Origin of the sequence: Pseudomonas sp. NFXW11, assembly GCF_049887815.1 — a bacterium.
In the GTDB taxonomy this organism is placed as follows: domain Bacteria; phylum Pseudomonadota; class Gammaproteobacteria; order Pseudomonadales; family Pseudomonadaceae; genus Aquipseudomonas.
Window position 1 is genome coordinate 1 of record NZ_JAGEKI010000004.1, and the last position, 56,042, is coordinate 56,042.

Here is a 56,042-nt window from a genome sequence, read left to right on the forward strand (position 1 = left end):
CAATCTGATCAACCACCGCCAATTTAAAGGACAGTGAGTAATCTCGTTGTGTGCGCTTTACACCTTGTTCCATCTGACTCTCCGGAAATTCGGGATGGGAGGTGTAAACCTTATTCAGGACGGGACAACGCGCAATAAAAAGCCCGCCTCCATGAGGCGGGCTTTTTTATGGGCGGGGCCAAGGTCAGCGCATCATGTCCTTGACCATCTGCTCCTGGTCCATCATCTCGCGCTGGCGAGCGTCGATCCGTGACGATAGCGGGAAGTTGCTGCCGGCCCGGCGCTTGGCGAAGTCCAGTTGCTGGATGGCCTGGCGGTAGTCGCCCACCAGGGCGAAGTACTCGGCGCGGGCCTGGTGCAGGCCGATGATATTGCCCGACAAACCGCGGGTCTCCGCCACCAGGTACCAGACATCGGGATCGTCTGGACGGCTCTTGAGCAGGCTCTCCAGGGCCTTTTCTGCATCCGCCGGGCGATTCTGCTTGAGCAGCAGGTCGACCCGGATCTGGTTCAGGGGGTAGTTGCCCGGGTACAGGTTGAGCATCCTCTCGACCCGGCTCTGGGCGTCCGGCAGGCGGCTGTTGGCCATGTCCAGTTCGATCTGGGCCAGGTTGTAGGTGACGTCGTTGGGCGACTTGGCCAGCAACGGCTTGAGATTTTCCCGCGCCTCGTTCCACTGGCTGCCCTTGATCTGGGCGATGGCCAGGCCATAGCGGGCGATGTCGTTCTTCGGGTTCTCGTCGAGCTGGGCGCGAAAACGCTTGGCCGCCAGGCCCGGTGACTCTTCGTAGTTCAACTGCACCCGGGCGCGGATCAGTTGGTAGCGCAGGCTATCCTCGGTACCGCCGAGCTTGGCCTGCTCCGCGCGGTTGCGGGTGTCGGCGATCCGCGATTCGGTGACCGGGTGGGTCAGGAGGAATTCCGGCGGCTTGGCATCGAAACGGTACTGGCGCATCAGGCGTTCGAACATGGTGGGCATCGAGCGCGGGTCGTAGCCGGCCTTTTCCAGATTGAGGATGCCGATACGGTCGGCTTCCTGCTCGTTCTGCCGGGAGAAGCGCCGCTGTTCCTGGATCGCCGCGGCCTGGGTGCCGGCGATGGTGGCGATCCCCGCGTCTCCGGCGCCGGCGGCGGCAATCACGATACCCGCCAGCAATGCAGCCATCATCGGCACCTGCATGCGCTGCTGGGCTTCGACACCACGGGCGAAGTGGCGCTGGGAAAGGTGCGCCAGCTCGTGAGCCAGTACCGAGGCGTATTCACCCTCGGTCTGGGCATTGAGGAACAGGCCACCGTTGACCCCGACAATCCCGCCCGGGGCGGCAAAGGCGTTGAGTTGCGGGCTGTTGATCAGGATGAATTCCAGGCGCCGGTCGTTGACCTGGCTGGTTTCCACCAGCTTGTAGACGCTGGTTTCGACGTAGTCCTTGAGCTGCGGGTCATTGAGTTGCGAGACCTGGCTGCGCAGCAGCGCCAGCCAGGCACGGCCCAGCTGGTATTCCTGTTGTGGGGAGACGATGGCTGAACTGGCATCACCGAGTGACGGCAGGTCGTCGGCGAAGCCCGGTGAGGCGAGCAGGCAAGCGAGCGTCAGCAGGGTAGGGCGCAGTAGATTCATGCACAAAGCCTTAATCGACAAAGGCTCTACTGTAGCTGGCCGTTGGTCCGGGAACCAGACAAAGGCGGTGAAAACTCCAGGGATAAAAAGTGCTTTCAGGCAAATTCCGGCGTCTACCTCATCAAGCCTTGGTTGTTGCGCAAAAGCGCTCTGGTGCCAGGCGTGTTTATTGTCGGCGGCTTGGGCCTTGCGGGGTATTCTAGACGCCTTGAATTCACGACCGGAGTACGCCAATGACCGATGTTGTCGCCCATGATGCCGAACTCGACGCCAGCGGCCTGAACTGCCCGCTGCCGCTGCTCAAGGCCAAGATGGAACTCAATCGCCTGGCCAGTGGCGCGGTGCTCAAGGTCATTGCCACCGATGCCGGTTCCCAGCGCGACTTCCGCACTTTCGCCCGCCTGGCCGGTCATACCCTGCTGCGCGAGGAAGACGAAGCCGGGGTTTACCGCTACTGGCTGCAAAAGGCCTGAACCACCTCACCGCTTCATCTTAAGGATCATCGATGTTCAAAGTGCTACGCGACTGGATACAGCGCTACTTCTCGGATGAAGAAGCGGTGGTGCTGGCGGTCCTGCTGTTTCTGGCCTTCACCGCGGTCCTGACCCTGGGCGGCATGCTTGCCCCGGTGCTGGCGGGCATGGTGCTGGCCTACCTGATGCAAGGGCTGGTGGTGACCCTGGAGCGCCTGCGGCTGCCCGGCGGTGCGGCGGTGGGGCTGGTGTTCGCCCTGTTCATGGGGTTGCTGCTGGTGTTCATCCTGGTGGTGGTGCCGTTGCTCTGGCACCAGTTGATCACCCTGTTCAACGAGCTGCCGGGCATGCTCGCCAAGTGGCAGTCGCTGCTGTTGCTGTTGCCCGAGCGCTACCCGCACCTGGTGTCTGATGAGCAAGTGCTGCAGGCCATCGAAGTGGCTCGGGGCGAAATCGGCAAGTTCGGGCAGTGGGCGCTGACCTTTTCCTTGTCCAGCCTGCCGTTGCTGGTGAACATCATGATCTACCTGGTGCTGGTGCCGATCCTGGTGTTCTTCTTCCTCAAGGACCGGGCGATGATCAGCCGCTGGGTCATTGGCTATCTGCCTCGGGAGCGCACCCTGATCACCCGGGTGGCCCACGAAATGAACCGGCAGATCGCCAACTACATTCGCGGCAAGGTGATCGAGATCGTTATCTGTGGTGGTGTCACCTACATCGCCTTCGTGGCCCTGGGCCTGAACTACGCGGCGCTGCTGGCGCTGTTGGTGGGGATTTCGGTGGTGGTGCCCTATGTTGGCGCCGTGGTGGTGACGGTGCCGGTGGCCTTGATCGCACTGTTCCAGTGGGGGTGGAGCGACCAGTTCATCTACCTGATGGCGGTCTACGGGATCATCCAGACCCTGGATGGCAACGTACTGGTGCCATTGCTGTTCTCCGGCGCGGTGAACCTGCATCCGGTGGCGATCATCTGTGCGGTGCTGCTGTTCGGCGGGTTGTGGGGATTCTGGGGGATTTTCTTCGCGATTCCCCTGGCCACCCTGTTCAAGGCGGTGCTGGATGCCTGGCCACGGCGGGACCCGATGGTGGCGCCGCTACTCTAGAGACAAACGGGGCGACTGATTCAGTCGCCCCGTTTGCGTTCAGGCCTGATGCAGGGCCTGGGCTGCGGCCAGTACGGCATCGACGTGGCCTGGAACCTTCACCCCGCGCCATTCCTGGCGCAGCACGCCATTCTTGTCGATCAGGAAGGTGCTGCGGTCCACGCCCAGGTATTCCTTGCCGTAGAGCTTCTTCAGCTTGATCACGTCGAACAGCTGGCACACGGCCTCGTCCTTGTCGCTGATCAGCTCGAAGGGGAACTCCTGCTTGCACTTGAAGTTCTCGTGAGACTTCAGGCTGTCGCGGGACACACCAAAGATTTCGGTATTGGCGGCCTGGAAGGCGGCGTACTGGTCGCGAAAGCCCTGGCCCTCGGTGGTGCAGCCCGGGGTGCTGTCCTTGGGATAGAAGTAGATCACCACTTGCTTGCCCTTGAGGCCGGACAGGCTGACAGCCTGGCCGCTGGTGGCAGGGGCCTGGAAGTCGGTGACGGGTTGGTCGATGGCAACGGCCATGGGAGCCTCCTTACATGGGGTTCTGTGGGCGCCAGGGTTCGATCAGGGCGTCGAGGTTCATGGCATCGGCAAAGTCCAGGAACTGATCGCGCAGCCAACTGATCTGGGTGCCGGCGGGCAGGGTCACGGTAAAGGTGGCGTTGAGCATGGTGCCGCCGGTTTGTGGCGCCTGGTAGGTGTCGCAGGTCAGGTTCTCCAGCTCGACCTGGTGGTCGATAAAGAACTGGCACAGCTCGTTGACGATGTCCGAGCGGTACGCAGCGCTGACATAGGCAACATAAGGCAGGGCCTGAGGGCGGCTTTCCAGGGCGGCGCTGCGCACCACGTTGACCGTGAAGGCGTGCTTCTTGGCTAGGAACGGCAGGCCGCTTTCCAAGCGGGCCAGGGCGTCCCAGCTACCGGAAACCTCCAGCACCAGGGCACTGCACTCGCCATGCCGGGTCAGACGCGAGGTCACCACTGCGCAGCGGTTTTCGTGGCTGGCGCGGCACAGCACGTTGGTCAGCTCCATGGGGTTGGCGCCAAGGGCACTGATGACAAGGAATTGTTCGCGAACTGTGGGGGTGGACATGCAGCATTCCTAAAGCGATGAGCGGTCGATACTTTGACAAACCAGTGCCGGGAGGCACGCCGCAGGCGGATTCCCAGAGCCCTGAAGCGCAAGCCGGCAGCGGGCCCCGAAACTCCCGGAACACAGGCTGGCAACGCAGGAATGGGGCTTTTGGGATCCGGCAGGCAGGCGATAACCCGGTCTACATGCTTATCAGTGTCGATCAAAGCCTGAAGGGTAGCGAAAACCATCGCTCAGGGGAATGCTCACGGCGCGGGACTTCGCTTGTGCAAGGAACTTGGCGCCAGTACCATTACCGCTCTCTTTTTCCGGCAGGAGCGGTTGCATGATTGCGGGCAGTATGGTGGCACTGGTCACACCCATGGATGCACAGGGGAATCTCGACTGGGACAGCCTGAGCAAACTGGTGGACTTCCACCTGCAAGAGGGCACCAACGCCATCGTGGCGGTCGGCACCACAGGTGAATCGGCCACTTTAGATGTCGACGAGCACATCGAAGTGATCCGCCGCGTGGTGGACCAGGTGGCAGGGCGCATTCCGGTGATTGCCGGCACCGGCGCCAACTCCACGCGTGAAGCGATCGAGCTGACCACCAATGCCAAGGTCGCCGGCGCCGATGCCTGCCTGCTGGTTACCCCGTACTACAACAAGCCGACCCAGGAAGGCCTGTACCAGCACTTCCGCACCATCGCCGAAGCCGTGGACATTCCGCAGATCCTCTACAACGTGCCGGGCCGCACCGCTTGCGACATGCAGGCCGCGACCGTGATCCGTCTGTCCAGCGTGAAGAACATCATCGGCATCAAGGAAGCCACCGGCGACCTGCAGCGGGCCAAGGACATCCTGGCCGGCGTGCCGAGCGATTTCCTGGTGTACTCCGGCGACGACGCCACCGCCGTCGAACTGATCCTGCTGGGCGGCAAGGGCAATATCTCGGTAACCGCCAACGTCGCGCCACGGGCCATGAGCCAGATGTGCGCCGCCGCCATGGCCGGTGATGCCGCCAAGGCCCGGGCGATCCACGAGACCCTGATGCCGCTGAACAAGACCCTGTTCATCGAATCCAACCCTATTCCCGTGAAATGGGCCCTGCACGAAATGGGCTTGATGCCGGACGGTATCCGTCTGCCGCTCACCTGGCTCAGTGCCGCCTGTCACGAACCGCTGCGGCAGGCCATGCGCCAGTCCGGCGTCCTGGTTTAATTGAGGAAGTACAACGCATGAAGCGAATGGCCGGACTTTCCGCACTAGCCTTGATTATCTCCAGCACCAGTGGCTGCGGTTGGATCTGGGGCCCGGAAGGCTACTTCCGTGACCGCGGTAGCGATTACCTGCAAGCGCAACGAACCGCACCCATGCAGTTGCCACCGGATGTGCAGACCTCCAAGCGTCTGGACCCACTGCTGCCGATCCCGCGCAACGTGGCCGATGACAACGTCAAGGGCGAATACGAAGTGCCTCGTCCACTGGCACTGTCGTCGATCGCCGATGCCAGCGACTACAGCCTGCAGAAGAGCGGTGATTCCCGTTGGGTCATGGCCCAGCATCCACCGGCCGAAGTCTGGCCAGTGGCGGTGCAGTTCTTCCAGGACAACGGTTTCCGCCTGGATCAGCAGCGTCCGCAAACCGGTGAGTTCACCACCACCTGGCAGCGTGCCGACGAGCTTTCCGCTGCCGTGGCCAAGCGCCTGAGCAGCGCCGGCGTCGCCGCCGACAGCGAAACCCGCGTGCGGGTGCGTATCGAGCCGGGCGTGCAGCGTAATACCAGTGAAGTCTATGTGGTCAGCGCCGAGCGTCCTGCCGGCAGCACGGCCGATGTGGCGTTCACCAACCGTTCGGTCAACACCGGCCTGGATGCAGCACTGGTGGACGACCTGCTGGCAAGCATGGGGCGCACCTCCGAGAAGGGCGGTTCGGTTTCCCTGCTGGCCGCGCGTGACTACGACACCCCGAGCCGGGTCAGCCTCAGCGAAGACGGCAGCGGCAACCCGGTGCTGAACCTGGGCGCCGACCTCGATCGTGCCTGGTCCAGCGTTGGCCGTGCCCTGGAACAGGGCGAATGGCGGGTTGAGGACATCAACCGCAGCCTGGGCCTGTACTACATCAACCTGGCGGAAAAAGCCGAGAAGAAGAACGACGAGCCGGGCTTCTTCGGCAAGTTGTTCGGCAGCAAGCCGGCCAAGGAAGAGATCGAAGCCCGTGCCGAACGCTATCAGGTTCGCCTGAGCAAGGTGGGCGACAACGTCCAGGTGACCGTCGAGAAGAACATCAACACCGTGGCGCCGGCTGAAGTGGCGCGCAAAGTGCTGGGCGTGATTCAGGACAACCTGGGCTGATCGAATGCGTTTTGCCGTTCTCGGCAGTGGTAGCCAAGGGAATGGCACGCTGATCGCCAGCGCCGACACCTGTGTCTTGGTCGATTGTGGTTTCTCCCTGCGGGAAACCGAGCGGCGCCTGCTGCGCCTGGGAATCCATCCCGCGCAGTTGAGCGCCATCCTGGTAACCCACGAACATGCCGACCATGTGCATGGCGTGGGTTTGCTGTCTCGGCGCTACAATCTACCGGTCTACCTCAGCCAGGGAACCTTGCGCGGGATGCGCAAGCCGGTGGAGGCCGCGGGTTTGCTGCAGGCAGGCCAAAGGTTGCAGATAGGTGCCTTGGGCGTCGAGGTAACGGGTGTTGCCCACGATGCACTGGAGCCTACACAGTTCGTCTTCAGTGACGGCCAGAGGCGCTTTGGCCTGCTGACCGATCTGGGCTCCTACTGCCCTGGCGTGCTGGAGGCCTACCGTGGCCTGGATGCCTTGATGATCGAGGCCAATCATTGCCGGGACCTGCTGGCCCGGGGTCATTACCCGTACTTTCTCAAGCAGCGGGTCGGCGGCGATCGAGGACATTTGAACAACCACCAGGCCGCAAGCCTGGTGGCCGAATTGGGATGGCAGGGCCTGCAACACCTGGTCCTGGCCCATCTGAGCAGCAAGAACAACCTGCCGCAGCTGGCCCGGCAATGTTTTGTCGACACCCTCGGGTGCGACCCGGACTGGCTGCAACTGGCCGATCAAGATTCAGGGCTCGACTGGCGCCACATCGCCTAGCCCATCTACTTAGCAAGCGGAGCCCATCATGGAAAAACGTGAAGAACTCTACCGCGGCAAAGCCAAGTCGGTTTACAAGACCGATGACGCCGACCGCTTGATCCTGCTGTTTCGCAACGACACTTCGGCGTTCGACGGCAAGCGCATCGAGCAGCTGGACCGCAAGGGGATGGTGAACAACAAGTTCAACGCCTTCATCATGCAGAAACTCGAAGCTGCCGGCGTGCCGACCCAGTTCGACAAGCTGCTGGGCGACAACGAGTGCCTGGTGAAGAAGCTCGACATGATTCCGGTGGAGTGCGTAGTGCGCAACTACGCCGCCGGCAGCCTGGTCAAGCGCCTGGGTGTGGAAGAGGGCATGAAGCTCAACCCCTACACCTTCGAGCTGTTCCTCAAGGACGACGCCAAGGGCGACCCGTTCATCAACGAATCCCACGTAGTGGCGTTCGGCTGGGGCACCACCGAGCAACTGGCGCGCATGAAGGAGCTGTCGCTCAAGGTCAATGACGTCCTGAGCAAGCTTTTCGACGACGCCGGCCTGCTGCTGGTGGACTTCAAGCTGGAGTTCGGTGTGTTCAGCGACGGCTCCATCGTCCTGGGCGACGAATTCAGCCCGGACGGCTGCCGCCTGTGGGACAAGGACACCAAGAAGAAGATGGACAAGGACCGCTTCCGCCAAGGCCTCGGTGATGTGATCGAAGCCTACGAAGAAGTGGCCCAGCGCCTCGGCGTACCGCTGTAATCGACGCAAGCATCTGATAGCACGGAAAAATTTTGCTCGGGGGCTTCGCATCCGGCAAAGGTGCTGTTATGATGCGCGCCGTTGGAGAGATGCCAGAGTGGCCGAATGGGACGGATTCGAAATCCGTTGTACCTTCACCGGTACCTAGGGTTCGAATCCCTATCTCTCCGCCATTATTGAACAAGACTAAGCCCCTGTAATCGTTAACGGTTACGGGGGCTTTTTCGTTTCCGAAGTTTTGTTTAGGGCGTCTTCAGGGCGTAGATGCTGACGGCTTTGTACTTCAGTCTCTGCGTCACGTTAGTGCGTTCTGGCGCTTCAGTCAGTCTTCTAGCAACGCCAGTGAGTGCCGCTAAGGGTGTAGTCGTTCTGCTCAAGTGTCCGGCTGCAGTTATCGCGCGCGCTGGGTGGCAGTTCAGTACGGCAGTGCCAGAGACCTCAAAATGAATTGGTCAGGCTACATATTGTTTAAGCGCGAGAATGGATTGGATTACTCCCCGGTGTCTGGGTAGTGCAAGTGATGCCATCTACCTGAACAATCCTTGGGATCGAGACTCATTTCTAAACCCAAGCATTTTTTACGCGATACTTGTCTTGCTTTTGGTGCCCCAGAACAGCCTGACTTCTGAGCTTTGGTCTCGGGACATTCGGCTAGTCAGGGTGATACAAAGGCTTATCTTTGGGCGGTGCAGAAACGATTAACCCGAAGCATGACGCAGCGAGCGGTTGAACAATGTGGCGACAAGCATCACGCATCAAGGCATCGCGCTCCCAGCCATTTCCGAGCAGGGTATTGATCGTATTGTCGAGGCGCCGGCCAGGGCCGTATTTCAACTGTGGGATTAAAGGAAACAGTTTGATAGCATCCGGCCACCTATTTTGACATTGCTAGGGATGTGGCTAATGAACAAGAAAATTTTAGGATTGCTGGTCGGCATGGGCTTACTTGGAGGTGCAGTCAGTGCTTCTGCAAGCGAGAACCTCTTCAAGTCATATGCCTATGAATCTCCTATTTCCGCATATAAAAAATCAAAGGGTTACTACGACTGCTCTGAAGATATTGGTGGAAAGGCATTGTGTTTGGATGATGTTGATTTTCTGGGCCATAAATTCACCGCAGCGCTGATTTTTTCTAACTCAAAGTTGATCATGGTGTCGTTGCTTACTTCATATGATCAAAGTCTTTACGCTACAACCATGGGTTCTATCGGCAAGACTTTCAGCTTGTCGGCGCTTGCGGACGGTAAGTCTCAACTGGATATGGTCCAGTTGGCATCCAAAGCCTCGAGTCGTGAGGAGTTCGCTTCTAAGGTTTCTAACTATGAATCTGCTGCTCTGAATGGCGGCAATTTGGTTTACACATTCCTTGAGGGTGTTGATAGAAACAAAAAATACACAAGCCTCACCAGCCTTCTGGATGGCTCTCCTGAGAACATTCGAGCCGCTGAGGTTGTGCTGGCTGGTGAAGGGGCTGAGTCGGGAATGGTGATTCGCTTTAGTTTTCCAAAACTTGAAGCCCAAAAGGTTACGGCAGCAGCCAAGAAGCCTGTCGAATCTTTCTAAGGCAGTCCATGAAAAACAAAGCCCCGTATCAGCGGGGCTTTTTTGTTTCAGGCTTTCGGCCGTTGCAAGGGCTGGTTGTGGTGCTGGTCAATGAGTGTTTGACATATTTGATTTGTGATCACATATTGTCGAGCACAAGAACCACAACAGAGGTCCATCCCATGTCCGAAGGTCCCATTCCTCTTCCCACCTTGCGTCAGGTTTCTCGCGATACCTTGCAAGAACAGGTGTATCGGCAGATTCGCGAAGCCCTGATGAGCGGGCGTTTCCAGCCCGGCCAGAAGTTGACCATCCGCGGCCTGGCCGAAGCCCTGGGCTCCAGCCCGATGCCGGTGCGCGAAGCCTTGCAGCGGCTGAGTGCGGAAAACGCCTTCGAAGTCACCGAAACCTCACGCCTGCGGGTACGCATGATGACGGTGGAGCGCCTGCGGGAGATCCGTGATGCACGGGTGGCCCTGGAAGGGCTGCTGGCGGAAAAGGCCGTGCAACGCCTGCAGAAGGTCGATATGCAGGAAATCACCGCGCTCTGCCGGCAGATGCAGAAGGCCGCCGATGAGGTGGATGTTTCGCGCTACCTGTGGACCAACTTTGCCTTCCACCGGCGCATCTACAGCGTGGCCCAGGCGGAGCTGACCATGGCCGCGGTGGAGAATTTCTGGCTGCACATGGGCCCCTGTTTCGCCCTGGTGGCGCCGGACAAGGCCCACCTGCAACGTTCCATGGAGGCCCACGACCGCATAGTCGCTGCCCTGGCTGCCGGCGATGCCCCGGCCGCCCGCGCGGCGGTCACCGACGACATCATGCAGGCGGCGGATTCTTTGGGCCGCTTGCTGGCCAAGAGCGGTGGCGCGGTGAAGAGCAAAGGAGGCCGGGCATGAGCATCCTCCAGCGTTTGCAGCCTTATCCGGGGTTGCGGGTAATGATTTCCGGTGGCGCCGCGGGTATCGGTGAAGTGCTGGCCGCGGCCTACCTTGAAGCCGGTGCCCAGGTGCATGTATGCGATGTCAGCGAAGCCGCCCTGGCGGCTTTTCGCGATCGCTACCCCCAGGCCCTGGCCACCCGCACCGATGTCGCCGATCCGGCGCAGATCGAGGCCTTGTTCAAGCTGCAGGTTGAGCAGTTCGGCGGTCTCGATGTGCTGGTCAACAACGCCGGCATCGCCGGGCCGACGGCGGGCATCGACGCCATCAGCGATGCCGACTGGCAGCGCACCCTCGATATCAACCTGACCGCGCAATACCGTTTCGCCCACCATGCAGTGCCCCTGCTCAAGGCTTCGCGCCACGCTCACCTGCTGCATATCGCCTCGGTGGCCGGGCGCCTGGGCTATGCCTGGCGCACCCCCTATGCGGCCAGCAAGTGGGCGATTGTCGGGCTGATGAAGTCCCTGGCGGCGGAGCTGGGGGCCGACGATATCCGGGTCAATGCCCTGTTGCCGGGGATAGTCGAAGGGCCGCGCATGGACGGGGTGATTCAGGCCCGGGCAGCACAGGCCGGCGTGGCGGTCAGCCAGATGCGCCAGGAATACCTGGACAAGATCTCCCTCAAACGCATGGTCAGCGCCGAAGACGTGGCGGCCATGGCGCTGTTCCTCTGTTCGCCGGCGGCACACAACGTGACCGGCCAGGCCATCAGCATCGACGGCAACGTCGAATACCTCTAGCCGGCCACGCCTGCGAGGCACGTCGCTGACGCTGGTCAGCGGTGAACTGCATCAGCGACACCCTGGGATTTTTTTCATCAAGAATAAAAGTCGGAGTACCGTCATGCCTGGAAAAACACCCGTCATCATTACCTGCGCCGTTACCGGGGCGATCCACACCCCATCGATGTCGCCCCATTTGCCGGTCACTGCGAGGGATATTGCCGCCGAGGCCATCGCCGCCGCCGAGGCCGGGGCGGCCATTGTCCACCTGCATGCCCGAGACCCGGAAGATGGCCGGCCAAGCCAGGACCCCGAACTGTTCCGGGGTTTTCTGCCGCAGATCAAGGCTGCCTGCGACGTGGTGATCAACCTCACCACCGGCGGCGCGCCGACCATGGGCGTGGAGGAGCGCCTGCAACCGGTGCTGGAATTCAAGCCGGAGCTGGCCTCGCTGAACATGGGCTCGATGAACTTCGGCCTGTACGAAATGCTCAACCGCTACAGCGAGTTCAAGTACGACTGGGAACGCCCTTACCTGGAGCAGAGCGACGACCGGATCTTCCGCAATACCTTCCGTGATATCGCACATATCCTCAGCGCCTGTGCCGAAAATCGCACCCGCTTCGAGATCGAGTGCTACGACATTGGCCACCTCTACACCGCGGCGCATTTCCTGGAACGCGGCCTGCTCAAGACGCCGCTGTTCATTCAGTCGGTGTTCGGCCTGCGGGGCGGCATCGGCGGTCATCCCGAGGACCTGGCGCACATGCGCCGCACCGCCGACCGGCTGTTTGGCGATGCCTATCACTGGTCGATCCTCGGCGCCGGGCGCAACCAGATCCCCCTGGCAACCATGGGCCTGGCCATGGGCAGCCATGCCCGGGTCGGCCTCGAGGATTCCCTGTGGGACGGCCCCGGCAAGCTGGCGGCTAGCAATGCCGATCAAGTGCGGCGCATCCGTACGGTGATCGAAGCCCTGGGCGGTCGAGTGGCGACCGCAGACGAAGCCCGAGCGCTGCTGGGGCTCAAGGGGCGCGACCAGGTCGCCTTCTGATTCTGCAAGGCCCAGAGTCGGCGGCCCGGGTTCAAGGGCCGCTGACGATCCCGCATAACAATTACAAAGGGATATGCCCATGAACACCGCAAGCACCGCAACGCCCCGGGATCAGCAGCAACTGACCCGTCTGATGTTCCGCAAGCTCATGCCGTTGCTGATCGCGGCCTATGTCCTGAGTTTTCTCGATCGCACCAATATCGCCCTGGCCAAGCACCAGCTGGATGTCGACCTGGGCATTTCCGCCGCCGCCTATGGGCTAGGGGCGGGATTGTTCTTCCTCACCTACGCGCTGTGCGAGGTGCCGAGCAACCTGATCATGCACAGGGTCGGCGCGCGCTTCTGGATCGCGCGGATCATGGTCACCTGGGGGCTGATCTCCGCCGCCATGGCTTTTGTCCAGGGCGAGACCTCTTTCTATGTATTGCGCCTGCTGCTGGGGATCGCCGAAGCCGGCCTGTTCCCCGGGGTCATGCTGTACCTGACCTACTGGTTCGACCGCCAGCAGCGGGCCCGGGCCACCGGCTATTTCCTCCTGGGGGTGTGCCTGGCCAATATCATCGGCGGCCCGCTGGGTGCGGCATTGATGAGTATGGATGGCCTGTTGGGCTGGCACGGCTGGCAGTGGATGTTCTTGCTCGAAGGGCTGCCGGCGGTGTTTTTCGCCTGGGTGGTCTGGCAGCGCCTGCCGGACCGGCCGAGCCGCGCGCCTTGGCTGACGGCCGAAGAAGCCAGGAGCATCGAGCAACGCCTGGCCGATGAAGCCGACGAGGGCGCGGGGCAGGGGGGGCATTCGTTCCGGCAGTGCTTCACGCCACAGATCCTGCTGGCGATCTTTGTCTACTTCTGCCATCAGATCACCATCTACACGGTGATCTTTTTCCTCCCCAGCATCATCAGCCAATACGGCAGCCTGAGCCTGATGAGTGTCGGCCTGCTGACCTCGTTGCCCTGGATCGCCGCCGCTCTGGGCGCCGTGGCCCTGCCGCAACTGGCCAACAGCCCGCAGCGCTCCCGGCGCTTGCTGGTCTGCGGCTTGCTGGTGATGGCCGCGGGTCTGCTGATTGCAGCCTTTTCCGGGCCGGTGTTCAGCCTGCTGGGGTTCTGCGTGGCGGCGCTGATGTTTTTCGTGGTGCAGTCGATCATCTTTCTCTACCCGGCTTCGCGCCTCAGGGGCGCGGCGCTGGCGGGCGGTTTGGGTTTCGTCAACTGCTGCGGCCTGTTGGGCGGCTTTGTCGGGCCTTCGGTAATGGGCGCGATCGAGTTGAACACCGGCGATGCCACTAACGGTCTCAAGGTGATTGCGCTGGTGCTGGTCATGGCTGCCCTGGTCGCATTGCGCTTGCGTCAGGGCCAGGAGGATCACGAGCCGATCAGCCAGGGTGCATCGCCAAATCCGGCCCAGGCTGGCGTTGCGCGGGTTTCCCGGCAGCCTTGAGCAACTGAGCGCGGTTCTGCATGACCTCGACGCCCGGTGCAATGCACCGGGCGTTGTTGTTTGTGCAAAACCAGGACGGGTGGGGCGGTGTGCGATGCCTTGGTTGCCTGCATTTTTGTGAGTCAGATGTTTCTTGTTGAGTGGGTTATAAAGTTACTTGTAGTTGTAAGTTTTTTAACTACTTGCTGGGTAACTTTTGTCTGCGCTCTTCTGTTAGCTGGCAAGTATCGGTGAAGTGTATTTTCGAGATGTTTCTTGCCGATTAAGAGCGGGCTCCCTGGTAGATGAGGACTTATCTTCATTCTAAAGTTTATAACTCGTCGGTATGGTAGTGCCCACTCTTGAAGGGGCCAGGTACTGAGTATCAATTCCCTGTTTTGACAAGAGTCATAAGCCACTACTGGTTTGTGCGGAATGACCCAGCCAGTTGCAGTTGATTGTCCGGGTTGTTCCGGGAGTGCCTCTCGAACTGTTGCTCCTGAATAATCTTTATGGATAAGGGAATCAGATGAAACTTAAATCAATCGCGTCAATTGCGGCGTCCACCCTGATGTTGGCTGCCTTGACTCCGGTCGTGGCACAGGCCCAGAACAATACCGGTAACGTCGAGTTCCAGGGACAGATCACCAGCGTGAGTTGCCGGGTTCAGGTCGATGCCAATGGGCTGGACCGCGCGGTGCAATTGGGCGATGTCTCGCCGCTGGTCTTTGCCGACGGCATCGGCAGCGCTTCCGAGTTCAAGGAGTTCGATCTCTACCTCAGTGGCGATGGCTGCACGGATGGCTCCAAGGCCATGGTGACCTTCAACAACAGCGGTCATATCGACCCGGGCACCGGCAACCTCAGGCTTATTGGCCCGGGCAGTGCCACTGGCGTGCAGATCCAGATCCTCAACAACGCCGAGGGCAATATGGAAAAAATCGACCTGACCAAGAATGACAACCAGCAGGTCGCTGAAGTTTCCGGCAACAAGGCGTTGCTCAAGTTCAAAGCCTCTTATGTAGCAACCAGCACTGACATTACCGAAGGTCTGGGTAATTCCAATATCGATTTCATGGTCAGCTACTGATTGTTAACGGCTAAATAAGGGGTTGTCTCATGGCGCCGACAGCGCGTGTAATCCGTTCTCTCGTTATCGGCGTCTTCTTCTTTGCTTCCTCTCTGCCAGCCAGTGCAGAAATTGTCATCCACGGCACACGCATGGTTTATCCGGCCAATGCCCGTGAAGTGACCATGAAAATAAACAACCCGGGCAATAGCCCTGTGCTGATCCAGAGCTGGATCGATGACGGTGACCTGAACAAGACACCGGAGGAAATCAAGGTGCCGTTCCAGTTGGCTCCCACCCTCAGCCGGCTGGATTCCGGAAGCAGTGCCATGGTGCGGGTGGTCTATCTGCAAGAACCCTTGCCCAGCGACCGTGAATCGCTTTACTGGCTCAACTTACTCGAAGTGCCGGCGCAACGGGCCGAGGACTCCAACCGCTTGGCCTTCACCTTTCGCCATCGTCTCAAGCTGTTCTTTCGTCCCCAGGGACTGAAGGTCGATCCCCATTCCGCCGCCCAGAACCTGAGCTGGAAGTTCGAGGCTGCCGGACGCCTGGACGGTGCGACCAGCGGGCCGCTGGTGCCGGTGCTGCGGGTCTCCAATCCGACGCCTTACTACCTGTCCTTCAGCAAGATCGAAGTGCAGCGGCAGGGGCGGGTACAGGCCCTGGCACTGGGTACTGGCATGGTGGCGCCCTTCGCCCAAAGCGCTTTCGCCTGGCCGCAAGGCACTGCACCGGGGGCCAAGGAGATCTCTGTGCGCTTTGAAACAGTCAACGACTTTGGTGGGCGAGTGGCCCTGGAAAAGCCGCTGCTCTAGTCGATCCCGTCCTTAGCGGCACTGGCCTGCCGTCTCTAACTGCTGAATGCGTGGGTGCTGAATATGTTGAGCCTTGAGCTGCACGGGCGGGCGTTGCCTGCGCGTGAAAAAAGGTGGCTGTCATTGGGCTCGATGCCTTTTGTGCGAACTCTGTCGTTCCTGGCGGGGGCCGTGGGGATGCCGGCCCTGGCACAGCACATCACCGAAGGTGACTCCAGTGTGGCGCCGGAGCAGCCGGTATTTTTCGACACGCAGATGTTGTTCAAGGGCGACGGCACCTCGATCGACACCCAGCGCTTCGAACGCCCGGGGTACATCACTCCCGGCCGCTACCTGCTGGATCTGCGGGTCAGTGGCCAGTGGCGGGGGCTGGTGGAGATGGAACTGCGCGAGAGCGACGACCCGCAGGGCAGCCAGCCCTGTTACGACCGCGAACTGTTGCAGCAGTTGGGCATCGATCTGCAAAAGGCCGATGCCGCCCTAGGCGAAGGCAGCCATCCCCTGCAGGGAACGGAACGCTTCTGTGGCGAACTGGGCAGCTATATCCGCGGGGTTACCAGCAAGGTGGACATGGCCCAGCAACAGCTCGAGCTGTCGGTGCCGCAGTACTTCCTGGTGCCTGATGCGCTGACCACCTACATCGACCCGGCCAACTGGGACCCGGGCATCAACGCCGCGCGACTCAACTATTCCAGCAACCTGTTCAGCTCCCAGAGCCGTGGGCAACGCCGGACCAACGGCTACGCCGGGCTCAATATGGGGCTCAATGCCGGGGCCCTGCGCCTGCGCCACAGTGGCGCCCTGACCTGGTCGCCGGAAAACGGCAGCGACTACCAGCGCGGCTATATCTATGGCCAGACCGACCTCACCGACTGGCGTTCACAGTTGCTGGTGGGGGAGAGCGTGACCGAATCGGATCTGTTCGACTCGGTGTCGTTTCGCGGGGTCAAGCTGTTCAGCGACGACCGGATGCTGCCCATGTCCCAACGGCACTTCGCGCCGGTGGTGCGCGGCACGGCCAATACCAACGCCAAGGTGTCGATCTACCAGCGTGATTACCTGGTGTATGAAACCACCGTGGCTCCCGGGCCCTTCGAGATCGCCGACCTGCAAGCCGCGAGCTTCGGTGGCGACCTGCAGGTTACCGTCAGCGAAGCCGACGGCCAGCGACGCAGTTTCACCGTGCCCTTCGCCACCATGGTGCGCCAACTGCGCCCGGGGCAGTCACGCTACAGCCTGACCGCTGGCCAGGTGACCCATGCCGCGGGCCGGGGCCTGCACCAGTATGTGCTGCAAGGCACCCTGCAACGGGGGCTGGACAGCCGCTTCACCGGCTATGTCGGCAGCTCCCTGACCGGCAGCTACATGTCCGGGCTGATCGGCGCGGCGCTCAACACCGAACTGGGCGGCTTCGGCCTGGACCTGACCCAGGCCAGCACCCGAGTGCCGCAGCACGCCAGCCAGCAAGGCTCGAGCCTGCGCCTGTCCTACAGCAAGCACCTGCATGACAGCGGCACCCAGTTCTCCCTGCTCGCCTATCGCTATTCCACCAGCGGTTACCTGGGGCTCAGTGACGCCATTGCCCTGGAAGACCGGGTCAGGCACGGCGGCAGCTACCAGTCGTTCGCCCGGGTTCGCAACCGGCTGGATGCCAATATCAACCAGCGGCTGGGCGAGGGCGGCGGCAGCTTTTTCCTCACCGGTTCTTCGCTCAACTACTGGAACCGCAGCGGTCGGGCCCAGAGCTACACCCTGGGCTACAGCGACCAACTGTGGGGCAGCAGTTATTCCCTCAGCGCCCAGCGGCTGCGGGGTTCCAGTGGCCTGTCGAGCGGGCGCGACAACCGCGAGAACACCCTCTACAGCTTCAGCCTGTCGATCCCCCTGGGGGCCCAGAGCCGCCGCGCGACCCAGCTCAATGCCTATATCAACCATGACCAGCAGACCGGCGCGCACTATTCCACGGGGCTATCCGGCTCCGTGGGCGAGCGTGGTGATCTTTCCTATGGCCTGTCGGTGGCCCACGACGCGCAACCCGGCGACACCTCGGGCAACGCCAACCTCAGTTACTACCTGCCCCAGGTGTCCCTGAGCTCGAGCTATTCCCAGGGCCGCGACTACCGCTCCCAATCCCTGGGCGCCTCCGGCGGCATGCTCCTGCATTCCGGCGGCCTGACGCTGTCGCAGACCCTGAGCGAAACCGCGGCGCTGGTGCATGCGCCCCATGCCGAGGGCGCCGGCGTGGGTTACTCCGGCGGGCGGGTGGACAGAGCCGGTTATGCGGTGTTGCCGAGCCTGACGCCTTATCAGCTCAACACCGTCGACCTGGACCCCAGCGGCATCGACGACGACGTCGAGGTGCAAGTCAGTTCACGCAACGTCGCGCCGCGGGCCGGTGCAGTGGTCCGGCTCTCGTACCCGACCCGCAGGGCCCGGGCCTTGCTGATCGACAGTCGCCAGGTCGACGGCCAGCCGCTGCCCTTTGCCGCCCTGGCGCTGGATGCCCAGAGCGCCGAGGAGCTGGGCGCGGTGGGCCAGGGCAGCCGCCTGGTGCTGCGCAGTGAAAAGGACCAGGGGCAGATTCGCGTCGAATGGGGCCGTGAGCCCGGCGAGCAATGCCTGATCGACTATGTGCTGCCGCCGCGCAAGGCCGCTCCCGACGCCGGCCATGTACTGCTAGATCTGCCGTGCCGTGCGCTGCCGCAGTCCGATGCCCCGAGCCATCCGGAGTCGTCCTCTTGAACCGCCGGTTCACCCCGCGCAGCGCCCGACTCTATGCGCTGTTGCTGGTGTTCCTGAGCCTTGGGGCCAGGGCTGACCTGACGGTGGTTGGCACGCGCTTTATCTACCCCGCGGGGTTGCCGGCCCTGAGCATCCGGGTCGGCAACCAGGGCCTGGCGCCTCTGCTGTTGCAGGCCTGGCTCGACCGCGGCGATGCCAGCGTCGATCCCAGTGCCCTGCAGGTGCCTTTCATTCTCTCGCCGCCCCTGTCGCGGCTCGACCCGCAGCAGCGCGCCACTCTTTCGGTGCGTTACAGCGGCGAACCCCTGCCGGCCGATCGCGAATCGCTGTTCTGGCTCAACTTGCTTGAAGTGCCGTCCCTGCAAGCCGTCAGCGGCAACCAGCTGCGCATGAGCTATCGCCTGCGGATGAAGCTGCTGTATCGCCCCGAGGGCTTGGCCGGCCATGCCGATGAGGCGGTGCGGCAACTGTGCTGGCAGCTGCACGGTGCGGGGCAGACCGCTGGCGAGTTGCAGCTCAAGGCCAGCAATCCGACGCCTTATCACGTGTCCCTGGCCCAGTTGCACGTGCTCGGCGGCGGGGCCGAGGTGAGGCTGGAGGGGATCACGCTGGAACCCCTGGGCTCGACCTTGATTGCGCTGCCCGGCTTGCGCTCCCTGGCCGCGAGCACGGCGCAGGTTCATTACCAAGTGGCAACAGACAGTGGGGAGATGTTGAGTGGAAGTGCAGCGATACAACCTTAGTGGCATGCGCAGAAAGCCTGTTGCATTGAGGCTCCAGGGGCGCGCCATGCTGCTGTCGACCTTGGCCCTGGTGGCCTGGTTACCCGCCGAGGCGCAGGTACGGGTACCCGATGCCGGGGGCGCGATTCGGGATATCGAAGCCACCCAGCCGGCCTTGCCGGCCCCGGCAGATAAGGTGGACCTGGACCTGCCTCCGGTCGATCAGCCGCGTGCCGCAACCGACACCTCGGGCATACGCCTGCGGGTCAAGGCCTTCGTCATCCAGGGCAACCAGGTGTTCAGCAGCGAAGCGTTGCAGCAGCTGCTGGCGGACCTGCCCGGCCACGAACTGGACCTCAATGGCTTGCGCGCAGCGGCCGAGCGCATCACCGCGTATTACCGGGAACACGGCTACATCCTCGCCCGGGCCTTTCTGCCGGCCCAGGAAATCGACGCCGGGGTGGTACAGATCGAGGTCATGGAGGGGCGTTACGGGCACATCGAATTGCACAACGCTTCACCTGCCCTGGACCGGGTGATGCGCGGCCCGCTGTCGGCGCTGGACAGTGGCTCGGCGGTACGCAGCGCCGACCTGGAGCGCAGCCTGCTGCTGCTCAACGACCTGCCCGGGGTCAAGGCCAAGGGCACCTTGCGCGCCGGCCAGCAGCCTGGCACCACCGACCTGCGAGTGGATGCCCAGCCCGGGCCCTGGGCCAGCGGCAGCCTGGAGGCAGACAACTTCGGTGGCTACCACACGGGTGAATATCGCCTGGGGGGCAGCTTCAACCTCAACAACCCGCTGCGTCTGGGGGACCGGCTGAGCCTGCGGGTGCTGGGCAGCGACCGCGATCAGCGCTACCTGCGCAGCGCCTACCAGTTGCCCCTGGGGCCCAGGTCGACTCGGGTTGGCGCGGCCTATTCGCAGATGGACTACGAGCTGACCCGTAAGCGTATCAAGCGCCTGGAAATGAATGGCCGGGCCCGTGTCCAGAGCGTCTTTATCGTTCAACCCCTGGTGCGCAGTCGCGGCTTCGACCTCAGTGCCCAGCTGCAGTATGAAAACAAGCACCTGCGCGATGACATCGACCTGTTTGAACTGCGCCGGCGCAAGCATATCGAGCTCTGGACCCTGAGCCTGGATGGCAGCCGCCAGGACCCTTGGCTCGGTGGCGGCTACAGCCAGTTCAGCCTCGCCTATGGCAGCGGCCAGCTGCGCTTCGACGACCCCGCGCAACAGCGCGCAGACCGCCACAGCGCCGGTACTGGCGGCAGCTTCAGCAGGACCAACCTGCAACTGGCACGCACCCAGCGCCTGGGCCCGCGCTGGTTCCTGCGTGGCCAGCTGCATGCCCAGTGGGCCGCCAGCAACCTGGACAGCTCGGAAAAAATCAGCCTGGGCGGCCCCTACGGTGTGCGCGGCTACCCCCTGAGCGCCGGCGCCGGCGACCAGGGTTGGCTGGCCGGCCTGGAGCTGGGCTACGCCCTGACAGCGCGCTGGCAGCTCAGCCTGTTCACCGACCGCGGCTATGTAGAGATCAATCGCTTGCCCTGGACCGATGAGGCCAATACCCAGCGCCTGCAATCGGCGGGGCTGGGTGCCCGTTGGGCCGGTGATCGACGGCAACTCAGCCTGAGCAGTGCCTGGCCCCTGGATGGGCACCGGGCCGGGGATGGACCGCAGCGCCTGCCACGGGTCTGGGTGAGCGCTGCGCAGTATTTCTGAAGGGTTGTGCGCTTTGGAAAAGTGTCGTCCGGCAAAGGGTTGCCGGGCACAGGAGTATCAACAACAAGGAGTCAACAACAGTGAACAGGATTTATGCAGTGGTCTGGAACCGGGCGCAGGGGTGCTGGAATGTGGCCCATGAAGGTGTTCGGCGGCGACGTGGCGGCGCTACCAGCAAAGGGCTGGCCGGGGTGCTGGGGCTGGTGGCCCTGGCACCTGCCCTGGCTCTGGCCCTGCCCGAGGGGGCGACCCTGGTGTCCGGCAGCGCCAGCTATGAGGTGGCCGACGACCACATGGTGATCAACCAGCACAGCGACAAGCTGATCACCCACTGGAACGAGTTCAGCGTGGGCCGCGATCAGGCGGTCACCTTCAACCAGCCCGGGCGCGATGCCATCGCCCTGAACCGAGTAACGGGGTTCCGCACCAGCCAGATCCACGGCGCGATCAATGCCAACGGCCAGGTATTCCTGATCAACCCCAATGGCGTGGTGTTTGGCCAGGGTGCTTCGGTCAACGTCGGCGGCCTGGTGGCCTCCACCCGTGATCTGGCCGACGAGGATTTCCAGGCCGGGCGCTACAGGTTTTCCGGCGAATCGACTGCCGAAGTCGTCAACAGCGGCCAGCTCACCAGCCAGGACGGCGGTTATGTGGCCTTGCTCGGGGCGCGGGTGCACAACAATGGCCAGATCCACGCCCCAGAGGGCACGGTGGCTCTCGCGGCCGGTAAACAGATGACCCTGAGCCTGGGTGCCGATGGCCTGCTGAATGTGCAGGTGGACGCCGCCTCGGCCAACGCCCTGGTGCAAAACAGCGCATTGCTCAAGGCCGATGGCGGCCAGGTGTCGATGCAGGCCAGAAGCAGCAATGCGCTGGCCGATATGGTGGTCAACCAGCACGGCGTGATCGAAGCCAATAGCCTGTCCAGCAAAGGCGGGCGGATCATTCTCGATGGCGGCGAGCAGGGCCTGGTCCAGGTTGCCGGCCAGCTCACGGCCAAGGTGCAGGAAGGCGAGGGGGACGGTGGTAGCGTGCTGACCCGGGGCGCAGCGACCCAGGTGGCGCTCACCACCGAGGTTGATACCCGATCCGCCAATGGTCGCACCGGCACTTGGACGATCGAGTCCGACAATCTGCGCGTTGCCGCTACAGGTGCCAGTGGTGATTCAACCCTGGTGAACAGCACCCTGGCGGATAACCTGGGTACCACCCATGTGCACCTCGACAGCCGCCAGGGTGATCTGGCGGTGGATGCCCCGGTGCAGTGGAACAGCGGCAATCAGCTGACGCTGTCCGCCGCGCGGGATGTCAAGGTCAAGGGGCGCGTCGAGGCCAGTGGTCGTGGCGCGCGGCTGCAATTGGCTGCCGGGCGCAATGTCCAGCTCGGCGAACAGGTGAGCCTGACCGGCGCCGGCAGCAGCCTGGGGCTGAACCATGGCGAGCAACTGCAACTGGGCAGCCAGGGCCGGGTGACCCTGTCCGGGCAGGGCGCCGGGTTCGACGCCAATGGCCAGCAGTACCAGGTGGTGCAGAGCAAGCGGCAGTTGCAGGCGATCGGCGATCAGCTCGACGGGTTCTATGTCCTGGGCAATCAGCTCAAGGGGTCCGGTGCGCTCAAGCCCATAGGGGGCGACAGCCTGTTCAGCGGTACCTTTAATGGCCTGGGCAACACCATCAGCGGCTTTACCCTGGACAGCAGTGGAGCCTTCGCCGGGTTGTTCGGTCGGTCCTCCGGCAGCATCAGCAACCTGAAGTTGGACTCGTTGACCGTCAACGGTTGGCGCTCTGCAAGCGGATTCAACGAGATTGGCGGCTTGGTGGGGCGCAACAGCGGCAGTATCAGCAACGTCACTGCCAGTCATCTTGCGGTCAATGCCCTGTCCGACCAGAGCAACAAGCTGGGCGGCCTGGTGGGGGTGAATAACGGAGGAGAGATCAGCGACTCGTCGATGTCCGGATGGTTGTACGGTGGTCTGTTCACCTCGGCCATTGGTGGGTTGGTGGGGGAGAACATTGTCGGCGCGTTCGGGGTCGCCCCCATCAGTGGCAGCTCGAGCAACGTGCAAATCACCACCCATATGCACAAACAGACCATGGGCGGCGCGGGTGGCTTGGTGGGGGTGAATAACGGTGGGGTTATTTCGGCCTCCTCGAGTCGGGGCAGCATTGGCACCAACATGCTGTTCTTCAAGGGACTGAATCTTGGCGGGCTGGTGGGCAATAACCAGAAGGGCAGCATCAGCGGCTCCAACTCTTCGGTAACGGTGTATGGCTCCCTGGGCAGCAGCGCCGGTGGCCTGGTCGGCCTCAACCATTCCGGCAGTATCCGTGACTCCAGTGCCAGCGGTGCGGTATTTGGGCTCGGTACGGCAGCGGCGGGTGGCCTGGTGGGTGTGAACCAAGCGGGCTCCTCCTTGAGCAATGTCCAGGCCCGAGGCCGGGTCACGGACCTCATCGGCGGCCATCTGGGGGGCCTGGTGGGCAAGAACGAAAACTCCAGCATCGACGGGCGCGTCGAAGCTCAAGGGGCTGTCCAGGGTGGCATCGGCAGCAATGTCGGTGGCCTGGTAGGCACCCATATTGGTGGCTTGATCCATGACGCCAAGGCTTACGGTGCGGTACGCAGCCTGGGCAGCAGCCAGGTGGGCGGGCTGGTGGGCTACAACGATGGTGACCTGATCAAGGTGCATGCCCATGGCAACGTCCAAGGGGGGGCCTACAGCTCCGTGGGCGGTCTGGTCGGGTTCAACGCCAACTACGTGGATCATGTCATCCGCGATGCCCGCTCCACCGGGGACGTCTATGGGGCCTGGCACAGCAAGGTGGGTGGACTGGTGGGGGTGAACCATTCACAGATCGTCAATTCCGCTTCCAGTGGCCGGGTCAGCGGCGGTTGGCGTACCACGCTTGGTGGGCTGGTGGGCCTGAACTTCGGTGCGGTGCGTGATTCGAGTGCCACGGGCCGGGTCGATGGTCGCTGGTATTACTTCCAGACCCGTGGCTCGCAGATCGGCATCAATCATGGTCACTGATCCTCGGCTTGGGGCGCGGGCGTTGAACGTTCGCCGGCCAGGCGTGGCGTCAAATGACGCAGCATCAAGCCTGATCCATCCCTAGAAGCGAAAACCGCTGCGTCAAGCCCTGGCCTGACGCAGCGTTCGTTGGGCTGCCGATGGACGCCCGAGCAATGCAAGGAGAACGACTCATGAGTGGTGGTTGCTTGAAGTTCCGGGGGAATGCTGGAGGGTGGCGCATCCCCGGTTGGCGTTTGCTGATCGCTGGGCTGGGAGCCTTGGCTGGGATGCCAGCTCTAGCTGACTCGGTGCTTGCCAAGGGCTGCAGGTTTCTCAATGTGGGCGTTGGTAACCCCTGGGTAGAGGTCACGCCATTGACCAGCAGTACCCCTGTAGGCGCCGTACTGAAACAACGCAGTATCAACCCCTATATCAACTACTCCACTGAGCGCTCGATAGGAGGCGCGGCTTACCATGAACTGGTATCTGCCGCCCACTGGCCGCCGGGTACCCGTCAAGACGGAATCATCCCGACCAACATTGCCGGCATCGGCTTTAAGGTCACCCATCCCGCGGCCGGGGAAGACATTGTCCTGACCACTTCGGCCTATCCGGTGGCTCTGGAAAAGCTGGATGTAAAAAGCTCGCCGAACGTGGCGAATATGGTGACTCACTACCTTTATTCGCTGGTCTTGACCCGTCCGGTGAATGAGTTGCCCAGTGGTTCGCTGGAAATCACCCACCTGAACGATTACGAGTTGCAGCTATACGCCCTCAACCTGCCACGGGGTACGGCACGCATCGGCCAGGAATTGCGCAACCTGCCCGGGCATTCCAACGACCAGGCCTGCAACCAGCGTTTGGTCGTAAAGCAAGCCTCGCTGATCGGCACGCCACCGGTGTTTTCCAAGACCTGCGAGGTGGTCACGCGCAACGTCAAGCGGCAGCTGGGCAGTTTTGCTCCCGCGGACTTTCCCGCCCTCAACGCTACTTCGCCGCCTTCGGAGCTGATTCGCCTCGACCTGGGCAACTGCACGGTGAACGCCCGGCCGCAAGTGTCCTTCACCGACATGTACCCGGCGGCCGACACCTGCAAATCGGCCGGGATTCTGGAACTTGCGCCCTCGTCCCGGGGGCGTGCGGTAGCGCGTGGGGTGGGTATTGCGATGTTCAACGACCAGGGGCGCATCCATTGCGGCAAGCAATACTCGGTGGCGCGCACGCCGGGCAGCGATTCCGCGCACTTCGACTTCCGCGCCCAGTACATCCGTACCGGGGAGATCCGTGAAGGCGATGCCGATGGCGGCGTGCAGTTCCAGTTCACCTTTCCCTGAGCCACTTGACGATGTTCCGCGTTCATCTGGACGCCTGCCCCCAGGCCTTTCTACACTGACCAGCGTCTGGGGACTGGGGGCACCATCGATGAATCGCAATGAACTGCGCAAGGCCGATATCAACCTGATGGTGGTGTTCGAGGCGCTGATGCTTGAGCGCAATGTCACCCGGGTGGCGGAGAAGCTGTTTCTCGGCCAGCCCACCATCAGTTCCGCGCTCAATCGCCTGCGGACCATGTTCAACGACCCGCTGTTCATTCGCGTCGGCCACCGCATGGAGCCCACGGCTCGCGCCGAGCAGATCATCCAGCACCTGTCGCCGGCCCTGGATGCGCTGTCCTCGGCCTTGAGCCTGACCCACGACTTCGATCCCGCCAGCAGCAACATGACCTTTCGCATCGGCCTTTCCGATGATGTCGAGTTCGGCCTGCTGCCGCCCCTGCTGCGCGCCTTGCGCCAGGAAGCGCCGCAGGTGGTGGTCGTGGTGCAGCATGTGGACTACTGGCGGATTCCCGACCTGCTGGCCTCGGGCGATATTACCGTGGGCATCAGCCAGACCCGCGGCCTGCCGGCCAATGCCAAGCGCAAGCTGCTGCGGCATATCCAGCCCAGCGTGCTGCGCGCCGATGCCAGCGAAACTCCGCTGACCCTGGACGAATACTGCGCGCGGCCCCATGTGCTGGTGTCCCACACGGCGAATGTCGCGGGCTTTGCCGATGAGTGGCTGGCGGAGATCGGCCGCACCCGCCAGGTGGTGCTCTCGGTGCCGCAATACAGCTCGTTGCCGGCATTGCTGGCGGGCACCGATATGCTCGCCAGCCTGCCGGACTACGCGGCGGCGGCCATGGCCGCCTCGGGGCAATTGTTTGTCGAGCCCTATCCGTTCAAGACCCCGACCCTGGACCTGTCCATGGTCTGGCTCAGCCATGTGGACAGCGACCCCGCCGAGCGCTGGCTGCGTTCGCGGCTGGAGGCCTTTATGGGCGAACGCGCGCCCCTGGCGGCACTGCTGTCCAACTGAGCGTCTCCTTCTCGCCATCACCCATCGCCGGAGGCTGTCCCATGAGTCGTTCCCGTTCCCTGTTGCGTGGGCGTGGCCGCCACGACAGCGGCAAGGTTGGCATGGTCGAGCTGTTTTTCGACCTGGTGTTCGTGTTCGCCGTGACCCAGCTGTCCCACAGCCTGCTGGCGCACCTGTCCCTGGGCGGGGCGTTGCAGGTGGCGCTGTTGATGGTGGCGGTGTGGTGGGTATGGATCTTCACCTCGTGGATCACCAACTGGCTGGACCCGGAAACCCTGCCCATCCGCCTCGGCCTGTTTGTGCTGATGGTGGCCGGGCTGCTGCTCTCGTCCTCGATTCCCCAGGCCTTTGGCGAACGCGGCCTGCTGTTCGCCGGAGCCTATGTGTTCATGCAGGTGGGGCGCACCGCCTATTCGCTGTGGGCGGTGCGTGGCGAGCCGTTGAGCATGACCCGCAACTTCCAGCGGATTCTGTTGTGGCTGATGTTCTCGGGGCTGTTCTGGATCGCCGGCGGCCTGCTCGAAGGGCCGCAACGCCTGCTCTGTTGGGGCCTGGCCCTGGGCATCGAGGTGCTGTCGCCGTCGCTGTATTTCTGGGTGCCGGGCCTGGGTCGCTCGACCCTGGCCGACTGGAATGTGGAAGGCAACCACATGGCCGAGCGCTGCGCGCTGTTCGTGATCATCGCCCTGGGCGAGTCCTTGCTGGTGACCGGCGCGACCTTTGCCGAACTGCCCAGCGGCCCCTCGGGCCTGCTGGCGTTCCTGGTGGCGGTGCTGGGCAGCATCGGCATGTGGTGGGTGTATTTCGACAGCGGCGCCGAACGCGCCCACCATCGCATTGCCCATTCCAGCGACCCCGGGCGCCAGGCGCGGATCGCCTACACCTACCTGCACCTGCTGATAGTCGCTGGGGTAATTGTCAGTGCGGTGGCCGACGAACTGGTGCTGATGCACCCGGCGCACGCCAGCCAGGCCGGGGTGCTGGTGATAGTCGGCGGGCCCTGGCTGTTCCTGCTGGGCTGCGCCCTGTTCAAGTGGGTGATGAATGACCGGCCCTTGCCGCCCTTGTCCCATCTGGCGGGGCTCGGCGCCTTGCTGCTGTTGCTGCCCCTGGCCTGGCAGCAGTGGTTCTCCGCCCTGGCGCTGGGCGGCCTGACCACCCTGGTGATGCTGCTGGTGGCCGCCTGGGAAACCCTGGCCCTGCGCGAACGAGGGGCGACCCGGCAATAAGGCCAAAGGCTGATGCAACCCGCTGCCGCGGCTTGTGTAGTATGGGGCGCCTTTTCCCCCTGACAGACCGGGAGCTCTGCCATGCCGCACCTGCATATGGAATACACCGCCAACCTGCCCCAACTCGACGTCGACCAGGCGCTGCTGCGGTTCAATCAGGCGCTGGCGGCGTCCGGGCAGTTCAGCGACGAATTCGATATCAAGAGCCGGGCGATCAAGCTCGACCACTTCCGGGTCGGCACCAACCCGGGCGAGCGTGCTTTCATCCATCTCAAGCTGGCCCTGCTCAGCGGCCGTTCGGCCGAGATCAAGCAGCAGTTGTCCGAGCGCCTGCTGGCCCAGCTGCAGGAACTGGGCCCCTGGCCGGCGGACCTCTCGGTGCAACTGTGCGTGGAAATCATCGATATCGATAGCGCCTCCTACAGCAAGGCGGCGCTGGGCCTGTGAGTGGCCCCGGGGCCTAGAGCCCCGGTTCGGCGCAGACCTTGAGCACCTGCTCGCGGAACCAGGTCTGGGCGCTGTCCAGGTCGGTGTTCGGGCTCCACTGCATATCCAGGTTGAACCCCGGCAAGCCACTGGGCGCCTCGCAGTGGCTGAACACCGTCTCATTGGCCAGCAAGGCCTGGATGCGTCGGGGCAGGGTGAGGATCAAGTCGGTGCCGGTGATCATCTTCAGCGCCGCGCTGTAGCTGTTGGAACGGGCGACGATCTGGCGCTTCTGCGCCTGGCGCGCCAGCCAGCCGTCCACCATGTTGCTGTCCGAAGTCCAGGGCGTGGGGAACACATGGCGCCGCTCGACAAAGGATTGCAGGCTGAAGCGCGGTTCACTGGGCGGTGTCGCGCGTTTGTCGAAGACGCACACCAGGTCGTCCTCCAGCAGCATCTGCGACTTCAGGTCGGGGTGGCGGCGATGGAAATTCGGGCCAAAGCAGATCACCAGGTCGAGGCTGCCGTCGCGCAGCTCATCGGCGGGAATGTCGCTCTCCAGCTTCTGCACATTGACCGTCACCGGCAAGTCGGCGTAGTCGAAGCCCTTGAGCAGGCGCGGCAGGATCAGCAGCTCGAAGTATTCCGGGGCGCAGAGGTTGAAGGTCGCCGCCTGGCGGGTCGGGTCGAAGGGCGGCACCCCGCTGTAGCACAGGTTGATGCTCTGCAGGATCTTCAGCACATGGCTGTACATGCTGGTGGCCTTGTAGGTCGGGCGCATGCCGGTGCGGGTGTTGATGAACAGCTCGTCCTCGAAGCCGTTGCGCAGTTTCTTCAGGCAGTAGCTGACCGTCGACTGGCTGACACACAGGGTCTCCGACACCCCGGTGACACTGCTTTGCTCGTACACCGCGATAAAGACCATGAGGTCCTGCATGTCGAGTTTTCTGAGCACATTGCTGATAAGCATCGGTTCCATCCCACGGGCACCTGGCGCCGGTGGCGCGCAAACCGGATCGATGCTAGCGGAACGATCGTCCTAGTTAAATGCCCGGAGCGGGAATTGGCGGACAGCATCGGGACATTAATTTCCGATAACACGACCTGCACAGTTTCGCCTATGGAAGTGCCGCTTGTCCCGGTCCATTTTCAGGCGGGGACGGCTCTGGAACGGCTGCCGCGCACCAGGCCGAACATGCCCAGAATCACCAGCAGGGCACCGAGCCATTCACCCGCGTAGGGGGCCTGGCCCAGCCACAGCCAATGGAACAGGGTCAGCAACAGGGTGCTCAGGTAAACGTAGGAAATCACTGTGGACGGGGCGATCACGCCAATGGCCCGGTGCAACAGCCAGAAGGTCGCCAGGGTGGCGAACAGCGCCAGGTACAGCAGCCACGCCAGGTCGTTGCCGGTCAGCAGGGCGGCGCTGCGCCAGCCACCGCTGGCCAGGCAGGCGGCGAACAGGAACAGCGAGCCGAACAGCATGTTGCAGAAGGTCATGGCCGCCGGGCTGCGACCTTGCAGGTTGCCGGCCTTGAAGCGCTGGCTCAGGGGCGAATAGAGGGCCATGGCCAGGCAGCCCAGGGCATAGACCGTGATGGCGTACAGCGAGGGCAACTGCCCGGGGGCGCCGCCCTTGAGAATCAGCAGCAAGGCCCCGCTGGCGGCCACCAGCATCGGCAGCCAGCGTCGTCGCTGGCCGCTGTCGGGCAACAGCCAGCCTTCGAACAGAAAAGTCAGCAGGGGCACCAGGGTGAACAGGGTGCCGGTGTTCACCGCCGTGGTATAGCGCAGCGCCTCGAACAGCGAACCGAAGTACAGCGCCAGCAGCAACCCCAGCAATGCGTGGTCGCGCAGGCCGGCCAGGCTCATGCCGATGCCGCCCTTGAACCACAGCAGGGGGGCGAACAGCAGCGCCGAGAACAGCAGGCGCAAGGCCGTGAGCAATACCGGGTCGATGGCCTGGCCGACCTGGGCCGCGGCAAAGAACGAGGCGGCGATCAGCACGGCCCAGAGCAGCATGCCGAGGTTGGCCTGGGTGACGCTCACAGGATTCATGCAGGCCTCCCGGGCCGTTGCTCAGCGAATGTGCCGGGGGTAATGCCGCGGGTCGAAGCGCAGCACCATGAGGATCATCAGCAGCATCACCGCGGTCAGTGACCACCAGGCCCATTCGAAGCTGCCCAACTGGTCGCGGATCATCCCCGCCAGCAGCGGCGAGAGGCCGGCGATCAGGTAGCCGATGCCCTGCACGAAAGCGGTCAGGGCGCCGGCGCGGCGCGGCTCGGGCAGGTGGTCCAGGGACACGATCAGGCTCATGGGAAACAGGCCGCCGATACCCAGGCCCAACAGGCATGGCCAGAGCAGGCTCAGGTGCCGCGGGCTGAGGATCAGGCCGCAGAAGCCAGCGACGATCAACAGCAGCAAGGCCACCAGCACCAGGCGCCGGTCCTGGCTGCGGTTGGCGATGGCCGGGGTGACCAGGCCGGAAATCACTTCCATGGCGGTGAGAAAGCCCAGCAACAGGCCGGCGTTCTGTTCACTCCAGCCATTCTCCACGTAATAGGGCGCGAGCCACGCCAGGACGCAGGTGTAGGAGGCGGTGCCGAGGCCGAAGAACACCGCCAGCAACCAGGCCCGGCGATTGCCGACAAAGGATTCGCGGGTGCCAGCGGCGCCCGGCAGACGCGGCAGGCTACTGCGCTGGGCATACCAGAACAGCAGCGCCAGCAAGGCCAGCCCGGCCCACACCGCCAGCGCCAGGCGCCAGCTGCCGCTGTGGTTCATCAACAGTGGCGCGAAGGACGCGGCCAGGGCTGCGCCGCCCATGATCGAAGTGACATACAGGCCCATGAACAGCGAGACATTGTCGGCAAAGCGCGACTTGATCAGCGCCGGCATCAGCGCCTGGATCAGGGCAATGCCGATACCCGCCAGCACCGCGCTGAGAATCAGCTCTGCCGCCGAATCCATGAACAGCCGCGAGAGCGTGGCCAGGCCGATGATCAGCAACGACAGGACCACGGTGCGGTGTTCCCCCAGGCGTTGGCTGATGCCCATGCCGAAGAACATCGCCAGGCCCATGGCCATCACCGGCAGCATGGTCAAAAGCGACGCCAGGCTGAAACTCAGCGGGATATCCCCGCGAATGCCCGAGAGCAGGGGGCCGACCGCCGCCATTGACGGTCGCAGATTGAGCGCCACCAGAACCACACTGACCATCAGCCAGAGCGCGGGGCGGGAGGTTGTACGCACAGTTTCCATAACCAGACCTTCAACAGACAGGCGCTGATTAGGCGGCGATGGGAGCTACAGGGGCAAATCAGAAAGTCTTCGCGGCTATCTAGAAATTAAATAGCGGCAGCTCCAAGCGGCAAGCTTTGAGCTGCAAGTGCTTGCCGCTTGGAGCTTGCCGCTTGCCGCTCAAAACTTATTGCTTGTCGCCGATCCATTGGTTGACCACCTGGTCATAGGCGCCAGTGGCCTTGGTCAGGTGCAGCCATTGGTCGACGTAGCTTTTCCAGGCCATGTCGTCCCGAGGCAGGAGGAAGGCTTTTTCGCTGTATTGCAGGTAGCGCTCGGGCTGCACGGCGCACAGGCCCGGTTTGTGGCGTTGCTGGAAGCGCGCTTCCGAAGCGTCGGTGATCATCACATCGGCGTGCTTGGCCAGCAGTTGATCGAAGATCTTCACGTTATCGGCGAACAGGGTGAGGTTGGCGTTGGGCAGGCGGTTGCGGGCGAAGATCTCGTTAGTGCCTCCCGGCGGTTCAATCAGGCGCACCGAGGGCTGGTTGATCTGTTCCAGGGTCTGGTAGCGGCTGAGGTCTTGGCAGCGCACCAGGGGCACCTTGCCATCGACGCTCAGTGGCTGGCTGAAGAAGGCCTTTTTCTGTCGTTCCAGGGACACCGAGATGCCGCCCACGGCGATATCGCATTCCTGGCCCTGGAAGTCCGCCATCAGGCTTTTCCAGGTGGTATCGATCCACTTCACCCGAACGCCGAGGCTCTGGGCCAGGGACTCCACCAGGCTGATGTCGATGCCTTCGTAGCGCCCGTCATCGCGCAGGTAGCTGTAGGGCTTGTAGTCGCCGGTGGTGCAGACCCGCAGCAGGCCGCGTTCGAGCACCCGGTCCAGGTGCGAGGTCGGCTCCTGGGCGAAGCTGGTGGCGGGAGCGCTGAGGCCGAGCAGGGTGCAGAGCAGAAGGCGAGGCAGCATGTAATCGTTCCTTGAGTGACGGGGCGGGCGCCGGCGCATTATTGGCAGCGGGCCGGCGCCCGGGCAACCACGGGTTGTTCGCCGCCGGATGGACGCCGGCGGCTGGCTTTCGACCTTTTTTTCACGAACGACTGGTTAATCTGTGAGCTGTGGATACCAACAAGAGTTCGTCAGTCATGTCGTCCCACCCCCCACCCTCCATCGAACTGGAGTTCGCTCGGCGCTACGACCAGGAGCACGCTCGCGTCTGCCATGAGCCGCGGCCTGCCGGGCTGGCCGCGCGTCTGGCGCTGTGGCGCACGGTGCGCCTGGTGCGCCATGCCTTGAAGGTGGCCGGGGAGCCGGGCCTGATCCTCGACGTGGCCTGTGGTGCCGGGCGCTACTGGCCGGTGCTGGCCGAGCATGGCAACCGGGTGATTCTGGCGGCGGACCCGTCCCAGGACATGCTCAACCATGCCCAGACCCACCATCCGGCCAGCCTGATGAAGCGGGTCAAGACCTTTCACAGCTCGGCCTTCGATATCGGCCTATCGGCCAATGCGGTGGACAGCATCATCTGCATGCAACTGTTCGCCCATTTGAGCAGCAGCGAGGACCGCCTGGCCCTGCTGCAGGAGTTCTACCGGGTCAGCCGTGATTCGGTGATCCTCGCCACCCGGGTCCAGGCCTTGTTCAAGGGGGCGGCACCTGCCGATCCCGCCGCGCCACCGCGGGCCAGCAAGCTGCAGTTGGAGACCGAGTTTCGGGACAGCGGATTCGAAGTCCTGAGTCATCAGGACTTCATGCCCGGCTTTGCCTCTTCACGGGTCTACGTGCTGAGAAAGCAGGGCTAGCAGCCCAGGCTGAACGGCGCGATTGGCACGCTGTGAGCTTTTGCGCAAAACCTGATTCAAACTCTCGGACTATTCTTGCCCTCCGGCAGATTGTTTCGCACTTGCTCTTGTCGGGCGAATGCTCGGAAATCGCTGGAGGCGATATATACTGCGCGCCATTCTTCAAGGGAGAGCCGTGTGGCCATCGATATACACTGGATTCGCGACAACGATAGCCTCGGTCAGCTTTGCGCCGAGTGGCAGCAGTTGCCATTCGTCGCCCTCGACACCGAATTCATGCGGGTCGACACCTTCTATCCCATCGCTGCCCTGTTGCAGATCGGCGATGGGCAGCGCGCCTACCTGATTGATCCTTTGACCATCGACGACTGGCGGCCCCTGGCGGCCCTGCTGGAGAACCCGGCGGTGGTCAAGGTGGTGCATGCCTGCAGCGAGGACCTGGAAGTCTTGCTGCGCCTGACCGGCAGCCTGCCGGCACCCTTGTTCGACACCCAGCTGGCTGCGGCCTACCTCAACCTGGGTTTTTCCATGGGCTATTCGCGCCTGGTGCAGGAAGTCCTGGGCATCGAGCTGCCCAAGGGCGAGACCCGCTCCGATTGGCTGCAACGCCCGCTGTCGGAGACCCAGGTCAGCTACGCCGCGGAAGATGCCCTGCACCTGGCCCAGGTCTACAGCGCGCTGCGGCCCCGGTTGAGTGAGGACAAGTACCGCTGGGTGCTGGAAGACGGCGCCGAACTGGTGGCCAACCTGCGTCGCGAAGTGGACCCCTACGAGGTCTACCGCGAGGCCAAGCTGGCTTGGAAACTGTCTCGCGCGCAACTGACGGTGTTGCGTGAACTGTGTGCCTGGCGCGAGCGCGAAGCCCGCGCGCGCAACCTGCCGCGCAACCGCATCGTGCGCGAGAACGCGCTCTGGCCCCTGGCCAAGACCCAGCCCGATACGCTGGCGGCGCTGGCCAAGATCGAAGACATGCACCCGCGCACCGTGCGCCAGGATGGCGAGTTCCTGCTCAAGCTGATCAAGCACAATGCCAGCCTTGGCCCGGACCAGTGGCCGCCGGCGGTGCCCGAGCCATTGCCGATCGAAGCCTCGATCCTGCTCAAGCGCCTGAAGGCAGTAGGCCAGGCCGAGGCCGAGCGCCTGGACATAGCGCCGGAAGTGATGTTGCGCAAGAAAACCCTGGAAAGCCTGATCAAGAGCGGCTTTCCCAGTGGTCCCTACCAATTGCCCGAGTCGCTGCGTGGCTGGCGCCGCGAACTCATGGGCCAGGCGCTGCTGGACAGCCTGGCCACCGCCGGAGAACAGCCTTGAAACGTATCTGCTCCATCTACAAAAGCCCGCGCAAGAACGAGATGTACCTCTATGTGCTGAAAAGCGAGGCCCTGGAACGCGTGCCGGAAAACCTCCTGCTGGCGTTCGGCAAGCCGCAACACGCCTTCGACCTGGTACTGACTCCGGAGCGCAAACTGTCTCGCGAGGACATCCACCAGGTGCTGGAAAACCTCGACAAGCAGGGTTACCACCTGCAGATGCCGCCGGCCGAAGACGAGTACATCGAGCACCTGCCCGAAGAGTTGCTGCGTCGCAATGATCCGGTCTGACCTATAGAGGCTCGGTTCCGAGCCTCTGTTAAATGCCACTGACTGACCTGGCCACCGCCTGGATCGATGGAGCACTGCTGCATCGACGGTGGCCTGTAGCGTTTTGAAAGGTTTGAGTTATGCGCGTTCTGATTGCCGAACACGATCACGCTGTTTATGCCCATCTGTTGCGTCAGGTGGCTCCACAGCTGGAGGTATTGACCAGCGGCGACTCGGCCGAGCTGTCGCGCCTGGCTGCCGACTGCCCGGTGTGGCTGGGCCAGCCGGACCTGCTGGCCACGCTGTTGCGCCAGGGCCACCAGCCCCAGTGGCTGCAATCCACCTGGGCGGGTATCACGCCGTTGCTGGCCGACGGCCTGTCGCGGGATTACCGCCTGACCCGGGCCGTGGGCATCTTTGGCCAGGTGATGGCCGAGTACGTGCTGACCTACATCCTCGGCCACGAGCGCGAAGTGCTGGCGCGACTGGTCAGCCAGGTCGAGCGCAAGTGGGACAATCGCCTGGGCCAGAGCCTGGTGGGGCGCAAGGTGCTGATCGTCGGCACCGGCGATATCGGCCAGAGCGTGGCGCAGTTCCTGCTGCCGTTCGGGGTCAAGCTGTACGGCATCGCCAGCCAGGCGCGGGAGCAGGCGCCGTTTATCGAAGTGGCCGGCCTTGAGGACCTGGGGCGCTTGGTCGGCGAGGTGGATTACGTGGTCAACCTGCTGCCCAATACCCCAAGCACCCACGATCTGTACGATGCGGCGCTGTTCAAGCAGTTCAAGTCCACGGGCCTGTTCATCAACGTTGGCCGGGGTGTCTCGGTGGTCGATGCGGACCTGGTGCAGGCCCTCAAGGAGGGGCATCTGGCGGGGGCGGTCATCGATGTCTGCCGCCAGGAGCCCTTGCCGCAGCGGCATCCGTTCTGGACCGCCTGGGGCTTGCTGCTGACCGGCCACAGCTCGGCACCGACTTCGCCGCCACTGATGGTGCAATTGTTCATCGACAACCTGCAGGCCTACCAGGCCAAGCAGCCCCTGCGCGGCGAAGTGGATTTCGCCAGGGGCTACTAGACAGCAGCTGCAAGCGGCAAGCTTCAAGCTTGTAGCTTGCCGCTTGTAGCTGCTTTAAAGGCTGAAGTCGCCTTCGGCCGCGGTCTCGTGCAGCGGACGGCGCGGGCTTGGCTCTTCACGGGCTTGCAGGTAGTCGGCCAGGGTCGACTTGTCCCCCAGCTTGCCCACTGCCACGGCGGCATGCAGGGCATAGCCTTCGGGAATCTTCAGTTCCTTGCGGGTCAGTTCCTGGTCGAAGCCGGCCATGCCGTGGGTGTGCCAGCCGCTGATGCTGGCTTGCAGCGCCAGGTGGCCCCAGGCCGAGCCGGTGTCGAAGGTGTGCCACAGGGCCGGGGTTTCTTCGGTGGCGCCAGGCGCGGTGAAGGTGGTCTTGGAAATCACTATCACCAGGGCCGACGCGTGCTGCGCCCAGCCGCGGTTGAATTCGTTGAGCAGGCCAAGGAATCGCTCCCAGTTCGGCGTGTCGCGGCGCGCATAGAGAAAGCGCCAGGGTTGCGAGTTGTAGGCCGAAGGGGCCCAGCGCGCGGCTTCGAAGAAGCTCAGCAGGGTTTCTTCGGGGATGCTTTCGCCGGTGAAGGCCCGGGGCGACCAGCGCTCGGTGAACTGCGGGTGAATGGCGTAGTCGGCAACGCGAGGATTGGCGCTCATGGAAAAACTCCTGGCAACATTATTTATGAATGATGGAATAAACCGGCAAGCGCAGTTGAGCTGAGCGAAGAGGTATTCCTGACCCCCATGCGGTTTGCCGGGTGCAACGCGGTGCAGCGTCAATGGCACACGGACGTGGGGTGGTCCGAGGGGCAAAGCTACTGTGCCGCTTGCGCGCTGACAAGCCCCGGGCTACCGACAGTCGCCAGTGCTTGGCCCGCCGGCCCTTCGGCACTAGACTGGCGGCCTTTTCACCCTCGGATACTGATGCTTGAGCCATGGCCGCCAAAGTCGAACCCTTCTGGATACGCAAGACCCTCGAACAACTCGACCAGGAAGAATGGGAGTCGTTGTGCGATGGCTGCGGCCTGTGCTGCCTGCAAAAGCTTGAGGACGAGGAAGACAACAGCGTCTATTACACCCGTATCGCCTGCAAGCTGCTGGACCTCAAGACCTGCCAGTGCAGCGACTACCCCAACCGCCGCGCCTCGGTGCCCGACTGCATCCAGCTGACCCCGGGCCAGGCCGATGAATTCAAGTGGCTGCCGCCCACCTGCGGCTACCGCCTGGTCAGCGAAGGCAAGGACTTGCCGCTGTGGCACCACCTGGTTTGCGGTGATCGCGATGCGGTGCACCACGAGCGTATTTCCCAGTCCGGACGCATGCTGGCCGAAGGCAGCGTGCCGGAGGACGACTGGGAAGACCACCTGATCTTCCGCGCCGGCTGAGGATTGCCTGCCCCGGCCGAGCGTTAACGGATGTCCAAGCAAGGAGTGTGTATGAGGCTAGGGGCGAGGCTGTCGCTGAGCATTGCGCTGCTGGTATGCAGTGCATCGGCCTGGGCGGCGAACAAGGTCGATCTGGATTACCACGTACGTTTCCTGCCCCAGAGCGATCAGGCCGAAGTACGCCTGACCCTGGCCGAGGGCTCGGCTTTGCGCAGCCTGGATTTCGACCTGGGGGCCGCCGGCGACTACAGCGACTTCAAGGCCGATGGCCAATGGCAGGCCGCCCCCGCCGAGGCTGGTGGCCAGCGTGGTATCTGGCGCCCGGCCAGCGGCAAGGCCAGCCTGAGCTATCGGGTGCGCTTGAGCCACAGCCTCAAGAAGGGCAGCTACGACAGCCGCAGCACCGCCAACTGGGCCTTGCTGCGGGGTGAGACGCTGGTGCCGCCGGCCCGGCTCGATCAGCAGGACGGCGTCGAGCTGGTGACCCGCCTGGATTTCGAGCTGCCCGCCGGCTGGAAGAGTGTCGAGGCCGCCTGGCCGCGAATCGGCAAGCAGCGCTTTCGCATCGACAACCCCGCACGCCTGTTCGATCGCCCAGCCGGCTGGATGCTCGCCGGCAACCTGGGCAGCCGCCGCACGCGCCTGGGCAGCACCGAAGTCAGCGTGGTCTCGCCCCTGGGTCAGGGCATGCGGCGCATGGATGTACTGACCCTGCTGACCTTTGTCTGGCCCCAGGTGCAGGCGGTGTTTCCCCGGCAGCCAGGCAAGCTGCTGATTGTCGGCGCGGCTGACCCCATGTGGCGCGGCAGCCTGGCCGGGCGCGACTCGCTGTTCCTGCACAGTCGCCTGCCGCTGGTCAGCGAGAGCGGCAACAGCCCGCTACTGCGGGAGCTGGTGCAGTCCCTGGCGCGGATCAATGACAGCCAGCGCAGCGAATGGATCAGCGAAGGCCTGGCGCAGTACTACGCCATTGAATTACTGCGCCGTGCCGGGGGCATCAGTGACGAGCGCTATCAGGTGCTGCACAAGCATCTGGCCAAGGATGGCCACAAGGTCGTCAGCCTGCGCGGCGAGCAGATCGACAATGCCACGGTGGCCCGGGCAGTGCTGCTGTTGCAGGAGCTTGACCGGGAAATCCGCCTCAAGACTCGCAACAAGCGCTCCCTGGACGACGTGCTGCAAGGGGCCATGCGCCTGGAAAACGTCAGCACCGCCGAGTTCATCCAGCTCAGCGAAAGCGTGCTGGGCGAATCGTCCAAGGTCCTCGACACTCCGCTGTTGCGCTAAGCCCCGAGGCGCCCGTTCAAGCCTTGGGCGCTTCGCCGGTGGCCGCGGCTTCGGTGCTTGGCCTGGCTACGTCTGCGTTGGCCTTGAGGTTGCGCAACTCGTCCCCGGCGCGTTCGATCCTGCTGCGCACCTGGGTCATGTCCTGGCGAGCTTTTTCCAGCAGGCTTTTCGCCGAACTGTGCCCGGTGATGCCTCGGGCCAGGGCCACGCCGCCAAGCGCCACCTGAACCAGGCCGAACACGCCACCCCGGCGCAGGCCCTTGCCCACCATCACCACGCCGCCGGCCAGGGAGCCGATGCGCTCCCAGCCTTCGACGTTCTGCGGCGGCCGGCTGTCGGAGCTGGTCACTATGGGTTGCAGCATCTTGCGCTCGCTCATGTTGTGTCTCCAAAAGTCATCGAAGTCAGGCAGCAGACTGCGCCCGAGCCTTGCCGGTTCCCGCGGATCGACCAGGGTGCGGTCTAGAATTTGGGCCCGGAACGGGTGTTGTTGCCCTTGGCCAGGCGGTCGTAGAGCACCACGTTGACCGTGGCGGCAAGGTTCATGCAGCCGTGGGTGGGGATATAGATCACGTCTTCGCACCAGTCGCGGATCTCCTTGTCGAGGGAGCCGTCTTCGGGGCCGAAAATGTACAGGGCGCGATCCGGGTGGGTGTATTCCGGCAGGGCGCGGGCGCCTTCCACCAGCTCCACGGCCACGGGAACGCAGCCCAGGGGCAGGATCTTCTTCAGGTCGTCGATGCCGATCAGCGGAATGTCCTGGTGGACCTTCTTGGTGTCGGTGACAAAGTCGCGGGCCCGCTCATAACGCTTGCCGGTGTAGAACACCGAGGCGACGCCATAGCAGCCGGCGGCGCGCATCACCGAACCGACGTTCTCCGGTGACTTGGGGTTATACAAACCGATGCAGCTGTACCTTTTGTTTGCCACGAGCGAGGAGCCTTGGAGAAAAAGAGCGCGATTATACGGGGATTGCCCACCGCTCGGGGGCTTGTTGTGGCGAGGGAGCTTGCTCCCGCTGGAGTGCGCAGCACTCCCAACGGCGGCCAATGTGCTGTGTCAGGGCGGTCGGGGACTCAGGGTCTGCGGCTGCCTTGCCGCCGAGCGGGAGCAAGCTCCCTCGCCACGGGGTTTTCCATGCAGAATCGTTAGTGCAGGGCCGGGCAGGGCGCCCGGCCGCAGACCATCACTCTTGGTCTTTCTTCATCAACCCGGCCAGGGCGGCGAACGGGTTGTGGGTGGCCTTGGCGACTTTCGGCGTGCTTAGCGAGCCTTCGCCGAAGTACTGCTGGTCGGTGTAGCGCGAGTGCTCGTTGTCGTGGCAGTACAGGCACAGCAGTTCCCAGTTGGAGCCGTCCTGGGGGTTGTTGTCGTGGTTGTGGTCGCGGTGGTGCACGGTCAGTTCGCTGAGGCGCTTGCCGGAGAATTCCCGGGCGCAGCGGCCGCACACGTGGGGGTACATTTTCAGTGCCTTGTCGCGGTAGCCCATTTCCCGGTCGCGCTGGGCGTCGGCCAGGATGCGGTCCAGCTTGGCAGTGTTGGCAGGAGGGGTGGACGAACTCATGGGTTCACCTTTGTAGAAGGACTAATGACGGTAATGGACAAAGTTTAGCTCAGGCCTTGAGCTTCTCGGCAATCCAGATGGTGTGCCGGGTGCCGCGATTGCCATGGGCGAATACCTGGACTTCCTCGGCCTTGAAGCCGGCCTTGCGCAGGCGCTCGGAAAATTTCTGGTCGGCGCTGGCCGACCACACCGCGAGCACCCCCTTGGGCCGCAGGGCCCGGGCGCAGGCGGCCAGGCCGGCCCCGGAGTAGAGCCAGCTGTTGGCTTTCTGGGTCAGGCCTTCGGGGCCGTTGTCGACATCGAGCATGATCGCGTCGAAGCCCTGGGGCTCGGCCTGCAGAACCTTGGCCACATCTTCCAGGCGGATCACCGTGCGCGGGTCCAGCAGTGGCCGGCCGGATTTTTCCCCAAGCGGGCCACGGTTCCATTCCACCACCCCGGGCACCAGCTCGGCGACCACCACCTCGGCGTTCTGGCCCAGGTGCTTGAGTGCCGCGGCCAGGGTGAAACCCATGCCCAGGCCACCGATCAGCACCCGTGAATTCGGCCGCCCGGCGACCTTGCTGCAAGGGATCTGCGCCAGGGCATCCTCGGAGCCGTGCATGCGGGTGTTCATCAACTGGCCGCCGTCGCCGCCCTGGATCTTGATGACGAAATCCTCGCCGTATTCGAACAGGCACAAGGCACCGCCGTTTTCGGGGATCGGAGTGGTGTCCAGCAATACGAAACGTTTCATGGAGATCTCATTGAGGAAGGCAAAACGCCCCGGTTGGGAGTAGCCTGACGCCAGACAATAGCAATGGAGCCATTGATGAAGCGCACTATTCTAACGGCGATTGCCCAGGCAGCGCTCGCCCTGAGCGCAGCCCTGGCGCTGGCCACGGCCCAGGCCGACGAGCCGCAAAGCGCCCCGGTGGTGACCCCGACCCCAACCCTCGGCACCCCGGGCACCGCCACCCCCACGCCTTACCCGCAAGTGACCCCGCCCAGCACGCCGAAAGCCGGTAGCAGTGGCAGCGCGCCGCTGCTGCCGCCCATCGACATGCCCAAGCCGCCCAAGGACCAGACCCTGCCGGGCCTGGAGCAGAACGACAACAAGCCCAAGGCGCAGGGTTGATGCCGGCAGCCGCTTATGTGGCGAGGGCGCTTGCTCCCGCTCGGCTGCGCAGCGGCCGCATCACCTGAGTCCAGGTTGCAGGGAGTGAAAACGAGTAGTGGCCATTGGGGCGGCTGCGCCACCCAGCGGGAGCAAGCTCCCTCGCCACGGGTTTTCGGGGTTAGATCTGTTGCGCGAGCAATTGGCCGTCGGCCATGCGCAGCCGTTTGGACAGGGATACCGCCAGGGCGCGGATGATCTTGGCGGCGATCTTCGGCGCGTCGTTGAGCATCTTCTCCAGGGAATCCTTGCCCAGGTTGAGCAACTGGCAGTCGCTGGCCGCCACGCAGGTGGCCGAGCGCCGTTCGCCATCGAGCACGGCCATTTCGCCAAAGGCCCGGCCGCTGCGCAGGGTGGCGATGGTCAGCGGCTGGCCGTCGTGGCTGTTCTTTTGCACGGCCACCTGGCCGCTGTGGATGATGCACATGAAGCTGCCGGCATCGCCCTCACGAAAGATCGCCTGGCCCTGGGGAATGCTGCTGATGCTGAAGTAGCCGGCGGCGGCGTTGAAGTCGGCAGGCAGCAACGGGTCGAACAGACCGCAGTCCATCAGCCAGTCGCGGATCTCGTTGTTCAGTAAGGTAGGTTCGGACATGGGCTCGGGGTCTTTTTCTTGTCTGTGTTACACGGGGCAAGCCCGTTCCGGCAGGTGCCGGCGGTGCTCCAGAGGTAAGACAGGAGCGCCGCCGGGAGTTCCTCAGGCCCGGTCCAAAATGTTCAGGACAAAGGCATATTCGAGGGCTACGTCACGTAACCCCTGGTAGCGGCCACTCATGCCGCCATGCCCGGCGCCCAGTTCGGTCTTGAGCAGCAAGGGGTTGCTGTCGGTCTTGCTGGCCCGCAGCTTGGCCACCCATTTGGCGGCTTCCCAATACTGCACGCGGCTGTCGTTGTAGCCGGCGATCACCAGGATTGCCGGGTAGGCCTGGGCGCGCACGTTTTCGTAGGGCGCGTAGGCCTTGATCCGCGCATGCACCTCGGGCTCCTCGGGGTTGCCCCATTCGTCGTACTCGGTGACGGTCAGCGGCAGCTCCGGGTCGAGCATGGTGTTGAGCACGTCGACAAAAGGCACTTCGGCAATCGCCACCCGGAACAGCTCGGGACGCTGGTTGAGCACGGCGCCAATCAACAGCCCGCCGGCGCTGCCGCCGCTGATGGCCAGTTGCTGGGCGCTGGTCAGGCCCTGGGCGATCAGGTGCTCGGCGCAGGCGATAAAGTCGCTGAAGGTGTTCTGTTTGTGTTCCTGCTTGCCGGCGCGGTACCAGGCTTCGCCCAGCTCGCCGCCGCCGCGCACATGGGCGATGGCAAAGGCCACGCCACGATCCAGCAGGCTCAGGCGGGCATGGGAGAACCAGGGGTCGAGGCTTTCGCCATAGGCGCCGTAGCCGTACAGGTACAGCGGTGTCGGCTGGCCCAGGCACTCGCGCTTGAGCACCAGGCTGATGGGCACCCGGGTGCCGTCGGCGGCAGTGGCCCAGAGGCGCTGGCTGATGTAGGCATCGGGGTCGAAGGGGCCCAGCACCGGGGTTTCCTTCAACACCTGCTGTTGGCCGTCGGCCAATTGCAGCTGGCGCACCTGGGCCGGGCGATTGAGGGCCTCGTAGCGCAGGCGGATACGCTCGCTGGAAAACTCCAGGCTGTTCTGCACATGCAGGCTGTAGGCCGCGTCCGGCAGTTGCACGCGATAGGCCGGCAGGCCCTGGGGGTGCACCTCGATGATCGGCAGGCCGCCTTCGCGCAGGCTCAGGGTCATGGCCCCGGCATTGAGGGTCACGCCATCGAGCATCACCTCGGGGTTGTGCGGTACCAGCAGTTGCCAGTCGCCCTGTTGGGGAATGCTGCCGCTGTCTGGTGCCTGATACAGGGCGAAGTTGATGCCCTCGCGGTTGCTGCGGATAAACCAGGCCCACTGGCCGTCGCGCTGGCCGTGGTCGACATCGTATTCATGGCCTTCGACCCGTGGCGCCAGGCAGGTGAAGGCCTGCTGCGGCTGGTTGGCGTCCAGGGCCCAGGTTTCGCTGGTGGTCTTGCTACCCAGGGACAGCAGCAACTGGCGCTCGGAACTCGAACGGTAGCAGTGCAGGAAGAAGCGTCCGTCCGGCTCGTGGAACACTTCCTCGGCTGCGGTGCCGTCCAGGCGGTAGCGGAACAACTTGTGCGGGCGGTGGGTGTCGTCCAGCTCACCGAAGAACAGGGTCAGGCTGTCGTTGGCCCAGGTCATGCTGCCGTCGCAGTTGTCGAAGGACAGCTCGCTGAGCTTGTCATTGGCCAGTTCCTTGACGAACAGGCTGTAGATTTCCTCCCCCGTGGTGTCGAGGCTGTAGGCCAGGCGCTGGTGATCGGGGCTGATGCTGAAGGCACCGAGGGAGAAGAAGCCGCCATTGGCCAGGGCATTGGGGTCCAGCAGCAACTGTTCGCGGCTTTCGTCCACCGTCAGGCTGTCGTCCGCCGGGCGCGGGCAGCGATAGTGGCGGGCGTATTCGTCGCCGGCGGTGGTGCGGGTGTAGTAGAGGTACGGGCCCCAGGGCGAAGGCAGGGACAGGTCGGTCTCGAGGATGCGCCCCTTGATCTCCTGGAACAGGGTCTCGCGCAATGGCGCCTGGTGGGCCAGTTGGGCGTCGAGGTAGCTGTTCTCGGCTTTCAGGTAGTCGAGCACCGCATCGCTGTCGCGTTCCTGCAGCCAGGCATAGGGGTCAGCGCCTGCGGCCTTGTGGGCGAGCGGGGCGCTGGTGTCATGGGCGGGTAAGGGCATGGGTGGCTCTCGAACGATGACAAATGAGGGCTTGGCAGACGGCGGTGCAGCCTGACACGGGAAAAGTCGTTATCATAAGCGCCTCTTTGCCTGCCTTGCCATGGACACCATGACCGAGAACGACTATCTGATCGCCTGGGGCCTCTACGCCTTTGCCGCCTTGGGCTGCCTGCTGGTGTGGATGCGCCTGACCCGCTGGATGTGGCGCTGGTTGCGCGAGCCGCTGCGTGTATTGATGGCGGTGCTGCTGCTGAGCCCGACCGTTGTCGGCTCGGCCGACGAGAAGTTCGCCCCGGCCGTGGCCATTACCGCCCTGGATATCGCCTTCAAGGTGGGCAACAACGCCTGGCGCGCGGTGTCCGATCTGCTTATGTACGGCGTGATCGCCTTTGGCATCTACCTGCTGTTCGTGCTGATCCGCTGGCCGATCGAGCGCTCGGCCAAGGAGCGTCGGCAGCGCAACGAAGCGGCGCAAGCGGCAGCCAAGGCCGCCGAGCTGGAAGAGGACCAGCCCTTCGGCGGCGCCGGCAACGAGCGTTATGGCCGGCCGGCTGCGGGCGCGCCCCTGAATAAGCGGGTTGAGCCGCGCCTGTAAGGCGGCCCCGGCATTCCAGCGAGAGTCCGAGCATGTGTGAACTACTGGGCATGAGCGCCAACGTCCCCACCGATATCGTCTTCAGCTTTACCGGGCTGATGCAGCGTGGCGGCCGTACCGGGCCCCATCGCGACGGTTGGGGCATCGCGTTCTACGAAGGCCGTGGCCTGCGCCTGTTCCAGGACCCGGCGGCCAGCAGTGAGTCGGAAGTGGCCAACCTGGTGCAGCGCTACCCGATCAAGAGCGAAGTGGTGATCGGTCATATCCGCCAGGCCAACGTCGGCAAGGTGTGCCTGGCCAATACCCATCCCTTTGTCCGTGAGCTGTGGGGGCGCAACTGGTGCTTTGCCCATAACGGCCAGTTGGCGGACTTCCAGCCCCGGGCCAGTTTCTACCGGCCGGTGGGCGATACCGACAGCGAAGCGGCCTTCTGCGACCTGCTGAACCGGGTGCGCGAGACGTTTCCCGAGCCGGTGGAGATCGAGCAACTGCTGCCGATACTGATCCAGGCCTGCAGTGAATACCGCAGCAAGGGCGTGTTCAACGGCTTGCTCAGCGACGGCGACTGGCTGTTCTGCTTCTGTTCCACCAAGCTGGCGCAGATCACCCGGCGCGCACCCTTTGGCCCGGCGCGGCTCAAGGACGTGGATGTGATCGTCGACTTCCAGGCCGAAACCACGCCCAACGACGTGGTCACGGTGATTGCCACCGAACCTTTGACTGAAAACGAAACCTGGACCCGTTACCAACCGGGCCAGTGGAGCCTGTGGCGACGCGGTGAGTGCGTCAGCCAGGGCCAGACCGAATAAGGACACCCCTATGTTGCTCAGTTATTTGCGGCTGGTGCTGTTTGCCGCCGGCCTGCTGGTCGGTGTGCAGGTGCCGGGTTTCATCGGCGATTACGCCAAGCGCGTCGAGGCTCACCTGATCGAGTCGCAGAACAGCCTGCGAGGCTTCCAGGGCACCGCCGAGCAATTCTTCAAGGGTGACCTGAACGCCCTGGTGGCCCATTACCGGGCCAGCGACGACCCGGTGTTTCGCAGCGATGCCGAGAGCCTGAGCGGCCTGCTGCATCGCCAGTTGGCCCTGGACAAGCAGTACCAGGCGATGCAGGGCCCCTGGTACATCCGCCTGTTGCAGGTGCTGCTGGCGCCGGACCCGGACATCCGCAAGGAAACCTGGGACGGCTACAGCTACCAGATCCTGCTGACCCCGGAAGCGATGATCTGGGGCATGAGTGGCGCCATGCTGCTGTCTTTCGGCCTGGAGTGCCTGTACCGACTGATCGACTGGGTGGTGCTGGGCGGTCGTCGCCTGCGCCAGAGCCGGCCGATCGAAGAGCGCGACCTCAAGGGCCTGTGAACCTGACCACGGCGCCGGTATCCGCGTAGGAGCCGGCTTGCCGGCGAAGAGGCCCGCAACACCTGCATCGGGCTCGAGGACGCCTTCGCTGGCAAGCGGAACGCCGCCCGGCCAGCTCCTACGAGTGGTGTCGGCGGGGGGCGTCTACTAGGGCTCGATCAGCACTATGTGCTGCTTGCCGACCTTCTGCGCATAGCGCTGCACCACGCGCTGGCACAGCGCGACAATGTCCTCCACCAGCTCCACGCCCACCCGCCATGACACCACCACCTGCAGGTTCGGCGGGCGCTGGTCGATGGCCAGCAGGCTCAGCTCGCCCCGCTCCAGTTCCTCGCGCACCAGCACCGGCGGCAGCGCGCCAATGCCGAAACCGTCCCGCAGCAGGCGGGTGATGGCCGACACCGAGTTGACGCAATTGAGCCGTGGCGCCAGCACCCCGTTGGCTTGCATCAGGCTCAGCACCTGCTGGTGGGGCAGGGAGTTCTTCGAATAGGTGACGATGCGCTCCCGGGCCAGCTCGGCGACATTGGCGTAGTCGCGGTTGTAGATCGAATGGCTGGCGGCGATCCAGGCCACCGGATAGCTGGCCAGTTCCAGGCTGCGAATGCTTTCCTGGCGCAGCAGGTCGGTTTGCAGCACCAGGTCGAGAAAGCCTTTTTGCAACTGCTCGCACAGGTTCAGCGAGGTGTCGGCCACCAGCTCGATTTCCACTTGCGGGTAGTGATCCATCATCTGCGCCACCAGTGGGCTGAGCCAGGTGTGGATCACAGTGTCCATGACCCCGATGCGCAGCCGCCCGACCTTGCTTGACGGCGTCTCGATGGATTGCTTGAGCAGTTGCAGGGTGTCGAGCATCTGTTCGGCGTGCTCCAGCACCTTGAGCCCTTCCGGGGTCAGGCTCACGCCCCGGGAGTCACGCAGGAACAGCTTCACCCCCAACTCGCCCTCGAGCACTGCGATGCGGCTGGAGATGGCCGCCTGGGTGGTGAACAGCTTGTCGGCGGTCAGGCTGAAGCTCTTCAGTCGCGCGACCCAGACGAAGGTTTCGAGGAACTTGAGGTTCATGGGATCAACTTTTCTTATGCCTTGGGGCGGTTTTTATTAGTTGGACGCAGATGGCGCACGGATCGAAGAATGCGCCAACCCACGATAGGCATCGTCGGGGCCAAGAACAAGACCAACAACTACCCCTGGAGATCGCCATGAGTGCGCCCGAAACACAGGCCGCCAAGGCCCCGAGCCGTCCCGGTCCGTTTGCCTGGTACCGGGATATCAATCAGCAGGAGCGCCGTACGTTCTGGAGCTGCAAGATCGGCTACGGCCTGGATGGCATGGACACCCAGATGCTCAGCTTCGTGATCCCGACCCTGATCGCGCTGTGGGGCATCACCTCCGCCGAGGCTGGGCTGATCCACACCAGCACCTTGCTGGCCTCGGCCCTGGGCGGCTGGATTGCCGGCATTCTGTCCGACCGCATCGGCCGGGTGCGCACCCTGCAACTCACGGTGCTGTGGTTCGCCTTCTTCACCTTCCTCTGTGGCCTGGCGCAGAACTATGAGCAGCTGTTCATTGCCCGCACCCTGATGGGTTTCGGTTTCGGCGGCGAGTGGACCGCCGGCGCGGTGCTGATCGGCGAGGTGATCAGCGCCAAGAACCGCGGCAAGGCGGTGGGCATGGTGCAGTCCGGCTGGGCCCTGGGCTGGGGCCTGACGGCGCTGCTGTATGCGCTGCTGTTCTCCCTGCTGCCGCCGGAAGACGCCTGGCGCGGGCTGTTCATGCTGGGCATCCTGCCGGCGATTTTCGTGATCTTCGTCCGCCGCCTGGTCAAGGACCCCGAGGTGTACCGGGAAACCCGCGCCCGCGAAGTGCCGAGCAACCCGGCGCGCTTCTACGAGATTTTCGCCCCGGGCATCCTCAGCACCACCCTGCGTGCCTCGCTGCTGGCGGCGGGGGCCCAGGGCGGCTACTACGCCATCACCTTCTGGTTGCCGACCTTTCTCAAGACCGAGCGCGGCCTGAGCGTGCTCAGCACCGGCGGCTACCTGGCCATGGTGATCGTCGGTTCCTACGTGGGTTACGTGGTCAGCGCCTTCCTCACGGATATTCTCGGGCGCAAGAAGAACTTCGTGCTGTTCGCCGCCGGTTCTTTCACCATAGTGCTGCTCTATACCCAGATGCCGGTGAGCAATGCGGTGATGCTCTGGCTGGGCTTTCCCCTGGGGTTCTTCGCCTCGGGAATCTTCAGTGGCATGGGCGCCTTTCTCACCGAGCTGTTCCCCACCCGCATCCGCGGTTCCGGCCAGGGCTTTTGCTACAACAGCGGCCGCGCCCTGGCAGCGCTGTTTCCGCTGCTGATCGGCCTGCTCAGCCAGCATGTGCCCCTGAGCCTGGCCATCGGCAGCTTTGCTGCGGTGTCCTACGGGGTGGTGGTGCTGGCGGCCCTGAGCCTGCCGGAAACCCGCGGCAAGGAACTCGAAGCGCGCTAGCTGATAATCTGCGGGGCATTGCCGGCACTGCCTCGCAGCCGACCTTACAAGAACCACAGGAGCACCGACCATGAGCCGCCTGTTATTGAACTGCGACATCGGCGAAAGCTTCGGCAACTGGACCCTGGGCCTGGATGCCGAAGTCATGCCCTTTATCGACTGCGCCAACATCGCCTGCGGCTTTCATGCCGGCGACCCGGGCATCATGCGCAAGACCGTGGCCCTGGCCCTGGCCAACGGCGTGCGCATCGGCGCGCACCCGGCCTATCAGGACCTGGCGGGGTTCGGCCGCCGCTCCATGAGCTATTCGACCAAGGAGATCCAGGACCTGCTGCACTACCAGGTCGGCGCGCTGGATGGCATCTGCCGGGTCCAGGGCGCGCGGGTCAGCTACATCAAGCCCCACGGCGCGCTGTACAACGACATGATGGCCAAGCCAGCCCAGCTGCGGGCGGTGATCCAGGCGGTGGCGGCCTACGACCCAGCGCTGCCGCTGATGCTCATGGCCACCCGCGACAACAGCGCGGCCCAGGCCCTGGGCGACGAGTACGGGGTGACCCTGTGGTTCGAGGCCTTCGCCGACCGCGCCTACGACAACGCCGGGCACCTGGTATCGCGGCAGTTGCCGGGGGCGGTGCATCACGAGCCCGAGATCATCATCGCCCAGGCCCTGACCATCGCCCGCGGCGAGCCCCTGACCGCCAGTGACGGCAGTGCCTTGCTGCTGCACGCCAACACCCTGTGCGTGCATGGCGACAACGCCAGCTCGGTGGCGGCGGTGCAGCGCATTCGTGAAGCCCTGAACCAGCAGTCCGCTTCATGAAGCATCAGGTGGAAGTGGTGGCCATCGACTGCCTGATGGTGCGCCTGTTCGAGGTGATCGCCGAAGAGCACATGCCCTGGATGCTGGCCGCCGCCGAGGGCGTGCGCCGGGCCTTTGGCGAGCAGTTGATCGATCTGGTGCCGTCCTACACCACCCTGATGGTGCATTACGATTTGCAAGCGCTGAGCCCGGGCCAGGCCCGGGAACGCATCGCCGAGGCGCTGAGAAATCTGGCACCGGCTAGCGCCCAGGCCGGTCGCGAGCACGTATTGCCGGTGTGGTACGACCCCAGCGTTGGCCCCGAACTGGCCTTGCTGGCGCGGCGTAGCGGGTGGTCGGTGGCCGAGGTGATCCAGCGTCACAGCCAGCGCGAATACCAGGTGTTCGCCCTGGGCTTTGCCCCCGGTTTCGCCTTTATGGGGCTGGTGGAAGAGCGCCTGGCCGCACCTCGCCTGGACACCCCGCGCAAGCGCGTGGCGGCGGGCAGCGTGGGCATCGCCGAACGCCAGACCGCGGCTTACCCGGTGCAATCGCCGGGTGGCTGGAACCTGATCGGGCGTACCCCCAGCCGGTTGTTCGATCGCCAGCGCGATGGCTACAGCCTGATGCAACCGGGGGATCGAGTGCGTTTCGCCCCAGTGGAGCATGCCGAGTTCATTCGCCTGGGCGGTGATGACACGCCGCTGGAGGTGTCGCCATGAGCCGTTTGCTGATCGAGGCCAGCACGCCTTTATGCCTGCTGCAGGACGCCGGGCGCTTCGGCGTGCGCCACCTGGGCGTGACCCAGGGCGGGGCCCTGGATTGGGTGTCGATGTCCTGGGCCAACTGGCTGCTGGGCAATGCCCTGGACGCGCCGGTGGTGGAAATCACCCTGGGCGGCCTGACCCTGGTGGCCGAGGACTATTGCCTGCTGGCCCTGGCCGGTGCCGACCTGGGGGCTTATGTGGATGAGCGAGCCTTGAACCCGGGGCGCAGTTTCGTCCTGCAAAAGGGCCAGCGCCTGCGCTTTACCCAGCCGTTCTGCGGCGCTCGGGCCTATCTGGCGGCGCCCGGTGGTTTCGACGCGCCCAAGGTGCTGGGCAGTTGCGCCACGGTGCCGCGCGAGTCCCTGGGCGGGCCCGATGGTTATGGCCGGGCCCTGAATGAAGGCGGGGTGCTGGGGTACTCGGGAAGTGGCGGCGCGCTCAAGAGCCTGGCGCCCGGGCAGTTGACGGATTTGCAATCCGCTGCACCGCTGGAGGTGATCCTGGGGGCGCAGATCGGCCAGTTCAGCGGCCTGAGCCTGTTCGATGCCTTCAACAGCAGTTGGACCCTGGACAGCCGCGCCGATCGCATGGGCGCACGCTTGCTCGGGCCGGCCTTGCAGTATCAGGGGCGGTCGATGATTTCCGAGGGCATTCCCCTGGGGGCGATCCAGGTGCCGCCCGACGGCCAGCCGATCGTCCTGCTCAATGACCGGCAGACCATTGGCGGTTATCCGCGATTGGGGGCCTTGACGCCTTTGTCCCTGGCGCGGCTGGCGCAGTGCCTGCCGGGCACCGAGGTGCGCCTGGCACCGGTGGTGCAGGAAACGGCCCATCGGCAGCAGGTGGCGTTCTTGCGCAGGTTCGGGTGAGGTGAAGGGCTTCGCCGGCCAGCCGGCTCCTACGTTAGGAGCCAGCTGGCTGGCGGACAGTGTTACTTGGACAGGAAGCGCATGCCTTCTTCCAGGCCGCGCAGGGTCAGGGGGTACATCTGGTCCTCGATCAGCTCGCGGACGATGTTGGTGGAAGCGGTGTAGCCCCAGGTGTCCTTGGGGTAGGGGTTGATCCAGATGAGCTTCTTGTACTTCTCCATGAAGCGCTGCATCCACACATAGCCGGCTTCCTCGTTCCAGTGCTCGACGCTGCCGCCGGCCTGGGTGATTTCATAGGGCGCCATGGCCGCGTCGCCGACGAAGATCACCTTGTAGTCGGCGCCGTACTTGTGCAGCAGGTCCTGGGTCGAAGTGCGCTCCGAGGTGCGGCGCAAATTGTTCTTCCACACCGATTCATAGACGAAGTTGTGGAAGTAGTAGTACTCCAGGTGCTTGAACTCGGTCTTGCAGGCCGAGAACAGCTCTTCGCAGATCTTCACGTGGGCATCCATGGAACCGCCGATATCGAACAGCAACAGCAGCTTGACGCTGTTGCGCCGTTCCGGGCGCATCTGGATGTTCAGCAGCCCGGCATCGCGGGCGGTGTGGTCGATGGTGCCATCGATATCCAGCTCTTCCGCCGCGCCCTGGCGGGCGAACTTGCGCAGCCGGCGCAGGGCCACCTTGATATTGCGGGTGCCCAGCTCCACCGAGTCGTCGAGGTTCTTGTACTCGCGCTGGTCCCAGACTTTCACCGCCTTGCCCTGGCGCTTGCCGGCATCGCCGACGCGGATGCCTTCCGGGTTGAAACCGCCGGAGCCGAAGGGGCTGGTGCCGCCGGTGCCGATCCACTTGTTGCCGCCGGCATGGCGTTCCTTCTGTTCCTCCAGGCGTTTCTTGAACTCCTCGATCAGTTTGTCGAGGCCGCCCAGGGATTGGATCTGCGCCCGCTCTTCATCGCTGAGGGAGCGCTCGAACTCCTTGCGCAGCCAATCCTCGGGGATCAGCGCCTGCAAGTGATCGTCGAGTTTTTCCAGGCCATTGAAGTAGGCGCCGAAGGCCCGGTCGAACTTGTCGAAATGGCGCTCGTCCTTCACCAGGATCGCCCGGGCGAGGTAGTAGAACTCGTCCATATCGGCGAAGGTCACGCGCTGCTTGAGCGCGTTGATCAGGTCCAGCAGCTCGCGCACCGAGACCGGCACCTTGGCTGCGCGCATTTCATTGAACAGGTTGAGCAACATGGCATCAGCCTCTTAACGACTGCCGCGACGGCTCATGAAAGCCAGGCGTTCTAGCAACTGCACATCCTGCTCGTTCTTCACCAGGGCGCCAGCCAGGGGCGGGATGGCCTTGGTCGGATCGCGCTCGCGCAGCACCGCCTCGCCGATGTTGTCGGCCATCAGCAACTTGAGCCAGTCCACCAGTTCCGAGGTCGAGGGTTTCTTCTTCAGGCCCGGTACCTTGCGCACATCGAAGAACACATCCAGGGCTTCGCTGACCAGGTCCTTCTTGATGTCCGGGTAGTGCACGTCGACGATCTTCTGCAGGGTGCTGCGGTCGGGGAAGGCGATGTAGTGGAAGAAGCAGCGGCGCAGGAAAGCGTCCGGCAGCTCCTTTTCGTTGTTGGAGGTAATGATGATGATCGGCCGCTGCTTGGCCTTGATGGTCTCGTCGATCTCGTAGACGTAGAACTCCATCTTGTCGAGTTCCTGCAGCAGGTCGTTGGGGAACTCGATATCGGCCTTGTCGATCTCGTCGATCAGCAGGATCACCCGCTCCTCGGACTCGAAGGCTTCCCAGAGCTTGCCCTTCTTCAGGTAGTTGCGGATGTCGTGGACCTTGTCCACCCCCAGCTGCGAGTCGCGCAGGCGGCTTACCGCGTCGTACTCGTAGAGGCCCTGGTGGGCCTTGGTGGTGGACTTGATGTGCCAGGTGATCAGCTTGGCGCCGAAGGATTCGGCCAGTTGCTCGGCGAGCATGGTCTTGCCGGTGCCGGGTTCGCCCTTGACCAGCAGCGGCCGCTCCAGGGTGATGGCGGCGTTGACCGCCAGCTTCAGGTCATCGGTGGCGACATACGCGCTGGTGCCTTCGAACTTCATCTGCAATTCCTCGAACGGTGACGGCGAGCTGCCCGGGGCAGGTCGATTGAATGGGGGCGATGGCGCGACTATAACGCGGCGCTCGGTCGACTGTGAACGTGGACGGTCCATTCAGTCTCTGAATGGAGCGTCACGCGGTGACTTGGTCAGCTTGCTGCGCCGCCGGGAAGCGGCCGTTCGTGGCGGGGCCGCGGCGACTGGACGCTCAAGGGCGCCAGGCATAACCTTGAGCACTTTCTCTCTGCTGCATAAGGACCCAGCCATGAGCCGGATTTTTGCTGACAATGCCCATTCCATCGGCAATACGCCCTTGGTGCAGATCAACCGCATCGCCCCGCGTGGGGTGACCATCCTGGCCAAGATCGAGGGGCGCAACCCGGGTTATTCGGTCAAATGCCGGATTGGCGCCAACATGATCTGGGACGCCGAAAGCAGCGGCCGGCTCAAGCCGGGCATGACCATTGTCGAACCGACCTCGGGCAACACCGGGATCGGCCTGGCCTTTGTTGCCGCCGCCCGTGGCTACAAGCTGATGCTGACCATGCCGGCGTCCATGAGCATCGAGCGGCGCAAGGTGCTCAAGGCCCTGGGCGCCGAGCTGGTGCTCACCGAGCCGGCCAAGGGCATGAAGGGCGCGATTGACAAGGCCGCGGAAATTCTTGCCAGCGATCCGTCCACCTACTTTATGCCGCAGCAGTTCGACAACCCGGCCAACCCGGCGATCCATGAGAAGACCACCGGTCCGGAAATCTGGAACGACACCGACGGCGCGGTGGATGTGCTGGTGGCCGGGGTCGGCACCGGCGGCACCATCAGCGGTGTGTCGCGCTACATCAAGAAGACCCAGGGCAAGCCGATTCTCTCGGTGGCGGTGGAGCCGATCAGCTCGCCGGTGATCACCCAGAAACTCGCCGGCGAGGAAATCAAGCCCAGCCCGCATAAGATCCAGGGCATCGGCGCCGGTTTCGTGCCGAAGAACCTCGACCTGGAGATGGTCGACCGGGTGGAGCTGGTCAGCGACGAGGAGTCCAAGGCCATGGCCCTGCGCCTGATGCAGGAGGAGGGCATCCTCTGCGGCATCTCCTGCGGCGCGGCGATGGCGGTGGCGGTGCGCCTGGCCGAAACCCCGGAAATGCAGGGCAAGACCATCGTGGTGATCCTTCCCGACTCGGGCGAGCGCTACCTGTCGAGCATGCTGTTCAGCGACCTGTTCACCGAACAGGAAAACCAGCAGTAAAGCGGCGCAGGCATTCGCCGGCGGCCACCCGGCTGCCGGCGAATGCTGACCCACATCAGTCTCGCCCCTTGCGCCTTATGCTACTTAACGCCTTTGTTGCGCGACCGTTAACACTGAATGTTCAGTCGTGCGGGTTTTTCCAGGGCCCTGGAGTGTTTATCATTGCCGGCTGCCAGGTCGGGTGAACATTCCCACAGGCCGTTTGAAGACCCAGTGGTTTTCATGCGACCTGTACAGGCGCCTATTTCCAAGGAGTTGTTGCATGAGCTTTTCCTTTGCCGCCAAGTTCGCGGTGTTGTCGCTGTTTGTCGGCAGCATTCTTTACGTGCATCTGCGCGGCAAGGCGCGGTTGCCGGTTCTGCGCCAGTTCGTCAACCATTCGGCGTTCTTCGCCCCCTACAACACCTTGATGTACCTGTTTTCCGGGGTGCCTTCCAAACCCTACCTGGACCGCAGCAAGTTTCCCGAACTGGACGTGCTGCGCGACAACTGGGAAGTGATCCGCGAAGAGGCCATGCACCTGTTCGACGAGGGCTATATCCGCGCCGCGGAAAAGAACAACGACGCCGGTTTCGGCTCCTTCTTCAAGAAGGGCTGGAAGCGCTTCTACCTCAAGTGGTACGACAGGCCCCTGCCTTCGGCCGAAGCCCTGTGCCCCAAGACCGTGGAACTGGTCAGCGCCATTCCCAACGTCAAGGGCGCGATGTTCGCCCTGTTGCCCGGTGGCAGCCACCTGAACCCGCACCGTGATCCCTTCGCCGGTTCCCTGCGTTATCACCTGGGCCTGTCGACGCCCAACTCCGACGCTTGCCGGATTTTCGTCGATGGCGAGGAATACGCCTGGCGCGACGGCCAGGACGTGATGTTCGACGAGACCTACGTGCACTGGGTGAAGAACGAAACCGATATCACCCGGGTGATCCTGTTCTGCGACATCGAGCGGCCGCTGAGCAGCCCGCTGATGACCCGTATCAACCGTTGGGTCAGCAGACAGCTGGGCCGCGCTACCGCGCCGCAGAACCTCGATGACGAGCGCGTCGGCGGCATCAACCAGGCCTACGCCTGGAGCAAGCGCTTCAGCGACAGCTTCAGCGGCGTGGTCAAGCAGTGGAAGCGGCGCAACCCCAAGCTGTACCGCATTCTGCGTCCAGTGCTGGCGGTGGTAGTGCTGGCGCTGCTGTGGAAATGGCTTTTCTGATAAATCTTGCAATGAATCTCGGGCGCTGGTTATAGTCGGCGCCCGATCAGTCAATCGACTCATCCCTTCCTTCGAGAACCATCGGCACATGGCCAATTCCCTCATCAACGCGGTAGTGGTTTCAGCGGTCAACGCTGGCGTCGTGCCGTGCGGGAATCAGCAGCCTGTGCAGATCGGTCAGTACCCCCCACCTGTCAGTAGCACGCCGGTGTACGCAGTCGTATCACCGCCGGGCGTTGGCTTCTCGGGCTGATCAGCAACCTTGCTGTTGCCTGCGCCCGCCTGAAACAAACACTACTGAATTTCAGCTTCGGCTGAATTGGCTTCTTGCCTGATTACAGGTGGTTTTCATGTTGCTCATTTCTAAAAAGTCCGCGCTTGCGGCGGCTTCCACGAGCCTGTTCGTCCTGCTCTGGAGCAGTGGCGCGATCTTCTCCAAATGGGGCCTGGCCCATGCCTCGCCCTTTGCCTTCCTGCTGTTGCGGTTCGTTATCGCCCTGGCCGGCCTGATGCTGCTGGTGCCCCTGCTCAAACTGCGGCTGCCGAGGGGCCGCCGGGCCATGGGCGTTGCCGTGGCCACCGGGCTGGTGCTGTTGGGGGCCTATCAGATCTTCTACATCCTAGCCCTGGACCTGAAGGTCACTCCCGGAGTCATGGCCACCATCATGGGGGTGCAGCCGATCCTCACCGTGGTAATGATGGAGCGCCAGCGTTCCTGGAGCCGGCTGTTCGGCCTGGGCCTGGGGCTGGCCGGCCTGATCATGGTGGTCTACCAGGGCATCGGCCTGGCGGGGATCTCCGTTTCCGGCATGCTCTGCGGCCTGCTGGCACTGCTGTGCATGACCGCTGGCTCGATCATGCAGAAGCGCATCACCGACAACCCCCTGGGCACC

General features: G+C 63.6%; 55 protein-coding genes and 1 tRNA gene (1 of these 56 running past the window's edge). 39 read left to right on the top strand and 17 right to left on the bottom strand.

Annotation, left to right across the window (positions count from 1 at the left end):
• Nucleotides 1–184 precede the first annotated feature (184 nt).
• Nucleotides 185–1,618 carry a M48 family metalloprotease gene (locus tag J4P02_RS07840; protein WP_426189013.1) on the bottom strand — a complete coding sequence of 478 codons (1,434 nt, stop codon included), beginning with the start codon at nt 1,616–1,618 and terminating at the stop codon, nt 185–187.
• Between the two features lie 233 nt (nt 1,619–1,851).
• On the opposite strand from J4P02_RS07840, the gene J4P02_RS07845 reads away from it, so the two are divergent.
• The gene (locus tag J4P02_RS07845; protein ID WP_426189014.1) at nt 1,852–2,091 is read left to right on the top strand and encodes a sulfurtransferase TusA family protein; all 240 of its coding nucleotides are present in this window, start codon (nt 1,852–1,854) and stop codon (nt 2,089–2,091) included.
• Nucleotides 2,092–2,123: 32 nt separating this feature from the next.
• Entirely contained in the window at nt 2,124–3,194 is a 1,071-nt protein-coding gene (locus J4P02_RS07850; protein ID WP_426189015.1) for an AI-2E family transporter, read from the top strand.
• A 39-nt stretch (nt 3,195–3,233) separates the two neighbouring features.
• On the opposite strand, the gene J4P02_RS07855 is transcribed toward J4P02_RS07850, so the two are convergent.
• Both J4P02_RS07855 and J4P02_RS07860 read right to left on the bottom strand, forming a co-directional pair.
• Entirely contained in the window at nt 3,234–3,707 is a 474-nt protein-coding gene (locus J4P02_RS07855) for a peroxiredoxin (RefSeq protein ID WP_426189016.1), read from the bottom strand.
• 10 nt (nt 3,708–3,717) lie between these two features.
• Entirely contained in the window at nt 3,718–4,278 is a 561-nt protein-coding gene (locus tag J4P02_RS07860) for a glycine cleavage system protein R (RefSeq protein ID WP_426189017.1), read from the bottom strand.
• Between the two features lie 325 nt (nt 4,279–4,603).
• Here J4P02_RS07860 and dapA point away from each other — a divergent pair, with 325 nt between their 5' ends.
• The 20 genes from dapA (at nt 4,604) to J4P02_RS07960 (ending at nt 27,918) form a co-directional block, all read left to right on the top strand.
• Entirely contained in the window at nt 4,604–5,482 is an 879-nt protein-coding gene (gene dapA / locus J4P02_RS07865; protein ID WP_426189018.1) for a 4-hydroxy-tetrahydrodipicolinate synthase, read from the top strand.
• Between the two features lie 17 nt (nt 5,483–5,499).
• Nucleotides 5,500–6,615: an outer membrane protein assembly factor BamC gene (bamC, locus tag J4P02_RS07870; RefSeq protein ID WP_426189019.1), complete on the top strand. Its 1,116-nt coding sequence runs from the start codon at nt 5,500–5,502 to the stop codon at nt 6,613–6,615.
• Between the two features lie 4 nt (nt 6,616–6,619).
• Nucleotides 6,620–7,378 carry an MBL fold metallo-hydrolase gene (locus J4P02_RS07875; RefSeq protein WP_426189020.1) on the top strand — a complete coding sequence of 253 codons (759 nt, stop codon included), beginning with the start codon at nt 6,620–6,622 and terminating at the stop codon, nt 7,376–7,378.
• A gap of 28 nt (nt 7,379–7,406) precedes the next feature.
• Nucleotides 7,407–8,120, top strand: a complete 714-nt coding sequence (purC, locus tag J4P02_RS07880) for a phosphoribosylaminoimidazolesuccinocarboxamide synthase (RefSeq protein ID WP_426189021.1) — start codon at nt 7,407–7,409, stop codon at nt 8,118–8,120.
• Between the two features lie 83 nt (nt 8,121–8,203).
• Nucleotides 8,204–8,293, top strand: a tRNA-Ser gene (locus J4P02_RS07885).
• A 730-nt stretch (nt 8,294–9,023) separates the two neighbouring features.
• Nucleotides 9,024–9,683 (top strand): hypothetical protein, encoded by a 660-nt coding sequence (locus tag J4P02_RS07890; RefSeq protein WP_426189022.1) that lies wholly within the window; start codon nt 9,024–9,026, stop codon nt 9,681–9,683.
• 161 nt (nt 9,684–9,844) lie between these two features.
• On the top strand, nt 9,845–10,561 hold the full coding sequence (locus J4P02_RS07895) for a GntR family transcriptional regulator (protein WP_426189023.1): 717 nt from the start codon (nt 9,845–9,847) through the stop codon (nt 10,559–10,561).
• The gene (locus tag J4P02_RS07900) at nt 10,558–11,346 is read left to right on the top strand and encodes an SDR family oxidoreductase (protein ID WP_426189024.1); all 789 of its coding nucleotides are present in this window, start codon (nt 10,558–10,560) and stop codon (nt 11,344–11,346) included. Before J4P02_RS07895 ends, J4P02_RS07900 begins: the two co-directional genes overlap by 4 nt.
• A 103-nt stretch (nt 11,347–11,449) precedes the next feature.
• Nucleotides 11,450–12,382 (top strand): 3-keto-5-aminohexanoate cleavage protein, encoded by a 933-nt coding sequence (locus tag J4P02_RS07905; RefSeq protein WP_426189025.1) that lies wholly within the window; start codon nt 11,450–11,452, stop codon nt 12,380–12,382.
• Between the two features lie 79 nt (nt 12,383–12,461).
• Nucleotides 12,462–13,820 (top strand): MFS transporter, encoded by a 1,359-nt coding sequence (locus J4P02_RS07910; RefSeq protein WP_426189026.1) that lies wholly within the window; start codon nt 12,462–12,464, stop codon nt 13,818–13,820.
• Between the two features lie 508 nt (nt 13,821–14,328).
• The gene (locus J4P02_RS07915; RefSeq protein WP_426189027.1) at nt 14,329–14,889 is read left to right on the top strand and encodes a fimbrial protein; all 561 of its coding nucleotides are present in this window, start codon (nt 14,329–14,331) and stop codon (nt 14,887–14,889) included.
• A 29-nt stretch (nt 14,890–14,918) separates the two neighbouring features.
• Entirely contained in the window at nt 14,919–15,686 is a 768-nt protein-coding gene (locus J4P02_RS07920) for a fimbrial biogenesis chaperone (protein WP_426189028.1), read from the top strand.
• Between the two features lie 177 nt (nt 15,687–15,863).
• On the top strand, nt 15,864–18,428 hold the full coding sequence (locus J4P02_RS07925; RefSeq protein ID WP_426189474.1) for a fimbria/pilus outer membrane usher protein: 2,565 nt from the start codon (nt 15,864–15,866) through the stop codon (nt 18,426–18,428).
• Nucleotides 18,425–19,171, top strand: coding sequence for a fimbria/pilus periplasmic chaperone (locus J4P02_RS07930; RefSeq protein ID WP_426189029.1), 747 nt, complete (start codon nt 18,425–18,427; stop codon nt 19,169–19,171). The genes J4P02_RS07925 and J4P02_RS07930 overlap by 4 nt, the downstream gene beginning before the upstream one ends.
• 46 nt (nt 19,172–19,217) lie before the next feature.
• Entirely contained in the window at nt 19,218–20,873 is a 1,656-nt protein-coding gene (locus J4P02_RS07935; protein WP_426189030.1) for a ShlB/FhaC/HecB family hemolysin secretion/activation protein, read from the top strand.
• An 80-nt stretch (nt 20,874–20,953) separates the two neighbouring features.
• Nucleotides 20,954–23,905, top strand: a complete 2,952-nt coding sequence (locus J4P02_RS07940) for a GLUG motif-containing protein (protein ID WP_426189031.1) — start codon at nt 20,954–20,956, stop codon at nt 23,903–23,905.
• A 269-nt stretch (nt 23,906–24,174) separates the two neighbouring features.
• Nucleotides 24,175–25,221 carry a fimbrial protein gene (locus J4P02_RS07945; RefSeq protein WP_426189032.1) on the top strand — a complete coding sequence of 349 codons (1,047 nt, stop codon included), beginning with the start codon at nt 24,175–24,177 and terminating at the stop codon, nt 25,219–25,221.
• Between the two features lie 88 nt (nt 25,222–25,309).
• Entirely contained in the window at nt 25,310–26,242 is a 933-nt protein-coding gene (locus J4P02_RS07950; protein ID WP_426189033.1) for a LysR substrate-binding domain-containing protein, read from the top strand.
• Nucleotides 26,243–26,283: 41 nt separating this feature from the next.
• Nucleotides 26,284–27,471: a low temperature requirement protein A gene (locus tag J4P02_RS07955; protein ID WP_426189034.1), complete on the top strand. Its 1,188-nt coding sequence runs from the start codon at nt 26,284–26,286 to the stop codon at nt 27,469–27,471.
• Between the two features lie 81 nt (nt 27,472–27,552).
• Entirely contained in the window at nt 27,553–27,918 is a 366-nt protein-coding gene (locus J4P02_RS07960; RefSeq protein ID WP_426189035.1) for a 5-carboxymethyl-2-hydroxymuconate Delta-isomerase, read from the top strand.
• Between the two features lie 13 nt (nt 27,919–27,931).
• On the opposite strand, the gene J4P02_RS07965 is transcribed toward J4P02_RS07960, so the two are convergent.
• The 4 genes from J4P02_RS07965 to J4P02_RS07980 form a co-directional block, all read right to left on the bottom strand.
• Nucleotides 27,932–28,867: a LysR family transcriptional regulator gene (locus tag J4P02_RS07965; protein WP_426189476.1), complete on the bottom strand. Its 936-nt coding sequence runs from the start codon at nt 28,865–28,867 to the stop codon at nt 27,932–27,934.
• Nucleotides 28,868–29,046: 179 nt separating this feature from the next.
• Nucleotides 29,047–29,955 (bottom strand): DMT family transporter, encoded by a 909-nt coding sequence (locus J4P02_RS07970; protein ID WP_426189036.1) that lies wholly within the window; start codon nt 29,953–29,955, stop codon nt 29,047–29,049.
• 21 nt (nt 29,956–29,976) lie between these two features.
• The gene (locus tag J4P02_RS07975) at nt 29,977–31,161 is read right to left on the bottom strand and encodes a cyanate transporter (RefSeq protein ID WP_426189037.1); all 1,185 of its coding nucleotides are present in this window, start codon (nt 31,159–31,161) and stop codon (nt 29,977–29,979) included.
• A 166-nt stretch (nt 31,162–31,327) separates the two neighbouring features.
• Nucleotides 31,328–32,113: a transporter substrate-binding domain-containing protein gene (locus tag J4P02_RS07980; RefSeq protein ID WP_426189038.1), complete on the bottom strand. Its 786-nt coding sequence runs from the start codon at nt 32,111–32,113 to the stop codon at nt 31,328–31,330.
• 176 nt (nt 32,114–32,289) lie between these two features.
• On the opposite strand from J4P02_RS07980, the gene J4P02_RS07985 reads away from it, so the two are divergent.
• From J4P02_RS07985 to J4P02_RS08000, 4 genes are all read left to right on the top strand, one after another.
• Nucleotides 32,290–32,946, top strand: coding sequence for a class I SAM-dependent methyltransferase (locus J4P02_RS07985; protein ID WP_426189039.1), 657 nt, complete (start codon nt 32,290–32,292; stop codon nt 32,944–32,946).
• A gap of 177 nt (nt 32,947–33,123) precedes the next feature.
• On the top strand, nt 33,124–34,257 hold the full coding sequence (rnd, locus tag J4P02_RS07990) for a ribonuclease D (RefSeq protein ID WP_426189040.1): 1,134 nt from the start codon (nt 33,124–33,126) through the stop codon (nt 34,255–34,257).
• A complete protein-coding gene (locus J4P02_RS07995; protein ID WP_092320431.1) occupies nt 34,254–34,547 on the top strand; it encodes a YcgL domain-containing protein in 294 nt (97 codons plus the stop codon). The genes rnd and J4P02_RS07995 overlap by 4 nt, the downstream gene beginning before the upstream one ends.
• 119 nt (nt 34,548–34,666) lie before the next feature.
• On the top strand, nt 34,667–35,599 hold the full coding sequence (locus J4P02_RS08000) for a D-2-hydroxyacid dehydrogenase (protein ID WP_426189041.1): 933 nt from the start codon (nt 34,667–34,669) through the stop codon (nt 35,597–35,599).
• A 54-nt stretch (nt 35,600–35,653) separates the two neighbouring features.
• Here the strand turns inward: J4P02_RS08000 and J4P02_RS08005 are convergent, their stop codons facing one another.
• Entirely contained in the window at nt 35,654–36,247 is a 594-nt protein-coding gene (locus J4P02_RS08005) for a nitroreductase family protein (RefSeq protein ID WP_426189042.1), read from the bottom strand.
• Nucleotides 36,248–36,525: 278 nt separating this feature from the next.
• Between J4P02_RS08005 and J4P02_RS08010 the strand changes: the two genes are divergently transcribed.
• Both J4P02_RS08010 and J4P02_RS08015 read left to right on the top strand, forming a co-directional pair.
• Complete coding sequence (locus J4P02_RS08010) at nt 36,526–36,975, top strand: YcgN family cysteine cluster protein (RefSeq protein ID WP_426189043.1); 450 nt, start codon at nt 36,526–36,528, stop codon at nt 36,973–36,975.
• A 51-nt stretch (nt 36,976–37,026) separates the two neighbouring features.
• The gene (locus J4P02_RS08015) at nt 37,027–38,262 is read left to right on the top strand and encodes a hypothetical protein (protein ID WP_426189044.1); all 1,236 of its coding nucleotides are present in this window, start codon (nt 37,027–37,029) and stop codon (nt 38,260–38,262) included.
• Between the two features lie 16 nt (nt 38,263–38,278).
• On the opposite strand, the gene J4P02_RS08020 is transcribed toward J4P02_RS08015, so the two are convergent.
• From J4P02_RS08020 to J4P02_RS08035, 4 genes are all read right to left on the bottom strand, one after another.
• The gene (locus tag J4P02_RS08020) at nt 38,279–38,641 is read right to left on the bottom strand and encodes a YgaP family membrane protein (RefSeq protein WP_426189045.1); all 363 of its coding nucleotides are present in this window, start codon (nt 38,639–38,641) and stop codon (nt 38,279–38,281) included.
• Between the two features lie 83 nt (nt 38,642–38,724).
• Nucleotides 38,725–39,192: an RNA methyltransferase gene (locus J4P02_RS08025; protein WP_426189046.1), complete on the bottom strand. Its 468-nt coding sequence runs from the start codon at nt 39,190–39,192 to the stop codon at nt 38,725–38,727.
• A 256-nt stretch (nt 39,193–39,448) separates the two neighbouring features.
• Complete coding sequence (locus J4P02_RS08030; protein ID WP_426189047.1) at nt 39,449–39,826, bottom strand: YajD family HNH nuclease; 378 nt, start codon at nt 39,824–39,826, stop codon at nt 39,449–39,451.
• 49 nt (nt 39,827–39,875) lie between these two features.
• Nucleotides 39,876–40,562, bottom strand: a complete 687-nt coding sequence (locus tag J4P02_RS08035) for a spermidine synthase (protein WP_426189048.1) — start codon at nt 40,560–40,562, stop codon at nt 39,876–39,878.
• A 75-nt stretch (nt 40,563–40,637) separates the two neighbouring features.
• Between J4P02_RS08035 and J4P02_RS08040 the strand changes: the two genes are divergently transcribed.
• Nucleotides 40,638–40,943: a hypothetical protein gene (locus tag J4P02_RS08040; protein ID WP_426189049.1), complete on the top strand. Its 306-nt coding sequence runs from the start codon at nt 40,638–40,640 to the stop codon at nt 40,941–40,943.
• 160 nt (nt 40,944–41,103) lie between these two features.
• On the opposite strand, the gene J4P02_RS08045 is transcribed toward J4P02_RS08040, so the two are convergent.
• The gene (locus J4P02_RS08045) at nt 41,104–41,577 is read right to left on the bottom strand and encodes a cyclic nucleotide-binding domain-containing protein (RefSeq protein WP_426189050.1); all 474 of its coding nucleotides are present in this window, start codon (nt 41,575–41,577) and stop codon (nt 41,104–41,106) included.
• 102 nt (nt 41,578–41,679) lie between these two features.
• Nucleotides 41,680–43,734: a S9 family peptidase gene (locus tag J4P02_RS08050; RefSeq protein ID WP_426189051.1), complete on the bottom strand. Its 2,055-nt coding sequence runs from the start codon at nt 43,732–43,734 to the stop codon at nt 41,680–41,682.
• A 100-nt stretch (nt 43,735–43,834) separates the two neighbouring features.
• Here J4P02_RS08050 and J4P02_RS08055 point away from each other — a divergent pair, with 100 nt between their 5' ends.
• Genes J4P02_RS08055 through J4P02_RS08065 form a run of 3 tightly spaced genes read left to right on the top strand, consistent with a single transcriptional unit; the run spans nt 43,835 to nt 45,691 of the window.
• Nucleotides 43,835–44,329, top strand: a complete 495-nt coding sequence (locus tag J4P02_RS08055; protein WP_426189052.1) for an MFS transporter — start codon at nt 43,835–43,837, stop codon at nt 44,327–44,329.
• Nucleotides 44,330–44,361: 32 nt separating this feature from the next.
• Nucleotides 44,362–45,138: a class II glutamine amidotransferase gene (locus tag J4P02_RS08060; protein ID WP_426189053.1), complete on the top strand. Its 777-nt coding sequence runs from the start codon at nt 44,362–44,364 to the stop codon at nt 45,136–45,138.
• A 10-nt stretch (nt 45,139–45,148) separates the two neighbouring features.
• Entirely contained in the window at nt 45,149–45,691 is a 543-nt protein-coding gene (locus tag J4P02_RS08065) for a DUF2937 family protein (RefSeq protein ID WP_426189054.1), read from the top strand.
• A 147-nt stretch (nt 45,692–45,838) separates the two neighbouring features.
• On the opposite strand, the gene J4P02_RS08070 is transcribed toward J4P02_RS08065, so the two are convergent.
• Nucleotides 45,839–46,756 carry a LysR family transcriptional regulator gene (locus J4P02_RS08070; protein ID WP_426189055.1) on the bottom strand — a complete coding sequence of 306 codons (918 nt, stop codon included), beginning with the start codon at nt 46,754–46,756 and terminating at the stop codon, nt 45,839–45,841.
• A gap of 137 nt (nt 46,757–46,893) precedes the next feature.
• Between J4P02_RS08070 and J4P02_RS08075 the strand changes: the two genes are divergently transcribed.
• The 4 genes from J4P02_RS08075 to J4P02_RS08090 all read left to right on the top strand — a co-directional run bounded on the left by J4P02_RS08075 (nt 46,894) and on the right by J4P02_RS08090 (nt 50,615).
• Entirely contained in the window at nt 46,894–48,177 is a 1,284-nt protein-coding gene (locus tag J4P02_RS08075) for an MFS transporter (RefSeq protein WP_426189056.1), read from the top strand.
• A 70-nt stretch (nt 48,178–48,247) separates the two neighbouring features.
• On the top strand, nt 48,248–49,000 hold the full coding sequence (locus J4P02_RS08080; protein WP_426189057.1) for a 5-oxoprolinase subunit PxpA: 753 nt from the start codon (nt 48,248–48,250) through the stop codon (nt 48,998–49,000).
• A complete protein-coding gene (pxpB, locus tag J4P02_RS08085; protein ID WP_426189058.1) occupies nt 48,997–49,701 on the top strand; it encodes a 5-oxoprolinase subunit PxpB in 705 nt (234 codons plus the stop codon). The genes J4P02_RS08080 and pxpB overlap by 4 nt, the downstream gene beginning before the upstream one ends.
• A complete protein-coding gene (locus J4P02_RS08090; RefSeq protein WP_426189059.1) occupies nt 49,698–50,615 on the top strand; it encodes a biotin-dependent carboxyltransferase family protein in 918 nt (305 codons plus the stop codon). Before pxpB ends, J4P02_RS08090 begins: the two co-directional genes overlap by 4 nt.
• 62 nt (nt 50,616–50,677) lie before the next feature.
• Here the strand turns inward: J4P02_RS08090 and J4P02_RS08095 are convergent, their stop codons facing one another.
• Entirely contained in the window at nt 50,678–51,856 is a 1,179-nt protein-coding gene (locus tag J4P02_RS08095) for a vWA domain-containing protein (RefSeq protein ID WP_426189060.1), read from the bottom strand.
• A gap of 12 nt (nt 51,857–51,868) precedes the next feature.
• Nucleotides 51,869–52,714, bottom strand: coding sequence for an AAA family ATPase (locus J4P02_RS08100; protein WP_016966758.1), 846 nt, complete (start codon nt 52,712–52,714; stop codon nt 51,869–51,871).
• A 262-nt stretch (nt 52,715–52,976) separates the two neighbouring features.
• Here J4P02_RS08100 and cysK point away from each other — a divergent pair, with 262 nt between their 5' ends.
• The 3 genes from cysK to J4P02_RS08115 all read left to right on the top strand — a co-directional run.
• On the top strand, nt 52,977–53,951 hold the full coding sequence (gene cysK, locus J4P02_RS08105) for a cysteine synthase A (RefSeq protein ID WP_426189061.1): 975 nt from the start codon (nt 52,977–52,979) through the stop codon (nt 53,949–53,951).
• A 262-nt stretch (nt 53,952–54,213) separates the two neighbouring features.
• Nucleotides 54,214–55,149: an aspartyl/asparaginyl beta-hydroxylase domain-containing protein gene (locus J4P02_RS08110; RefSeq protein ID WP_426189062.1), complete on the top strand. Its 936-nt coding sequence runs from the start codon at nt 54,214–54,216 to the stop codon at nt 55,147–55,149.
• A gap of 350 nt (nt 55,150–55,499) precedes the next feature.
• On the top strand, nt 55,500–56,042 hold the 5' portion of the coding sequence (locus tag J4P02_RS08115) for a DMT family transporter (RefSeq protein WP_426189063.1). 321 nt of this gene lie beyond the right edge of the window; the window shows 543 of its 864 coding nt (coding positions 1–543); it begins with the start codon at nt 55,500–55,502; the stop codon falls past the right edge of the window.

Coding starts and splice junctions, on each gene's coding strand:
- J4P02_RS07840 (WP_426189013.1), bottom strand. CDS start 1,618: ATGAATCTACTGCGCCCTACCCTGCTGACGCTCGCTTGCCTGCTCGCC.
- J4P02_RS07845 (WP_426189014.1), top strand. CDS start 1,852: ATGACCGATGTTGTCGCCCATGATGCCGAACTCGACGCCAGCGGCCTG.
- J4P02_RS07850 (WP_426189015.1), top strand. CDS start 2,124: ATGTTCAAAGTGCTACGCGACTGGATACAGCGCTACTTCTCGGATGAA.
- J4P02_RS07855 (WP_426189016.1), bottom strand. CDS start 3,707: ATGGCCGTTGCCATCGACCAACCCGTCACCGACTTCCAGGCCCCTGCC.
- J4P02_RS07860 (WP_426189017.1), bottom strand. CDS start 4,278: ATGTCCACCCCCACAGTTCGCGAACAATTCCTTGTCATCAGTGCCCTT.
- dapA (WP_426189018.1), top strand. CDS start 4,604: ATGATTGCGGGCAGTATGGTGGCACTGGTCACACCCATGGATGCACAG.
- bamC (WP_426189019.1), top strand. CDS start 5,500: ATGAAGCGAATGGCCGGACTTTCCGCACTAGCCTTGATTATCTCCAGC.
- J4P02_RS07875 (WP_426189020.1), top strand. CDS start 6,620: ATGCGTTTTGCCGTTCTCGGCAGTGGTAGCCAAGGGAATGGCACGCTG.
- purC (WP_426189021.1), top strand. CDS start 7,407: ATGGAAAAACGTGAAGAACTCTACCGCGGCAAAGCCAAGTCGGTTTAC.
- J4P02_RS07890 (WP_426189022.1), top strand. CDS start 9,024: ATGAACAAGAAAATTTTAGGATTGCTGGTCGGCATGGGCTTACTTGGA.
- J4P02_RS07895 (WP_426189023.1), top strand. CDS start 9,845: ATGTCCGAAGGTCCCATTCCTCTTCCCACCTTGCGTCAGGTTTCTCGC.
- J4P02_RS07900 (WP_426189024.1), top strand. CDS start 10,558: ATGAGCATCCTCCAGCGTTTGCAGCCTTATCCGGGGTTGCGGGTAATG.
- J4P02_RS07905 (WP_426189025.1), top strand. CDS start 11,450: ATGCCTGGAAAAACACCCGTCATCATTACCTGCGCCGTTACCGGGGCG.
- J4P02_RS07910 (WP_426189026.1), top strand. CDS start 12,462: ATGAACACCGCAAGCACCGCAACGCCCCGGGATCAGCAGCAACTGACC.
- J4P02_RS07915 (WP_426189027.1), top strand. CDS start 14,329: ATGAAACTTAAATCAATCGCGTCAATTGCGGCGTCCACCCTGATGTTG.
- J4P02_RS07920 (WP_426189028.1), top strand. CDS start 14,919: ATGGCGCCGACAGCGCGTGTAATCCGTTCTCTCGTTATCGGCGTCTTC.
- J4P02_RS07925 (WP_426189474.1), top strand. CDS start 15,864: ATGCCGGCCCTGGCACAGCACATCACCGAAGGTGACTCCAGTGTGGCG.
- J4P02_RS07935 (WP_426189030.1), top strand. CDS start 19,218: ATGCTGCTGTCGACCTTGGCCCTGGTGGCCTGGTTACCCGCCGAGGCG.
- J4P02_RS07945 (WP_426189032.1), top strand. CDS start 24,175: ATGCCAGCTCTAGCTGACTCGGTGCTTGCCAAGGGCTGCAGGTTTCTC.
- J4P02_RS07950 (WP_426189033.1), top strand. CDS start 25,310: ATGAATCGCAATGAACTGCGCAAGGCCGATATCAACCTGATGGTGGTG.
- J4P02_RS07955 (WP_426189034.1), top strand. CDS start 26,284: ATGAGTCGTTCCCGTTCCCTGTTGCGTGGGCGTGGCCGCCACGACAGC.
- J4P02_RS07960 (WP_426189035.1), top strand. CDS start 27,553: ATGCCGCACCTGCATATGGAATACACCGCCAACCTGCCCCAACTCGAC.
- J4P02_RS07965 (WP_426189476.1), bottom strand. CDS start 28,867: ATGCTTATCAGCAATGTGCTCAGAAAACTCGACATGCAGGACCTCATG.
- J4P02_RS07970 (WP_426189036.1), bottom strand. CDS start 29,955: ATGAATCCTGTGAGCGTCACCCAGGCCAACCTCGGCATGCTGCTCTGG.
- J4P02_RS07975 (WP_426189037.1), bottom strand. CDS start 31,161: ATGGAAACTGTGCGTACAACCTCCCGCCCCGCGCTCTGGCTGATGGTC.
- J4P02_RS07980 (WP_426189038.1), bottom strand. CDS start 32,113: ATGCTGCCTCGCCTTCTGCTCTGCACCCTGCTCGGCCTCAGCGCTCCC.
- J4P02_RS07985 (WP_426189039.1), top strand. CDS start 32,290: ATGTCGTCCCACCCCCCACCCTCCATCGAACTGGAGTTCGCTCGGCGC.
- J4P02_RS08000 (WP_426189041.1), top strand. CDS start 34,667: ATGCGCGTTCTGATTGCCGAACACGATCACGCTGTTTATGCCCATCTG.
- J4P02_RS08005 (WP_426189042.1), bottom strand. CDS start 36,247: ATGAGCGCCAATCCTCGCGTTGCCGACTACGCCATTCACCCGCAGTTC.
- J4P02_RS08010 (WP_426189043.1), top strand. CDS start 36,526: ATGGCCGCCAAAGTCGAACCCTTCTGGATACGCAAGACCCTCGAACAA.
- J4P02_RS08015 (WP_426189044.1), top strand. CDS start 37,027: ATGAGGCTAGGGGCGAGGCTGTCGCTGAGCATTGCGCTGCTGGTATGC.
- J4P02_RS08020 (WP_426189045.1), bottom strand. CDS start 38,641: ATGAGCGAGCGCAAGATGCTGCAACCCATAGTGACCAGCTCCGACAGC.
- J4P02_RS08030 (WP_426189047.1), bottom strand. CDS start 39,826: ATGAGTTCGTCCACCCCTCCTGCCAACACTGCCAAGCTGGACCGCATC.
- J4P02_RS08035 (WP_426189048.1), bottom strand. CDS start 40,562: ATGAAACGTTTCGTATTGCTGGACACCACTCCGATCCCCGAAAACGGC.
- J4P02_RS08040 (WP_426189049.1), top strand. CDS start 40,638: ATGAAGCGCACTATTCTAACGGCGATTGCCCAGGCAGCGCTCGCCCTG.
- J4P02_RS08045 (WP_426189050.1), bottom strand. CDS start 41,577: ATGTCCGAACCTACCTTACTGAACAACGAGATCCGCGACTGGCTGATG.
- J4P02_RS08050 (WP_426189051.1), bottom strand. CDS start 43,734: ATGCCCTTACCCGCCCATGACACCAGCGCCCCGCTCGCCCACAAGGCC.
- J4P02_RS08055 (WP_426189052.1), top strand. CDS start 43,835: ATGGACACCATGACCGAGAACGACTATCTGATCGCCTGGGGCCTCTAC.
- J4P02_RS08060 (WP_426189053.1), top strand. CDS start 44,362: ATGTGTGAACTACTGGGCATGAGCGCCAACGTCCCCACCGATATCGTC.
- J4P02_RS08065 (WP_426189054.1), top strand. CDS start 45,149: ATGTTGCTCAGTTATTTGCGGCTGGTGCTGTTTGCCGCCGGCCTGCTG.
- J4P02_RS08070 (WP_426189055.1), bottom strand. CDS start 46,756: ATGAACCTCAAGTTCCTCGAAACCTTCGTCTGGGTCGCGCGACTGAAG.
- J4P02_RS08075 (WP_426189056.1), top strand. CDS start 46,894: ATGAGTGCGCCCGAAACACAGGCCGCCAAGGCCCCGAGCCGTCCCGGT.
- J4P02_RS08080 (WP_426189057.1), top strand. CDS start 48,248: ATGAGCCGCCTGTTATTGAACTGCGACATCGGCGAAAGCTTCGGCAAC.
- pxpB (WP_426189058.1), top strand. CDS start 48,997: ATGAAGCATCAGGTGGAAGTGGTGGCCATCGACTGCCTGATGGTGCGC.
- J4P02_RS08090 (WP_426189059.1), top strand. CDS start 49,698: ATGAGCCGTTTGCTGATCGAGGCCAGCACGCCTTTATGCCTGCTGCAG.
- J4P02_RS08095 (WP_426189060.1), bottom strand. CDS start 51,856: ATGTTGCTCAACCTGTTCAATGAAATGCGCGCAGCCAAGGTGCCGGTC.
- J4P02_RS08100 (WP_016966758.1), bottom strand. CDS start 52,714: ATGAAGTTCGAAGGCACCAGCGCGTATGTCGCCACCGATGACCTGAAG.
- cysK (WP_426189061.1), top strand. CDS start 52,977: ATGAGCCGGATTTTTGCTGACAATGCCCATTCCATCGGCAATACGCCC.
- J4P02_RS08110 (WP_426189062.1), top strand. CDS start 54,214: ATGAGCTTTTCCTTTGCCGCCAAGTTCGCGGTGTTGTCGCTGTTTGTC.